The sequence below is a fragment of the Tepidibacter thalassicus DSM 15285 genome (assembly GCF_900129915.1).
In the GTDB taxonomy this organism is placed as follows: domain Bacteria; phylum Bacillota; class Clostridia; order Peptostreptococcales; family Peptostreptococcaceae; genus Tepidibacter; species Tepidibacter thalassicus.
On the sequence record NZ_FQXH01000016.1, the window covers coordinates 1 to 49,930 of the forward strand.

Annotated in this window: 51 protein-coding genes; 38 read left to right on the top strand and 13 right to left on the bottom strand. The window is 27.6% G+C overall.

The window, feature by feature from the left end; genetic code table 11:
* From BUA19_RS07640 to BUA19_RS07675, 9 genes are all read left to right on the top strand, one after another.
* Positions 1 to 459, top strand: a 459-nt coding sequence (locus tag BUA19_RS07640) for an RNA-guided endonuclease InsQ/TnpB family protein (protein WP_143145398.1), incomplete at its 5' end; no start/stop codon positions are given.
* Between the two features lie 221 nt (positions 460 to 680).
* Positions 681 to 1,190: a tetratricopeptide repeat protein gene (locus BUA19_RS07645; protein WP_242939264.1), complete on the top strand. Its 510-nt coding sequence runs from the start codon at positions 681 to 683 to the stop codon at positions 1,188 to 1,190.
* Positions 1,191 to 1,221: 31 nt separating this feature from the next.
* Complete coding sequence (rlmH, locus tag BUA19_RS07650) at positions 1,222 to 1,701, top strand: 23S rRNA (pseudouridine(1915)-N(3))-methyltransferase RlmH (protein ID WP_072725381.1); 480 nt, start codon at positions 1,222 to 1,224, stop codon at positions 1,699 to 1,701.
* Between the two features lie 194 nt (positions 1,702 to 1,895).
* A complete protein-coding gene (locus tag BUA19_RS07655; protein WP_207645980.1) occupies positions 1,896 to 2,426 on the top strand; it encodes a hypothetical protein in 531 nt (176 codons plus the stop codon).
* Between the two features lie 115 nt (positions 2,427 to 2,541).
* Complete coding sequence (locus BUA19_RS07660) at positions 2,542 to 3,291, top strand: DUF4184 family protein (protein WP_072725306.1); 750 nt, start codon at positions 2,542 to 2,544, stop codon at positions 3,289 to 3,291.
* Positions 3,292 to 3,340: 49 nt separating this feature from the next.
* Positions 3,341 to 3,682 carry a zinc ribbon domain-containing protein YjdM gene (locus BUA19_RS07665; protein ID WP_072725308.1) on the top strand — a complete coding sequence of 114 codons (342 nt, stop codon included), beginning with the start codon at positions 3,341 to 3,343 and terminating at the stop codon, positions 3,680 to 3,682.
* Between the two features lie 176 nt (positions 3,683 to 3,858).
* Positions 3,859 to 4,827, top strand: coding sequence for a hypothetical protein (locus tag BUA19_RS11865; RefSeq protein WP_207645981.1), 969 nt, complete (start codon positions 3,859 to 3,861; stop codon positions 4,825 to 4,827).
* Positions 4,820 to 6,070 (top strand): DUF1430 domain-containing protein, encoded by a 1,251-nt coding sequence (locus BUA19_RS11870; RefSeq protein WP_207645982.1) that lies wholly within the window; start codon positions 4,820 to 4,822, stop codon positions 6,068 to 6,070. Before BUA19_RS11865 ends, BUA19_RS11870 begins: the two co-directional genes overlap by 8 nt.
* Before the next feature lie 5 nt (positions 6,071 to 6,075).
* Positions 6,076 to 6,732: an ABC transporter ATP-binding protein gene (locus BUA19_RS07675; RefSeq protein WP_072725310.1), complete on the top strand. Its 657-nt coding sequence runs from the start codon at positions 6,076 to 6,078 to the stop codon at positions 6,730 to 6,732.
* Positions 6,733 to 6,819: 87 nt separating this feature from the next.
* Here BUA19_RS07675 and BUA19_RS07680 read toward each other — a convergent pair whose 3' ends face one another.
* From BUA19_RS07680 to BUA19_RS07690, 3 genes are all read right to left on the bottom strand, one after another.
* On the bottom strand, positions 6,820 to 7,239 hold the full coding sequence (locus BUA19_RS07680; protein ID WP_072725312.1) for a PPC domain-containing DNA-binding protein: 420 nt from the start codon (positions 7,237 to 7,239) through the stop codon (positions 6,820 to 6,822).
* Positions 7,240 to 7,306: 67 nt separating this feature from the next.
* Positions 7,307 to 8,704, bottom strand: a complete 1,398-nt coding sequence (locus BUA19_RS07685) for a sensor histidine kinase (RefSeq protein WP_072725313.1) — start codon at positions 8,702 to 8,704, stop codon at positions 7,307 to 7,309.
* The gene (locus BUA19_RS07690) at positions 8,697 to 9,392 is read right to left on the bottom strand and encodes a response regulator transcription factor (RefSeq protein ID WP_072725315.1); all 696 of its coding nucleotides are present in this window, start codon (positions 9,390 to 9,392) and stop codon (positions 8,697 to 8,699) included. The genes BUA19_RS07685 and BUA19_RS07690 overlap by 8 nt, the downstream gene beginning before the upstream one ends.
* Before the next feature lie 188 nt (positions 9,393 to 9,580).
* Here BUA19_RS07690 and BUA19_RS07695 point away from each other — a divergent pair, with 188 nt between their 5' ends.
* Complete coding sequence (locus BUA19_RS07695; protein ID WP_072725385.1) at positions 9,581 to 11,326, top strand: NADH-dependent [FeFe] hydrogenase, group A6; 1,746 nt, start codon at positions 9,581 to 9,583, stop codon at positions 11,324 to 11,326.
* A gap of 30 nt (positions 11,327 to 11,356) precedes the next feature.
* On the opposite strand, the gene BUA19_RS07700 is transcribed toward BUA19_RS07695, so the two are convergent.
* Positions 11,357 to 11,716, bottom strand: a complete 360-nt coding sequence (locus BUA19_RS07700) for a hypothetical protein (RefSeq protein ID WP_072725317.1) — start codon at positions 11,714 to 11,716, stop codon at positions 11,357 to 11,359.
* A gap of 213 nt (positions 11,717 to 11,929) precedes the next feature.
* Here BUA19_RS07700 and BUA19_RS07705 point away from each other — a divergent pair, with 213 nt between their 5' ends.
* Positions 11,930 to 13,507: an S-layer homology domain-containing protein gene (locus BUA19_RS07705; protein WP_143145399.1), complete on the top strand. Its 1,578-nt coding sequence runs from the start codon at positions 11,930 to 11,932 to the stop codon at positions 13,505 to 13,507.
* Between the two features lie 22 nt (positions 13,508 to 13,529).
* On the opposite strand, the gene BUA19_RS07710 is transcribed toward BUA19_RS07705, so the two are convergent.
* Genes BUA19_RS07710 through BUA19_RS07720 form a run of 3 tightly spaced genes read right to left on the bottom strand, consistent with a single transcriptional unit; the run spans position 13,530 to position 14,511 of the window.
* The gene (locus BUA19_RS07710; RefSeq protein WP_072725319.1) at positions 13,530 to 14,102 is read right to left on the bottom strand and encodes a manganese catalase family protein; all 573 of its coding nucleotides are present in this window, start codon (positions 14,100 to 14,102) and stop codon (positions 13,530 to 13,532) included.
* 17 nt (positions 14,103 to 14,119) lie between these two features.
* A complete protein-coding gene (locus BUA19_RS07715; RefSeq protein WP_072725320.1) occupies positions 14,120 to 14,368 on the bottom strand; it encodes a spore coat protein CotJB in 249 nt (82 codons plus the stop codon).
* 2 nt (positions 14,369 to 14,370) lie between these two features.
* Positions 14,371 to 14,511 (bottom strand): spore coat associated protein CotJA, encoded by a 141-nt coding sequence (locus tag BUA19_RS07720; RefSeq protein WP_084601991.1) that lies wholly within the window; start codon positions 14,509 to 14,511, stop codon positions 14,371 to 14,373.
* Positions 14,512 to 14,745: 234 nt separating this feature from the next.
* On the opposite strand from BUA19_RS07720, the gene BUA19_RS07725 reads away from it, so the two are divergent.
* From BUA19_RS07725 to BUA19_RS07745, 5 genes are all read left to right on the top strand, one after another.
* Positions 14,746 to 16,389: a YcdB/YcdC domain-containing protein gene (locus BUA19_RS07725; protein WP_072725322.1), complete on the top strand. Its 1,644-nt coding sequence runs from the start codon at positions 14,746 to 14,748 to the stop codon at positions 16,387 to 16,389.
* 86 nt (positions 16,390 to 16,475) lie between these two features.
* Positions 16,476 to 16,973 (top strand): hypothetical protein, encoded by a 498-nt coding sequence (locus BUA19_RS07730; RefSeq protein WP_143145400.1) that lies wholly within the window; start codon positions 16,476 to 16,478, stop codon positions 16,971 to 16,973.
* Entirely contained in the window at positions 16,970 to 18,589 is a 1,620-nt protein-coding gene (locus BUA19_RS07735; RefSeq protein WP_072725326.1) for a carbon starvation CstA family protein, read from the top strand. The genes BUA19_RS07730 and BUA19_RS07735 overlap by 4 nt, the downstream gene beginning before the upstream one ends.
* A gap of 86 nt (positions 18,590 to 18,675) precedes the next feature.
* Positions 18,676 to 19,551 carry a class I SAM-dependent methyltransferase gene (locus tag BUA19_RS07740; RefSeq protein WP_072725328.1) on the top strand — a complete coding sequence of 292 codons (876 nt, stop codon included), beginning with the start codon at positions 18,676 to 18,678 and terminating at the stop codon, positions 19,549 to 19,551.
* A complete protein-coding gene (locus BUA19_RS07745) occupies positions 19,551 to 20,222 on the top strand; it encodes an RluA family pseudouridine synthase (protein WP_143145401.1) in 672 nt (223 codons plus the stop codon). The genes BUA19_RS07740 and BUA19_RS07745 overlap by 1 nt, the downstream gene beginning before the upstream one ends.
* Before the next feature lie 59 nt (positions 20,223 to 20,281).
* Here the strand turns inward: BUA19_RS07745 and BUA19_RS07750 are convergent, their stop codons facing one another.
* Both BUA19_RS07750 and BUA19_RS07755 read right to left on the bottom strand, forming a co-directional pair.
* A complete protein-coding gene (locus BUA19_RS07750) occupies positions 20,282 to 21,520 on the bottom strand; it encodes a dicarboxylate/amino acid:cation symporter (protein WP_178137470.1) in 1,239 nt (412 codons plus the stop codon).
* 271 nt (positions 21,521 to 21,791) lie between these two features.
* Positions 21,792 to 22,694 (bottom strand): TMEM165/GDT1 family protein, encoded by a 903-nt coding sequence (locus tag BUA19_RS07755; RefSeq protein WP_072725332.1) that lies wholly within the window; start codon positions 22,692 to 22,694, stop codon positions 21,792 to 21,794.
* A 101-nt stretch (positions 22,695 to 22,795) separates the two neighbouring features.
* Here BUA19_RS07755 and BUA19_RS07760 point away from each other — a divergent pair, with 101 nt between their 5' ends.
* The 4 genes from BUA19_RS07760 (at position 22,796) to BUA19_RS07770 (ending at position 26,351) form a co-directional block, all read left to right on the top strand.
* Complete coding sequence (locus BUA19_RS07760; protein WP_072725334.1) at positions 22,796 to 23,494, top strand: peptide arginase family protein; 699 nt, start codon at positions 22,796 to 22,798, stop codon at positions 23,492 to 23,494.
* 51 nt (positions 23,495 to 23,545) lie between these two features.
* Positions 23,546 to 24,043: an SEC-C metal-binding domain-containing protein gene (locus tag BUA19_RS07765; RefSeq protein ID WP_072725336.1), complete on the top strand. Its 498-nt coding sequence runs from the start codon at positions 23,546 to 23,548 to the stop codon at positions 24,041 to 24,043.
* 106 nt (positions 24,044 to 24,149) lie between these two features.
* On the top strand, positions 24,150 to 24,311 hold the full coding sequence (locus tag BUA19_RS11750) for a hypothetical protein (RefSeq protein ID WP_178137471.1): 162 nt from the start codon (positions 24,150 to 24,152) through the stop codon (positions 24,309 to 24,311).
* Between the two features lie 27 nt (positions 24,312 to 24,338).
* The gene (locus tag BUA19_RS07770) at positions 24,339 to 26,351 is read left to right on the top strand and encodes a methyl-accepting chemotaxis protein (RefSeq protein ID WP_072725338.1); all 2,013 of its coding nucleotides are present in this window, start codon (positions 24,339 to 24,341) and stop codon (positions 26,349 to 26,351) included.
* A gap of 42 nt (positions 26,352 to 26,393) precedes the next feature.
* On the opposite strand, the gene BUA19_RS07775 is transcribed toward BUA19_RS07770, so the two are convergent.
* The 4 genes from BUA19_RS07775 to pepV all read right to left on the bottom strand — a co-directional run bounded on the left by BUA19_RS07775 (position 26,394) and on the right by pepV (position 31,371).
* Positions 26,394 to 27,320, bottom strand: coding sequence for a pseudouridine-5'-phosphate glycosidase (locus BUA19_RS07775; RefSeq protein ID WP_072725340.1), 927 nt, complete (start codon positions 27,318 to 27,320; stop codon positions 26,394 to 26,396).
* Positions 27,314 to 28,414, bottom strand: coding sequence for a PfkB family carbohydrate kinase (locus tag BUA19_RS07780; RefSeq protein ID WP_330389042.1), 1,101 nt, complete (start codon positions 28,412 to 28,414; stop codon positions 27,314 to 27,316). The genes BUA19_RS07775 and BUA19_RS07780 overlap by 7 nt, the downstream gene beginning before the upstream one ends.
* Positions 28,415 to 28,546: 132 nt before the next feature.
* Entirely contained in the window at positions 28,547 to 29,950 is a 1,404-nt protein-coding gene (locus tag BUA19_RS07785) for a YfcC family protein (protein WP_072725345.1), read from the bottom strand.
* Positions 29,951 to 30,036: 86 nt separating this feature from the next.
* Positions 30,037 to 31,371 carry a dipeptidase PepV gene (gene pepV, locus BUA19_RS07790; protein ID WP_072725347.1) on the bottom strand — a complete coding sequence of 445 codons (1,335 nt, stop codon included), beginning with the start codon at positions 31,369 to 31,371 and terminating at the stop codon, positions 30,037 to 30,039.
* Positions 31,372 to 31,627: 256 nt separating this feature from the next.
* Between pepV and arcA the strand changes: the two genes are divergently transcribed.
* The 18 genes from arcA to BUA19_RS07875 all read left to right on the top strand — a co-directional run bounded on the left by arcA (position 31,628) and on the right by BUA19_RS07875 (position 49,779).
* Positions 31,628 to 32,866 (top strand): arginine deiminase, encoded by a 1,239-nt coding sequence (arcA, locus tag BUA19_RS07795; protein WP_072725349.1) that lies wholly within the window; start codon positions 31,628 to 31,630, stop codon positions 32,864 to 32,866.
* 91 nt (positions 32,867 to 32,957) lie between these two features.
* Entirely contained in the window at positions 32,958 to 33,950 is a 993-nt protein-coding gene (argF, locus tag BUA19_RS07800; RefSeq protein ID WP_072725351.1) for an ornithine carbamoyltransferase, read from the top strand.
* A 58-nt stretch (positions 33,951 to 34,008) separates the two neighbouring features.
* Positions 34,009 to 34,944, top strand: coding sequence for a carbamate kinase (gene arcC / locus BUA19_RS07805; RefSeq protein ID WP_072725353.1), 936 nt, complete (start codon positions 34,009 to 34,011; stop codon positions 34,942 to 34,944).
* 85 nt (positions 34,945 to 35,029) lie between these two features.
* Entirely contained in the window at positions 35,030 to 35,830 is an 801-nt protein-coding gene (locus tag BUA19_RS07810) for a TrmB family transcriptional regulator (protein ID WP_072725391.1), read from the top strand.
* A gap of 80 nt (positions 35,831 to 35,910) precedes the next feature.
* Complete coding sequence (gene yabG / locus BUA19_RS07815; RefSeq protein ID WP_072725355.1) at positions 35,911 to 36,744, top strand: sporulation peptidase YabG; 834 nt, start codon at positions 35,911 to 35,913, stop codon at positions 36,742 to 36,744.
* Between the two features lie 10 nt (positions 36,745 to 36,754).
* Entirely contained in the window at positions 36,755 to 38,053 is a 1,299-nt protein-coding gene (locus BUA19_RS07820; RefSeq protein WP_072725357.1) for an N-acetylmuramoyl-L-alanine amidase, read from the top strand.
* Positions 38,054 to 38,147: 94 nt separating this feature from the next.
* Positions 38,148 to 38,399: a Veg family protein gene (locus tag BUA19_RS07825; RefSeq protein ID WP_072725359.1), complete on the top strand. Its 252-nt coding sequence runs from the start codon at positions 38,148 to 38,150 to the stop codon at positions 38,397 to 38,399.
* A gap of 95 nt (positions 38,400 to 38,494) precedes the next feature.
* Positions 38,495 to 40,045, top strand: coding sequence for a DUF3794 and LysM peptidoglycan-binding domain-containing protein (locus BUA19_RS07830; RefSeq protein WP_072725361.1), 1,551 nt, complete (start codon positions 38,495 to 38,497; stop codon positions 40,043 to 40,045).
* Between the two features lie 181 nt (positions 40,046 to 40,226).
* The gene (gene ispE, locus BUA19_RS07835) at positions 40,227 to 41,096 is read left to right on the top strand and encodes a 4-(cytidine 5'-diphospho)-2-C-methyl-D-erythritol kinase (protein ID WP_072725363.1); all 870 of its coding nucleotides are present in this window, start codon (positions 40,227 to 40,229) and stop codon (positions 41,094 to 41,096) included.
* A complete protein-coding gene (locus tag BUA19_RS07840; protein WP_072725365.1) occupies positions 41,089 to 41,775 on the top strand; it encodes a GntR family transcriptional regulator in 687 nt (228 codons plus the stop codon). Before ispE ends, BUA19_RS07840 begins: the two co-directional genes overlap by 8 nt.
* A 130-nt stretch (positions 41,776 to 41,905) precedes the next feature.
* Positions 41,906 to 42,076 (top strand): CLC_0170 family protein, encoded by a 171-nt coding sequence (locus BUA19_RS11755; RefSeq protein ID WP_178137472.1) that lies wholly within the window; start codon positions 41,906 to 41,908, stop codon positions 42,074 to 42,076.
* Positions 42,077 to 42,081: 5 nt separating this feature from the next.
* A complete protein-coding gene (locus BUA19_RS07845; protein WP_072725370.1) occupies positions 42,082 to 43,611 on the top strand; it encodes a spore germination protein in 1,530 nt (509 codons plus the stop codon).
* Positions 43,608 to 44,708 (top strand): GerAB/ArcD/ProY family transporter, encoded by a 1,101-nt coding sequence (locus BUA19_RS07850; protein WP_072725372.1) that lies wholly within the window; start codon positions 43,608 to 43,610, stop codon positions 44,706 to 44,708. The genes BUA19_RS07845 and BUA19_RS07850 overlap by 4 nt, the downstream gene beginning before the upstream one ends.
* Positions 44,705 to 45,856 (top strand): Ger(x)C family spore germination protein, encoded by a 1,152-nt coding sequence (locus BUA19_RS07855; protein WP_072725374.1) that lies wholly within the window; start codon positions 44,705 to 44,707, stop codon positions 45,854 to 45,856. The genes BUA19_RS07850 and BUA19_RS07855 overlap by 4 nt, the downstream gene beginning before the upstream one ends.
* A 45-nt stretch (positions 45,857 to 45,901) precedes the next feature.
* Entirely contained in the window at positions 45,902 to 46,549 is a 648-nt protein-coding gene (spoIIR, locus tag BUA19_RS07860; protein ID WP_072725376.1) for a stage II sporulation protein R, read from the top strand.
* A 13-nt stretch (positions 46,550 to 46,562) separates the two neighbouring features.
* On the top strand, positions 46,563 to 47,246 hold the full coding sequence (gene sleB / locus BUA19_RS07865) for a spore cortex-lytic enzyme (protein WP_330389044.1): 684 nt from the start codon (positions 46,563 to 46,565) through the stop codon (positions 47,244 to 47,246).
* 14 nt (positions 47,247 to 47,260) lie between these two features.
* A complete protein-coding gene (ypeB, locus tag BUA19_RS07870; RefSeq protein ID WP_072725377.1) occupies positions 47,261 to 48,586 on the top strand; it encodes a germination protein YpeB in 1,326 nt (441 codons plus the stop codon).
* A gap of 110 nt (positions 48,587 to 48,696) precedes the next feature.
* Entirely contained in the window at positions 48,697 to 49,779 is a 1,083-nt protein-coding gene (locus BUA19_RS07875) for a D-alanine--D-alanine ligase (protein ID WP_072725379.1), read from the top strand.
* The last annotated feature ends 151 nt before the right edge of the window (positions 49,780 to 49,930 follow it).

Consider the following 49,930-nt stretch of genomic DNA (forward strand, 5'->3'; position numbering starts at 1 on the left):
AAAACAGAAGGAGGTGAAATCCGTTACCAAAAAACTAAAAATATTATAAAACTTGAAAAGAAGATTAAAAAACTTCATAGTAAATTTAAAAATATTAGACTTAATCATATACATCAAGCTACTTCTAAAATGGTGAAAACCAAGCCAAAAAGAGTAGTTATGGAAACATTAAATGTTGAGGGTATGATGAAAAATAAACACTTATCAAAGGCTATACAAGAGCAAGGTTTTAATATATTTATAAATCAAATGAGATATAAATGTGAAAAGTATGGTATTGATTTTATTCAAGTACCTATATTTTATCCAAGTAGTAAAACTTGTAGTAACTGTGGCGAAATTAAGAAAGATTTAAAACTTTCGGATAGGCTTTATAAATGTAGCTGTGGATTTATTTGTGATAGAGATAAAAATAGTGCTTATAACCTTGCAAATTATGGTTTAGAAAAATCAATTTAAAAGATTTTCTAAATTGGGGATTCGTTACACCCTACTACATCGATAGATGTAGCAAAGTCTATGGAGTGTTATAAACACCAAAGTAGCTACGGCAAAATGGAACACTATGAAGTAGGAAAGAAACAAAAGCTATAGACTTTTGAAATCTTCTTATAAAGTTTTATAAGCTTTTGGTAACGGTTTATATGTTAAGGGTTGTTTTAAATAGGTTTATATATTTGATGCTAATATGTATTGGTATTTTTTTAGTTTTAAGTAAAAAATATTTTTTGTTATCTCTTCCTATAATATTATGGATAATAGTAGAAAGGGTATTTTGGAAAAATTTTTATTTAGGAAAAAGACTTTTGTATAAAAGAAGATATAAAAGCTCTGTTGAGCATTTTAATATGTTTTTAAATGATATTGAGGATAAGCCATGGCTGAGTTATCTTAGAATGTTTAATATAGGAGTATATACACATAATTTAAAAGCGAAAGTATATAACAATATAGGTATATGCTATTTAGAATCTAAAGCATTTAATAAAGCTGAAGAATACTTTAATAAAGCTATAGAAGAAGATAATAAATTTTGTTTACCATATTATAATTTAGCAATAATTTATCTTATAAAAGATGATGAATTAAAAGCGAGGGATTATTTAACAGATGCAATAAAAAAAGGGTACAATAGGGTAAAGCTTGCTCAGCTTAAAGGATATGTTATGTTGAAATATAAAAATAGATAATTTAGATATTATAAGAGGAGTTGTTTGGGTGTTGAATATAGATATTGTTTGTGTTGGTAAGATAAAAGAGAAGTACTTAAAATTGGGAATAGATGAGTTTAAGAAGAGACTTTCTAAGTATTGTAAACTTAATATTATAGAGCTTTCCGATGAAAAAGCACCTGAAAATATTTCGGATAAAGAAATTGCTATGATAAAGGATAAAGAAGGTAAAAGAATTCTTAATAGTATAAGGGATTCTTCTTTTGTAATAACTTTAGAGATTGAAGGAAAGCTTTTAAGTTCGAAGGAGCTTTCTAAAAAGATTAGTGACCTTGCTTTGAGAGGTAATAGTCATATAACTTTTGTTATTGGTGGGTCTTTAGGACTTGGAGATGAAGTTTTAAGAAGGAGTGATTTTGCTCTTTCTTTTTCTAAAATGACTTTTCCGCATCAGCTTATGAGATTAATACTTCTTGAACAGGTTTATAGAAGTTTTAGAATAATTAAAGGTGAACCGTATCATAAGTGATATGATACTTCCAAAGTGGACAATGTAATTAATTAAAATTATTAATCTACTTTGGAGGTATTTTTTATGGGGAGAAAACTCGAATTTAGCAAGGAAGTAAAAATAGAAGTATTTAAGATGTTTGATGTATATTGGAATTAGGAAGAATGATTGTTGTAGAAAAATAAAATGGAGAAGAAAGTGAGGAACAAGTTATGTTTATAATGAAAAATAACTGTCAGATAGAAAGAAAAGAAATTTATTTAGTTATCTCAAAGTTACTGATTGAAGTTATAGAAACTAACAAACCTTATATTTGGTATAAAACTGAAGAACCTTTTATAAACAAATATAATGGTAGAATTAGTTATGATTATTCGGGTGAAGTAAGAGAAATGACTTATACAGATATAATTAAAATGAAAAATGAGCTTGGTAAATCAGAAATAGCACAGATATTGTATTTTTCTAAGTTAGATGAATTATTATCTGAAATATATATCGATCAGTGGACACCTACTTTTCAATCGAATTACGGTAAAAGTTGGGTTAGTTATAAAGAATTGTTGGAAAGATCATTTAACGAATGGAAATATGAAAATTTTGAAATATACAATGAAGAAACAGAAGAAGAAGACGAAGATTTAGATATAGAACTGGATAATGTTTTATATGATTTTTTAGAGGATACATCTTATGAGATATACTACGCTAAAATTTTAAATAGCCTTAAGCAGTCTACTTAAGAGCACAAAGGGATGGTATATTTATTGAATAGATGGAATTTTTTAAAAAAGAAGATTTCTTGCAATTAGAAGAGATAATGTATTTATAGAAATAAATAAGGAGGGTTTGGGGAAAATGCCGTTTACGTTTGCACATCCATCTATTGTATTGCCTTTTTTAACTAAACGGACTAAATATTTAGATTTTACAGCATTAGTAATTGGCACCATGGCACCTGATTTTGAATATTTCATCTATTTTAGACCAAAACAAATAGTTGGACATACATTTTTAGGTCAATTATATTTTAACTTGCCGATTGTTTTTATTGTGGCTTGTATTTATCATTATATATTAAAAAAAGCTGTTATATTAAATTTACCAAAACCTTATTGTGATAAATATTATTATTTAACAAAAAAGAGTTGGAGAATAAATTCATTATTTAAATTTATTGTATTTTGTTATTCTGCTATTTTAGGGTCATTTACTCATTTGTTTTGGGATAGTTTTACACATAAGACGGGTTTTTTTGTTAAAAATATAGGGTTATTAACAAAATATATTGATATAGCAAACTTTAAAATTCCAATTTATAAAATACTACAACACGGTAGTACGGTTTTAGGTTTTGTAGTAATTATTATGTATTTAATTGCTATTCAAGATAAAGGCATATCTAAAAGCGATTACATTCAAATAAATAAATTTTATAAATTTAGATTTTGGAGTGGAGTAATTGTAATTAGTATGCTTATTATATTATTGGTAATTTTTAAGTCAAATAGTTTATTGTTAGGAAAAATTATCGTAACGTTGATTGATGGAATATTTATTGGGCTTATATTTATGTCGTTGTTGACTAGAGCATTAAATATCCTGTAATATTAATTGGAAGGCGTTAGAATTTAATAACAACGAATGGAGGAAAAATATGTTTAGTTTACCAAATTGTCCGAAATGTAATTCGGAATATACTTATCAAGATGGGAGCATCTTTGTTTGTCCAGAGTGTGCTCATGAGTGGACTTTAGAGTTGGAAGATGAAAATAATGAAGATAAAAGGGTTATTAAAGATGCAAATGGAAATATTTTAAATGATGGAGATTCTGTGATAGTAATAAAAGATTTAAAAGTAAAAGGAAGTTCGCTTGTTGTAAAAATGGGTACAAAAGTAAAAAATATACGTTTGATTGATGGAGATCATGATATTGAATGTAAAATAGATGGTTTAGGAGCTATGAAATTAAAATCTAAATTTGTTAAAAAGGTATAAAAAACCCTAGAAAAATTGATTTTCTAGGGTTTTTTATATCATATATATTTTATATGGCTAAAACTAAAGTATGAACATTTTCTGAAAAAAATTGTAAATTTAGGGAACATTTTTGTTATTAATCTATCTTTATTTATAGATTAACTTAATAAATTTATTTAAGGAGCTTGATAACTTTGAAAAAAATAATAGTAATTTTTCTTATTTTGGCATCTGTTTTTTCTTTTGTTATAGCTTATAATCAAACAGATAAAGAAGAACTTGAAAAAATATCAAGAGTAGAGACCTGCATAGCAAAACAGTTTGTAATTCCAAACAATCTTATGATTGCTAACGCGGATGAATTATATCCTCTATTGTATGAAGCTGCAAATGAATTTAAGGTCAATATTTTCAGAACAAATATCAATTATAATATAGATGATAAAGCAGAAATTGTAAAATATATCTTACTGATAGATGACACAGATTTTTTTAATTCATTTAGGCTTAAAAGCGGTAGATTTTTAAGCTCAAAAGACACGCAACAAAGTGAGTTATATATATCAACAAGAAATATTGGTGATAAAAATCAGATAGGCATCATCAGAGATTTTGGGAATAATGATTTAATCATGATAAAACCGCTTAAGACTTCTTATGAGCATCTGCCTGTTTATGGTCAATATTTTGTAGAGGTATATGATGACAAAATATTTAGTGCATTTATAGAAGGTTTTGTCCATAAGATCAATAAATATTACAAAACCTCGTTCAATTCTGAGGATTTTAAGCAAAATTTAAGTAATGTTGAATATTATTCAACTTCTTCGATAAGCATTTTAAAATATATCAATTACATGATTTTTGTCATTACTTTAATTTTGCTTAACTACTATATTTTCAATGAATCCAAAAGAATAGGTATAATAAAAATGCATGGTATATCTAACATACGCTTGTGGTTTATTATGGTTGGAAAATTAATAATAGTTGTTTCTTTTTTATCAACATTAGTCTTATTGTTTCTGGCTATATTGGTGAAAAATACAACATATTCATTTGTTTGTAGTACTATTTTGTATCAATTAAAAACTTGTATAATCATGATAGCTATTTCATTTATTCCATATATATATATATATATCGAAAATCAAGATGAGTAATATAATAAAAAATAGAAAGGATATAAATGGTATATTTATTTTAAATATTTTGCTTAAAGTGGTTTTTTCCATATTATTAACCTTTGTCTCCTTTTCAATTTATAGTAAATATATCGATATATGTAATACACAACAAAATCTAAAGAATTGGGAGCATAGTAAAGATTACGCTGTCTTTTATCCAGTAAAAATAGGGTATGATCAAAAAGATTTAGAAAATAATCTTCCTATATACACTTCAAGTGTAGATGGTGAACTTTATCCCATTCTTAATAAAATGGGATCAATATTAATCAATACTCGCAATTATGAAGAAACAGCTCTTCTTTTAAACAGGGATTATAAAGGAATCGAATCAATAACTGTAAACAATAATTATTTGAAAGAATTTCCTGTATATGATATACATAACAATCCTGTGCAAGTTTCAGAGGATACAAATAATTGGATTTTGCTGGTACCTGAAAAATATCGTGATAGAGAAAAGGATATATTGAGCTTTTTTGAAAAAGACAGAGCAAGTTCTATTGATTATGAAAAAGAATTTTTACATAAAGAAATTCCATATAATATTAAAAATCAGCATATTGAAATTGTTTGGTTGAAAAATGATCAAAAAATATTCAGTTTCAATCCAGAAGTATTTAAAGCTGAACATAATATCATAATGGACCCAATAATTCAGGTGGTTACAGAAAAAAATAGTCTTATCACAGACAGGTCTTCCATTTTAGGAGGCGGATGTACAGATCCATTAAAGATAAAACTGATTAACAGAGATACATCATTGACATACAAAATACTAGAACCTGAACTTAAGAGGCTGAAACTGGATGATAACCTAAAACATCTAATAACTGTTAATCAGTTTATTTTGCAGGAATTATATGATATACAAAAGCAGATAAACGAGTTTTTGCTCATAGGTTTAGGTCTGATATTAGGATTGTTAATACTTATCATACAAAATACGATTGTATTTTTTAACAAAAATCAACGTAAATTTATAGTACACAGACTATTTGGTATAGGCTTTTTCAGAACATATAAAGAATATAGTTTGTTATTCTTTATAACATGGATATTTCAGTTATTCATTTGTTGTATTGTAAACAGAGCTATAGATGTTAAGTTAATTTTATTTGGTGGAGTTATAATGTTGATTGAACTTGCGGTTTCAGTGATTTCACTTATAATAATAGAACAAAGAAATAAGGTAGAAATTTTAAAAGGAGGGATTTAAATAGTATGTCAAATATATGTGAACTTATTAATGTCAACAAAAGCTATGCAAAAAACGTGGTTTTAAACAATATAAACATGACAGTATCTAAGGGTGAAATGGTCGCCATTACAGGAAAAAGTGGTTCGGGTAAAACAACTATTCTGAATATAATAGGATTGCTTGAAAAGCCAGATAGCGGTATTGTCAAAATATTTGACGAGGAAATCCCACGTATAGGTTCAGTAAAAGCGAATAAACTTCTCAGAACAAGAATTTCTTATCTATTTCAAAATTATGCACTTATTGATAATTCGACTGTGAATTATAATCTTGAAATACCTCTGATATATTCAAATAAAACAAAGAAAGTAAAGCAGCAGATGAAAATAGTTGCACTAGAGAAGGTAGGGTTAAATATTTCTCTCAATCAAAAAATATATGAACTTTCAGGAGGGGAGCAACAAAAGATTGCTCTAGCAAGAATCCTTTTAAAGCCATGTGACTTAATACTTGCTGATGAGCCTACTGGTTCTCTAGACTCTCATAATAGAAATGAAATAATGAGAATTTTAAAAGAACTTAACAATACAGGTAAAACAATAATCATAGTCACTCATGACCCATATGTTGCAAGTATATGTGACAGAACTATAAATTTAGTGCACAAACAAATAGTATAGCTTCTTTAATACCTAAAATATAATTTGGAATATACATCAAAAAGATATAAAAAACCCTAGAAAATTTGATTTTCTAGGGTTTTTATATCACATTTTATATGTATTTATTCCTATATTTTCATTAAATTCTCTTTCTATATTTCCATCAATAACATCGATTATAATTTCACAAGTTGCACTTACAACAGCTTCTGTTAGATGACCTCCAAATGTTTTATAATTTTCATCAGATAAATTAATATGTAAGTGGAGATAAACTTCTCCATTTTTTGTTGAAATATTTCCTATAATACAGGTTATCTCGTAATCTCCTATAAGTTCAGTTGAATTATATTCTTTTGTATTTAGATTGAAAAACCCAATAGTGGCTTTATTAGTTGCTCCAATGCCATGGATTGTTCCGAGAGTTATTTTATTATCAATACAAAATTGTTTTAAAGTATCTACTATTTTTTCTCCTTTATCAATTCTTAAAACATACTTATTTCCAAATTTTTTTGATTTCATCATACCTTCCCCCTTTATATTAGATTATATGTGTCTTTTATTATATCACAATAATAAAATGTTAATTTCATTTTGCTAAAGGAATAGAAATTATAAATTTACAGCCTTTTTTGTGATACTTATCTAAATATATAGTTCCACCGTGTTTTTCTATTATTGCTTTGGTTATGGCAAGTCCAAGTCCTGTTCCTCCAGTTTTAGAGTTTCTGGAAATATCACCTCTAACAAATGGTTCAAATATATCATTTAAAGAATCGCTATTTATACCTATTCCGTCATCTTCTATTGTTATTACAGAAATATCAGATAATTTTTTTACTTTTAATTTTAGAGTAGTATTTTTTCCGCTGTATTTAATGCTATTTATTATAATATTGCTTAAAGCTCTTTCTAAATGTTTAGGACTTATTTTACATATTATTTCTTTTTCAGGAATATCAAACTCGTATGACATTCCATTTTCTTCAAGTTCGAAAATGTAATTTACAAGTATTCTTCTTATAAATTCACATATATCGTAATTTTTAAACTCTATTTTATTATTATCGCTTTCTATTTTAGATAATTCGAACAGATCTTGAATTAAATTATTTGCTCTTTTACTATTTGAAATGATTATATCTAAATATTTATTTTTTACATCATCTTCTAAGTTTTTATTTTGATAAAGAGTTTCGGAATATCCAATAATATTTGTAAGTGGTGTTTTTAAATCGTGGGATATATCTAAAATTAATCTTTTTCTGTTTTTTTCTGATTTTTCTCTGAGGTTTATTTCGTTTTGAATTTTTTGTGCCATTTGATTTATCGCATCTCTTAAAAGGCCAAGTTCATTTTTGGATTTAAAATTTATTTTTATATTGTAATTTCCATTGCTTATTTTGTTAACACCGTGTACTAGTTTTTTAATAGGACGTACTATACTGGTAGACGTTATTTTGGCATAAATTACTATTACGATAAAAAAACTAATTATAAAAAAGCTTAATATAAAAGCAAAGAAATTTTTAAGTGGGAAATTGTATTGATTTGGAAGTGCAATAAGCAAAATATTGTCTGTATTTTTTGAATAATAAAATTGAAAATCAGAATAATATTTTGTGTAATTGAGTTCTTTTGCATTGTAGCTGTTTATTAAAATTTTATTAAAAACTTTTTGAGGGTAAATATAACCTATTTTATGTTTGCTATTGTACTGAGAAATTACTTTTAAATTTTCATCTAATAATTCTACATATGAATTAGAAGAAATATTTTCTATTTCACATGCTTTTTTTATTCCGTATTTATTTATATTTTTATACAATTTGCTCATGTTTATATCGTCTTGAGGAAGTGGATAGTTTTTTTCTATATAAATAATGCTAGTGACAAAACTTAGAATAACAATAGCTATTAATAATATAAATAAAAATAAATAATTTATAAAAAATTGAGTAGATATGTTTAGTTTAAGTTTACTCATTGCATTTCTCCATTCTATATCCTATACCTCTAATTGTTTTTAAGTATTTTGGTTTTTTGGGGTTATCTTCAATTTTTTCTCTTAGGTGGCTTATATGAACCATTATAGTATTGTCATCTCCATAGTATATATTTTCCCATACGAGTTCATATAGTTGTTTTTTTGTATAGACTTTTCCTATGTTCTCCATAAAGACAGAAATGATTTTAAATTCTTTTGGGTTTAAATCTAAAATTTGATTGTTTTTTTTAAGAACATAGTTTTTTAAATCAAGGATTAAATCTCCATTAGTTATTATATATTTTGATTCTTTTTGAGAATAATTTATATATCGTCTAAGTTGAGCTTGAACTCTTGAAGTTATTTCGATAATACTAAAAGGTTTTACTACATAATCATCGGCACCAAGGCCAAGGCCTAATACTTTATCACATTCTTCAGATCTTGCAGTTAAAAATATTACTGGGATTTGGCTTGTCTCTCTAACTTTCGTTAAGACTTTAAATCCATCCATTTTAGGCATCATAACGTCAAGAAGAAGAAGGTCTATATCTTCTTTATAAAATATTTTTAAAGCCTCAATTCCATTAGAAGCTTCAAAGATGTTGTAGCCTTCTTTAGATAAATGAAGGACTAAAAGATTTCTTATATCTTCTTCGTCTTCTGCAATTAAAATATTTATATTCATAATATTTCCCCTTCCAAATAATTATTAATATATAATTATAATATATATTTAAGATAAATTTAAGAATAAGTTAAGAAAAGTTCAATAAAAAAATAAAGGACTTAATATATTGAAAGACGAATTATCTAAAATATGTATAGAAATTGAGAATTTTGAGAGGGATTTTGAGTAAGGGGGATGAATTTGTGATGGTTAATTTAACTATAGATGGAAAAAGTGTTTCTGTCGATGAAAAATCTACTATACTAGATGCTTGTAAAAAACTTGGGATAGATATTCCAACTCTTTGTTATCATCCAGAATTAAAAGTAGAGGGAAATTGCAATATATGTTGTGTAAAAATAGAAGGGAAAGATGATTTTGTTCCATCATGTTCTACTTTAGTTGAAGAAAATTTAATAGTATTTACTAATACCGATGAAGTAAAACAGAAAAGAAAATCTATACTCAAAGAACTACTATCTAAACATCCAAATGATTGTTTAACTTGTGAAAAAGCATCAGGGGATTGTGAACTTCAAAATTTATGTTATATTTTAGATGTAAATAGAGATGAAGTTCCTTTTAAGGGAGAAATAAGAATGGATTTGATAGATTGCTCTAGTGATTCAATTGTGAGAGATATGAATAAATGTATATTGTGTGGTAGGTGTATATCAGTATGCAGGGACATTCAAGGAATAGGAATATATGAATTTAATAGTGAAAAAAATTTAGTTAGGACTGTAGGTGATAAATCTTTAAAAGAAACTAATTGTATAAATTGTGGGCAATGTGTAAAAGTATGTCCTGTTGGAGCTTTATATGAAAAAACACAAATACATGAAGCTTTAAAAGCATTATTGGATAATAATAAGCATGTTGTTGTTCAAATAGCTCCTGCTGTTAAAAATACATTAGGAGAGGAGTTTGGATTAGCACCGGGAACTGATGTTACTGGCAAAGTGGTTGTATCTCTTAGGAAACTTGGAGCTGATAAGGTATTTAATACTGATTTTTCAGCAGATGTAACTATTATGGAAGAAGGAAATGAATTTATAAGTAGACTTAAAGAAGGAAAAAATTTGCCTTTACTTACTTCATGTTCACCGGGGTGGATAAAGTTTGTTGAACATAATTATCCAGAACTTTTAAAAAATGTATCTTCTTGCAAATCACCTCAACAGATGTTTGGAGCACTTTCTAAATCTTATTATGCTAAAAAATCAGGAATAGATCCTAAAAATATAGTAAGTATTTCTATAATGCCGTGTACTGCTAAAAAATTTGAAGCAAATAGACCTGAAATGGAAGTGAATGGAATAAGAGATGTAGATATAGTGCTTACGACAAGAGAACTTGCAAAAATGATTAAAATAAAAAATATTCCATTTTTGGATCTTGAAGATGAAGATTTTGATAAATTTTTAGGAAAAGGTACGGGTGCAGCTAGAATATTTGCGACATCTGGTGGTGTTATGGAGGCTGCACTTAGAACTGTTTCGTATGTATTAACTGATGGAGAAATGGATGATATAGATTATAAATCAGTTAGAGGATTAGATGGAATTAAAGAAGCTGAAATAAAAATAAATGGAACTGTTGTAAGAGTTGCTGTAGTAAATGGAGCTTTGAATACAAGGAAATTATTAGATAAGGTAGTAAATGGTGAAGTTGATTATCATTTTATAGAGGTGATGGGATGTCCAGGAGGATGTTTGGGTGGAGGAGGGGCTCCAATTCCAGATAATAAAGAAATTATGGAAATGAGAAAAGAAGGTCTGTATAATTCAGATAGAAATAATGAAATTAGAAGATCTTTTGAAAATCCAGAAGTTAAAGAGCTTTATGATGAGTATTTAAAAAACCCCGGAAGTCACTTGGCACATAAACTACTTCATACTAGTTATGTAGATAGAAGTGTAAAAAGTAATAATAAAGTTATGAACTGTTAGAATTAAAAAAGAAGGAGATTTCCTTCTTTTTTAATCTAAAAATTTCATTTGATCTTTACGATGGTTTTGTTTTTCAATTGCTTTTTCTAAGTCTTGTTTATTCATATGATTTTTGTTCTGATCTAAGTAATTTTGAGTGTAGTGATAATTTTTTTCTAAATTTTCGAGTTCATTGTCGTTGCTATGTTGTCCATAAGCTATTATATTTTTTAAATTTTCTATTCTATATTCTCTGTCTTTTTGTATTTCTTTAACATGTTCAATTTGTTCAGGAGAAGTTATATCAGAATGTTGTTCAAGATGGCGTTCTGTTCTAGTATGTTTTTCAACTATATCGATAAGTTCATCTATTCTACGAGCATTTTCTGCATTTAAATTTTCATTTTTCATTATAAAACCTCCTTTTATTGAATGTATTATTATTTTTTCATGTTTAGAAATTATAATACTTTATAAACTCTTCCAACTAGAAATTACATATTTAAATTTTGCAAAAAAAATTATGCTATTTGCGTTTTATAATTTACAGTATTTACTTCTTGAATATAGATAGTGTATGGGTATATTATTAACTTACGATAAAAATTTAAAGGGGGGAGACCTTTGAAATTGAAAAGTAAGATTTTGGATAAGATAACAAAAATTTGCACATGTTTAATTTTGATTTTAATATTATTATCTAATTACTCTGTGGTTCAAGCTCAAAAAATAAATACATCTTATATATACTTTAGTGATAAAAGTAGTTATGTGCAGATTGTAGATAATGCAAGTGGTTCTGTAGATATAGTTTATCCTAGCTATTTTGATTTGAATGAAGATGGAAGTTTAAAAATAACTCAAAAATTAGATATTGATTTTATAGAAGAGATGCATAGAAAGAATATAAAAGTAGTTCCTTTTTTGAGTAATCACTGGGATAGAAGTTTAGGGAGAGCAGCTCTTAGAAATAAAGAAGGTTTAGTAAGAGAAATTGTAAGAGCTGTTGAAAGATATAATTTAGATGGTGTTAATGTAGATATAGAAAATGTGACTGATAAAGATAGAGATGATTATACAGAACTTGTAAAACTTTTGAGGGATAACCTTTCTTCAGATAAAGAAGTTTCTGTAGCTGTAGCTGCTAATCCAAAAGGATGGACAAAAGGATGGCAGGCGTCTTATGATTACAGAAAATTAGGAAAATACAGTGATTATTTATTTATAATGGCTTATGATGAAAGTTATATGGGAGGGCCTTCTGGACCTGTTGCAAGTATTCAATTTGTAGAGAAGTCTATACAATATGCTTTGAAATATGTTGAACCAGAAAAAATTGTATTAGGAATTCCGTTTTATGGGCGTTACTGGAAAGAAGGAGAAGTAATAGGAGGATATGGAGCGAGTTTAAAAAAAATAGATAAAATTATTAAGAATTATCCTTCTAATGTAGTATTTGATAATGAAAGCAAATCCCCCATGGCTACTGTTTATGCTCCCGATGGAACGTATATATATTGGTATGAAAATGAAGAATCTATAAAAGAAAAGTTAAAATTAGTTAAGAAGTATAATTTAAAAGGTAGTGGAAGTTGGAGTTTGGGTCAAGAAAAAGAAAGTTTTTGGGATTTTTATGATTTATGGTTAAATGGTTATTACTTTTTAGATATAGATGGTCATTGGGCAGTAGATTCTATATTGTCAATGGTTGAAAAGGGTTGGATGAAAGGAACTTCTGATGAGTATTTTTCACCTAATGATAAGTTAACAAGAGCTCAGGCTGCTGTAATATTAGTTCGTATTTTAGGTCTTGATGGTGAAAAAGTAAATTCATATTCGTTTGAAGATGTTTCATATAGTTATTGGGCTAGCAAAGAAATTGAAATTGCTAAAAAGTATAATATAATACAAGGGAAAGGAAATAACATGTTTTATCCTGATGAAGTTATTACAAGAGAAGAAATGGCTGCTATGCTTTATAGAATACTAAAAGGTGAAGATATTAGTTACAATAAAGTAAGAGTATTTAAAGACGTTTCTTCTAACGATTGGTCGTATGGATATATAATGGCTATGAATGAGCAAGGTATTTTCAGAGGATATGACGATGGAAATTTTTATCCTAAAAGAGAATTAAATAGAGCAGAGATGGCTGTATTAATGGATAGAATTGCAAAATATAATTTAGATATAGAAAAATAGAGTTGTGTAATACAACTCTATTTTAGTAAAGTTTTTTAGAATCCTTGTATTCATATACATCCATTAAAGCTTCTCCGAATCTTTGATAATGAACAACTTCTCTTTCTCGTAAAAATCTAAGAGCATCTTTTATGTCTGGGTTATCTGTTAGATTAATAAGATGTTCATATGTTGTTCTAGCTTTTTGTTCAGCGGCTAAATCGTTATGAAGATCTGTAATAGGGTCTCCTATAATGCCTATATAAGATGCAGTCCATGGCACTCCGTTTGTATCTGCAGGAAATACAGAATTATCATGTTGTGTATATTGAGATCCAAGTCCTGCAGCTTTAAGTTCTTCAGGAGTTGCATCTTTTAATAATTGATATACCATTGCTGATATCATTTCTGCGTGAGCAAGTTCTTCTGTTCCTATATCTGTGAGAAGAGCTTTTGATTTGCCTGTTGGCATTGTATATCTTTGATTTAGATATGTTATAGCAGCACTTAATTCTCCATCTGGGCCACCTAGTTGAGTTATTATATATTTTGCCATTCTAATGTCTTTACATTTAATATTAACTGGATATTGTAATTTTTTTTCATAAATCCACATAACTTATCCTCCTTTTATTACTTGCCTTCCCATGGCCATGGCTCATTTATCCATGCAAATGGATATTGACTTAAAGAAGATCCAAAATTAGTTAATGGACCGAAATTCATTTCATAAATTTTTTTAAGTTTCATAGATTCGTTAGCAAGAGCATTGTAATCTTTTAGAGCATTTTGATTATTTGGATTGTTATCTAAGTATAAATTAAGTTCAAGACATGCAAAATCGACTTCTTGTATTTTTCTAAGTAATTCTTCTTGTTTCATAATTATTTCCCCCTATCTTTTTTACCTTTCTTTTTGTATGGTTTATAAAGTTCAGGAAATACAGTTCCTTTTTTAAATCCTTCATTTAAAGGAAATATACAAGTGTATCTTTGTTTTATTATATAAGGTCTTGCTAATTTCATATATTTTACCTCCTTAAAATTTCCTCAATATCATGTTATGAATATTAAAAAAATCTGTGATAAATAAAATATATTTTGAATATAAATAGTATTTAAGATTAATTTAAGAGTTTGTTAAGAGTTATTTAAGAATTAGTAATTATAATGATATTTGTAACTGTTTTGTAACCATTTATTTAATTTTAAAGAATATAATTAAATTGTAAATAAATTATGAGAAAGAAGGGTGTAAAAATGATAAAGAATAAATTTTTGGGAGCATTTATGGCAGCGGCTATTGTGTTTGGAAGTTTAAATCCTGCATTTGCAGATTTAAATAATAGTGTTGTAGCGATGCATGAACAACAAAAACAAGTTAAAATTTCAAAAGAAGAAGCTAGAAAAATAGGAATGAAAGAAATAAAAGTGTTATTTGGAATTGATGTTAGTGATTTTGATGAAAATATCAATTTTGATTCTTATATGGGAATTTGTAATTGGAATATATTTTGGAGTAAATACATAGATGAAGAAAGAATAGAATTTTTTGTATCTGTAGATTCAAATACCGGTAAAATCAGAATGTTAAGTAAGCATGAAAATGTAAATTTTGATAGAAATGAAAAAGAAAACGCAAAGATAGATTTAGAAAAAGCAAAAGAAATAGCACTAGATTATATAAAGCAAATAAGTCCAGAAAAAGTTAATCAAATTAAACTTTCTGATTATGATTGTTTTGGTAATGAATATGTTTTTACTTATGTGAGAGATATTGATGGAATAGAATATGATGAAGATTATATAACTGTTGATGTTGATGCTGTAAATGGAAAAATGATAGGGTATTATTATACTTGGTTAGATAATATTAATTTCCCAAAGGTAGATAATATTATAAGTAAAGAGGAAGCTGAAAAATTATTTGATGAAAACATAGAAGTATATCTAAATTATAAATCTAGTTTTGATTCTAAAACTAATAAAGAAAAAGCGATGCTAGTGTATAATTATAGATTTAAGAACAGCGATATGATAGATGCAAAAGAAGGAAAATTTATAAGTTGGGGTGGACAAAGTAAAGAAAAAGAAGAAACTAGAGATATAGATGAGTCTAAAAAAGAAGAAATATTTAAAAATGCTAAACACAGTTCTAAATTAGAAAAAAATTTAACTAGAGAAGAAGCTGTTGAATTAATCGACAAAATAATAAAAGAACTTTACAATGTAGATGTAGAGTTGAATAATGTTCAGTATTTAAGGGATAACTATATAAATTCAGATGGTATTTGGATGGCTGATTTTGTTGAAAAAGGTAATGATAAATATGTTGGGAATGTAATTATAAGTGCTTTGACAGGTAAATTGATGAATATATCTATGTGGGATAATGATGAAAAAGATGAAGCATTTACTCCTAAACTAACTTGGGATGAAGCTTATGAGAAGGCTATAGAAGCTATAAGTGAGTTTTTTCCTGAAAAGATAAAAGATATAAAAACTGAACAAATTAAATATCCTTTAACTTATAAATTTGAAGGAAAAGAGATACAAAAAAGAAATATCTATTTTAATTTTCCGAGAATTGTAAATGGAGTAGAATACTATGATAATAATATAGTTATTGTTGTAGATATGAAAACTGGACAAATAAGAGAATTGGATTGTTTTTGGAATGATAAAATTGAATTTGAAGATATAGATAATATTATAAGTAAAGAAGATGCTAAAAAAATATTTTTTAAAGAAAATAAGCCAAAACTTAAATATATAAATTTAAATACAGATAATGATAATCTTAAGTATGAAACAAAATTAATATATATGTTTACTCCAGTAGATTTATCTAAATCAGTATTTGATGAAATAAATGCTCATACTGGAAAAGCAACGAACTTTTAAGGCTTCCTATAGGAAGTCTTTTTTTTATGTAAAAATAACTATATATGTAAAATAATATACATATTATATAATATATAGTAAAGGGGGTGGATAATATAGTAATACAAAAGCTGAAAAAAGCCATGGCCTATAATTTTAACTTATATGAAAATTATAATCTAGATCAATTTCACTTTGAATTTATGGGAGAATTTATAATTAAAAATGAAAAATATTTTTTAAGTAAAAAAAATGTAGTTTGGGGGTATGAAAATAGAGAATACGTTTTTGTTAAGAAATTGGAAAATTTAACAGAAGAAGATATAAATTATTTTTTGATATTTTCAAAAATGGCCATGGAGAAATTGGTGAAAGTACATGAAAATCATATGTCAACACATATAACTTTATTTATAGAATGCAAACAAAAGGAATCTAATATAACCAAAAAAATAAAAAAAATAAAGATGAGAAAAAGTTATATGTGGGGATTGAGGGGGTGGTCCAATTTAAGAATAATAATATTTGATTCTTCTCAAAATGAATTCATATTTAATAAAGATTCTAAAGAAGTAATTAATTTTTATAAGGGGGTATTAAATTGAATTCAGTAACTCTTTTGATAATAGGAGCAATTATACTATTTATAGGGTATGTAACTTATGGAGCATACCTTGTAAAAAAATGGGGAATAGATGATAAAAATAAGACACCAGCTCATACTAAAAAAGATGGAGTAGATTATATGCCTGCTAAAACTCCTGTTCTTTTAGGTCATCATTTTGCGTCTATTGCAGGAGCAGGACCAATAGTTGGACCAATTCAAGCTGCTATATTTGGATGGATACCTGTAACTCTTTGGATTTTAATAGGTGGTATATTTTTTGGCGGAGTACAAGATTTTGGATCTTTGTTCGCATCAGTAAGACATGGGGGAAAATCTATAGGGGAAATAATAGAAGTTAATATAGGAAATAAAGGTAAAAAACTATTTGCTGTATTTGCATGGCTTACTCTTTTATTAGTTATTGCTGCATTTACTAATATAGTTGCGGGAACATTTGCATCAACACCAGAAGCTGCATCATCTTCTTTATTATTTATATTACTTGCAATAGTATTTGGATTTGCAGTATACAGACGAGGTGTTTCTTTGGGAATAGGGAGTGTTATAGGAGTTATTTTGCTATTTTTATGTATGTATTTAGGAATGTTGTTTCCTTTGAAATTGAGTAAAGAAGTATGGATAGTTATATTGTTGTTGTATATATTTATAGCATCTGTAACTCCGGTTTGGATACTACTTCAACCTAGAGATTATTTAAATTCATTTTTGTTATATGCGATGATTATAGGAGCAGTACTTGGAGTTATAATTACAAAACCATCAATAAAAATGGCTGGATATACAGGATTTAATATAGATGGCAATTATTTATTTCCAATATTGTTTGTAACAGTAGCATGTGGTGCTATATCAGGATTTCACTCTTTAGTAGGATCGGGAACATCATCAAAGCAATTAGATAAAGAATCAGATGCAAAGAAAATAGGATATGGTGGAATGCTTATAGAGTCCCTTCTTGCTATAATAGCTATAATCACTGCAACTTATTTAGGAGCAGATAAATTAAAAGAACTTTTAGCACAAGGCGGTCCTATAAATGTGTTTGCAGATGGAATAGCTAATTTTATGGCTTCATTTGGAGTGCCTTTTACAGCAGGAAAATCATTTACAGCTCTTTCTATATCAGCTTTTGCATTAACTAGTCTTGATACATCAACAAGATTGGCTAGATTTATATTCCAAGAATATTTTGAAAGTAAAAGTGGAGAAAAAACTATACTTACAAATAGATATATATCAACAGGAATAACTGTTATACTTGGAGGAATATTAGCATTTATGGGATATAAAACAGTGTGGCCGATATTCGGATCTGCAAATCAACTTCTTGCAGCATTAGCTCTTTTAGCAATAGCGGCATGGCTTTCAAATACAGGTAAAAATAATAAAATGTTGTTGTTTCCTATGGTATTTATGTTTGCAGTAACTTTAACAGCGTTAGTATTATTGATAAAATCTAATATAGCAAATCACAATTATATACTAGTGATGTTTGCTGTATTTTTATTTATACTTGCAGTAGTTTTACTTGCTCAATCTTATAATGTGTTATTTGGAAAAAAGGTCAATAAAGCTAATGGTCCCAATTCATAATATTGGGACTTTTTTTGTATCTTGAAAGTAGATGATAAATAATATATAATAATTTGACTAAATAAAATTTTAGGAGTGATAATATTATGCTTTTACTTGCAGATAAATGGAAAGATTATGAACTTATAGATACAGGAGATGGAGAAAAATTAGAAAGATGGGGAAAATATATATTGAGAAGACCAGACCCACAAATAATATGGCCTTTACACAAAGAATGGTCTTTATGGAAAAATCCACATGGCCATTATCATAGAAGTTCGAAAGGTGGAGGCCAGTGGGAATATAAAAAAGATATGCCTGAAAAATGGACTATAAAATATAAAGATTTATCTTTTTATATAAAACCTACAGGATTTAAACATACGGGATTGTTTCCAGAACAGGCTGCAAATTGGGATTGGATAATAGAAAAAATAAAAAAGGCAAATAGACCTATAAAGGTACTCAATCTTTTTGCTTATACAGGAGGAGCAACTGTTGCAGCAGCTTATGGAGGAGCCGAAGAAGTTTGTCATGTAGATGCAGCAAAAGGTATGGTAACTTGGGCAAAAGAAAATTTAGAATTGTCAGGGCTTAAGCATAAAAGGGTTAGATTTATAGTAGATGATGTATTTAAATTTGTTCAAAGAGAAATAAGAAGAGGGAGAAAGTACGATGCTATAATAATGGATCCACCATCTTACGGTAGAGGACCAGGAGGAGAGGTTTGGAAAATAGAAGATAAGCTATATGATTTTATAGAGCTATGTATGAATGTTTTATCTGATGAACCTCTATTTTTCCTTATAAATTCATATACATCTGGTTTTTCTCCAATTGTTTTAGAAAATATATTAAATTCATCTATTGGGAAAAAATATAAAGGTAAAATATATTCTGGAGAAATTGGAATACCTATAACTAAAACTGGATTAGTACTTCCTTGTGGAATTCTTGGAAGATGGGAGTCGTTAAAATAATGGTAGATGTGATATACGAAGATAATCATTTATTGGTTGTAAAAAAACCTGTAAATATATTGACACAGGGAGATAGTACAAAAGATAAAGATATGATTACAATATTAAAATCGTATATAAAAGAAAAGTACAATAAACCGGGCAATGTTTTTTTGGGACTTGTTCATAGACTTGATAGACCAGTTGGAGGTTGTATGATATTTGCAAAAACTTCAAAAGCAGCATCACGTCTTTCAGAGCAAGTGAGAAATAGGAGTTTTGAAAAAGTATATTTAGCTATACTTAGAGGAAAACCTAAAAAAAATAAAGGAATATTGAAAGATTTTTTATATAAAAATAAAAAAACTAACATAGTAAGAGTTGTAAATAAAGATTTTAGTGAAGCCAAAGAAGCAATACTTGAATATAAGGTATTACAAAGTAAAAATAATTTAACATTAGTGAAAATAAAATTGAAAACTGGAAGACCTCATCAAATAAGAGTACAGTTTTCTAGTAGGGGCAATCCTCTGTATGGAGATCAAAAATATGGAAGAAATTTAAATAAGAGAGGAGAACAGATTGCTCTTTGGTCTTATAGAATAGGAGTAGTTCATCCAACTTTAAAAGAAAAAATGAATTTTACTTGTTTACCACCTGATGAATATCCTTGGAATATATTTAGAATTTAATAAATAAAACCTTCTAAAGTAGATGTTATGAAATCTAACTTTAGAAGGTCTTATTTTGATTATCCTTTTTGTTTTAAATTTTCTATAATTACTGCACAAGAAGCATCTCCAGTTACATTTACAGCAGTTCTCAACATATCAAATATTCTATCCATACCAAATAGTATAGGAAGACCTACTATAGGTATATTAGCAGACATTAGTACTGCAACGACTAGTAATGAAGGCCCAGGAACTCCTGCTTGACCAATAGAGCCTATAGTTGCTGTAAGTATTATAGCTAAATATGATGCCATTGTAAGTTCAATTCCAAAATATTGAGCGAAAAATACTGCAACTAGTCCGTAATATATAGAGTTACCGTCCATATTTATAGTAGCTCCAAGTGGAAGTACAAATGATGTTATTTCTTTAGATACTCCTAGTTCTTTTTCACAAACTTCTGTTGTAACAGGAAGTGTTCCCATAGAAGAAGCAGATGAAAAAGCAACAGAAAAAGGCTTCATTACTTTTTTTATGAATTTAATTGGAGATACTTTAGAAAGTAGTTTTACCATTAAAGGATAAAATCCAAAAGTATGAATACCTAAAGTGAATATATATACAATAAATAATTTAAATACAGGTGTTAATGAATTAAATCCAAAAGATTTAATTGAATATACCATAAGAGCAAATACTCCTATAGGTGCAAATAACATTATTTTATTAATAACCCATATAAGTGCTTCTGTTATATAATCGAAAACTTTTAATATAAATTCTTTTTTATCTTTTTCAATAGATGATATTCCAAATCCTAAAAATAAACTGAAAAATAGTATTTGAAGCATATTTCCATCTACTAAAGATTTAATAGGATTTGTTGGAATTATACCTTTAATAGTTTCCCAAAAACCAGGTATAGTTCCTTTATCAGCGTATTCGTTGGAAAACATAGCAGATATAGAGCTATCAACTCCAATACCTGGTTGTGTTAAATTTCCCATTATTAAAGCAAGTATAACAGCGAAACACGTTGTAAACATATAATAAGCAAATGTTGATATGCCTATTTTACCAGCAGATTTGGTATTACCTATAGATGCAGCACCGGATATTATAGATGTTGTAACTAAAGGAATAACTACCATTTTAAGTAGTTGCATGAATATATCCCCTAGATTAGAGCATATAGTTGTAGCGAAATATTCTCCTGTATTTGAAACATATAAAGCTGTACCTACAGCTATACCTAAAAGCATAGAAATTATTATTATAATTCCTAGGTTAGAAAAAATACTTTTCTCTTTACTCATAATAAACCTCCTTAGTTATATAAAACAATACTAGACTTCATTTTATATAAATTTCCTTGTAATTTCAATGAAATAGTATTAGTTTTACATAAAAAATAAATTATATGGATTAATAAAATTAAATTAAAACATATTTTATATTAATTTTATTAACAAAAATAAAATAAAACTTAATTTTATTCGGCGAAAAATGTGTTTAAGTAAAAAAACAAAGAAATTTCCAAGTTACAACAAAATGTGGGAAATTTCTTTGTTTTTTATTATTTAACATTTATTTAGAATTTGTTTTTTTATTATGCTTGTATTTGTATATATTGTGAACTTTTTCGTAAAGGTTTATATCGAACTCTTTTAAACTTTCTAAATACTTAATGACACTTCCTAGATAGGGTATATTTTCTCCTATATATTTTTTTTCTAATTTAAGTCTTTGTCTGTTTAAAGAACAGTATTCTTTGTGTTCTTGTCCACAATTTTTGCATTGAGATAATATTTTTGCTATTTTTTTTTCATAATACTCATCTTTTTGAATAGCATTGTGTCGTAATACGAGAATTATTGACAATAAAAGTATTCCAAAATAACAAAAACTATTTAATGGATTTATGTATATACTTGGAAGATATTTGTATAATCCTATGGTTCCAAAGAATATAAACACAAAAGATGCTATTATTTTCATTGTTACTTCAGGTATTTTTTTGCCGAGGAGTTTGCCAACTATTATTCCAAGTCCTCCTGTGATTATCATTCCAGAAACTGTTCCAAATAGAATAAATATAGGATATTTAGAATTTGCACCAAGTGTCATAGCTGTAAGTTGTGTTTTATCTCCTAGTTCACCTATAAAAAATGCAAGAGCTACTGTTATGATAGGACCGTAGTTTGATTTTAAATTTTCTTCATTGTCTTTTTTATCAATTTTAAGAGACCAAATACCAAATAATATAAATAATATAGAAGCTAGTATTTGAATTTTTTCTATGGGAAAAAATTTGCTTATATAATTACCTATTGCAATAGCAATTCCATGATTTAAAAAAGAACCTATAAAAATACCAATTAAAACACTAATAGGTTTAAATTTTGAAGCAAATGCCATGGCGAGAAGTTGGGTTTTATCACCCATTTCAGCTAGAGTTATTAATACAAAAGCTGTAATAAATTCTTTCAAAAAAATTCCTCCTTAGTATAAATACTGTTGTATTATAATATTATTATATTCTATATAGATTATATACAACCTTTTTATAAAATTAAAGTGGAGGTAGTAAAATGGATTATTATAAAGGATTTTTTATAGATAAACCTGTTGGAAATAATGTATTTTCATACGATAAGAGAAAACAAAAAAATATATATGTACCACCTTTAAAAGAAGGAAATATTGAAGATGTCAAAGTGGGAAAGAATATAGTATTTTCTGAAGTTGAAGATGGAATTGAAATAAATGCTTTGGGTCTTGAGTATTTTATAAAATATTCTTTTGGTGAAAAAGATATTTATATATTTGACAATCATAATCATGCTTTTTATTTTTGGATAAAATCTTTAAAAAGAGGTAAATTTAAAAGAGGAATAAAACTAGTTCATATAGATCAACATAAAGACATGAGAGAACCTGATGATTATATTAAAGATATAGATGATTTAGAAAATGTATTTAAATATACTAATTTTAATTTAAATGTTGGAAATTTTATAAGGCCTGCACTTGAATTAGGTGTATTTTCAGATGTTATAATACTTGATAATTTGAGTAGTTTTAGTTTGGATATAGATGAGGAATTTGTTTTAGATATAGATTTAGATATATTCTCAGAAGATATGAATTATATAGATTATGATTTGAAAATTGATAAAATTAAAGAACTTATTGATAAATCAAATGTAGTGACAATAGCTACTAGTCCGTTTTTTATAGAACAAAATTATGCAATAAATGTTTTAAATGAAATATTTAAAAAAATATAGATATTTGATATAATTAATGCTTAAGTGAGTTATAATGAAGGAGGAAAAAATATGAGTTTATTTGAGAAATGGCAACAATTAGCTGATAATTGCAATAGTGAGCAGGAAGAATTAGAATTTTGGAAAGATTATTTAAAAAAAGAAGCTAGTATATACGAAGAAATATTAGATAAAAAAATAGAAGTAATAGAAGGAAAAATATCTGATTTAGCAGCTAGCCATGGGGTAAGCGAAGAATATTTCATGGGATTTTTAGATGGAATAAGTGAAAGTTTAAAAAATGAAATAAAATTAGAAGATTTAGAAGCTGATAGTGAGATAAAAATAGAAATAGATTTTGAAAAATTATACTATAACATGGTGGCGGTAGAAGCTCATTGGCTTTATAATTTAGATGGTTGGAATAATATATTAAGTGAAGAGAGAAGAAAAGAAATACAAAGAGAATATAAGTCTTCAAAAACTATAGTAAAAGAAAATAAAATAGGGAGAAATGAACCTTGTCCTTGTGGAAGTGGGAAGAAATACAAAAAATGTTGCGGAAAATAAACCCTGATTAAGGGTTTATTTTTTTGTATAAAATTTTTTTTATATTGGTTATAAAAGTAAAAATGGTATAATAGGAGTTAGAAAATTATTGAAAGGGGTGAAAAATATGTATATACTTAAATTTGTAGATTTTGAAGATGAATTGACAGTAAGAGAATTTGACAGCAAACAGGAGTTAAAAGAATATATAGTAAAGAATAATATAGATAAGCGTTGGCACCAAATAGAAGAAATAAAAAAAGTTATTCCAAATTTAAAAGAAGATTAAAATATGAATAAGGAGGTATTCTTTTTTATGTTTAACAAAAACTCTATAAAATTTAAAATATTGACTGTTCCGTTGATGATTATGTTTTTAGTTGTTACACTAATATCTGTTAGTACTATTAACATATCGAGGTCAAGGTTAATAAATCAAATGAAAATAGACGGAATAAATTTAGCTCATCAAATAGCAAAACAAATACAAAAAAGTGATGATACTATGGATATTATAGATAATTCTATAGAAGATAAAATTAGAACTTTAGGTAAATTTTTATCTAAAAAGTATGATGTTATAGATAATAATTATTTAATTGAAGTAGCTGAAGATTTCAATGTTGATGAAATAAATGTTGCAGATTCAAATGGAAAAATAGTATTTTCTAATTTAAAAAGTAGTTTAGGTTCTATATTTGGACAAGACCATATATCTTATCCTGTTTTATCAGGACAAAGAACTGAATTGATGGAAAATATAAGAAAATCAAGAGAAACAGGCGATTATTATAAATATGGCTATGTAAAAATGGAAAATGGAGGAATGGTTCAGATAGGAATACTTGCAAATAGAATACATGAATTAAGAGCAAGTTTAGAAAGTCAGTCTTTAATAGACGATTTAGCAAAAGATAAAAGTATAGAGTATGCTTTTTTAGTAGATAAAAATTCAAAGATATTAGCTTCTAATGATAGAGAAAGAATAGGACAAACATTAATAGGTGAAGATATAAAAGCTGCAATTAAAAAAGGAGAAGAGTGTAATCATATATTCTTTTATGATAAAAAGAATGTAGAAGTTTGTGATTCTATAGTTCCTCTTTATAATGATGGAGTGCATGTTGGTGCTGTGGTTGTAGGGTTGTCTATGGATAATTTAAAGAAAGCTATTTTTAATACTATTATTACAATAGTTATAATAGCATTGATTTCATTTGTATTGTCAGCGATTATACTATACTCTATTTCGAGCAATATTTTAAAAGTAATCAATAAACTTGTTGATATATCTAAAAAAGTATCAAATGGAGAACTTAACAATGAAATAGATATAAAAGCTAAAGATGAAATCGGCATTTTAGCTAGAAATTTTGAAAACATGATAAATAATTTAAAAGAGACAATACATAATATGAAGGAACAAGCATCTAAAACAGAAGATATGTCCAATCATTTAACAGCTATTTCGCAAAATATGACGGAGTCTGCTGAAAAAATAGCAACTTCAATACAGGATGTTGCACAAGGAACTAGTTTTCAAGCAGAGGATTTAGCTAATATTAATGGGATATTAACTAATTTTACAGAAAAATTAGGAAATATTGTTAAGTCTATAGAAAATGTTGATTTTAGATCTAAAGAAATTAATTTGATGGCTAATGAGAGTAGAGTTAATGTGGAAAATGTTATAAAATCTGTGGATAAAGTAACTCATACTTTTAATGATTTAATTTCTAAAATTTCAACTGTTGGTGATAATGTAAATCAGATAAATGAAATAACAGCTCTTATAAATAGTATAGCTGATCAAACTAATTTATTAGCTCTTAATGCCTCTATTGAAGCGGCGAGAGCAGGAGAAGCAGGAAAGGGGTTTGCAGTTGTTGCTGATGAAATTAGAAAACTTGCAGAGCAGACAAAGATGTCTTCTGAAAATATAAATTCTTTAATTACTACTATATCAAGCGATACTGATATGGTTGTAAAAACAAGTGATACTATGAATGATGAATTGAATAATCAAAGAAAAGATATAAATGTTGCCATGGATTCATTTAAAAAAATAATTGAAGGAATAAATGAAATAATTCCTAAAATTGACAATATAAATAATTCTGCTATTAGTATAGATAATGAAAAAAATTTAATTTTAGACAAAATAGAAGAAGCATCGGCTGTTGCAGAAGAGGTTTCGGCATCATCTGAAGAAATAGCTAGTTCTTCTCAGCAGGTTAGTTCTGCTACTCAGCAAGTTTCATCTACTGCAAATGTCTTAAATGAGATGACTAAAGATATAAGAGAAACTGTAAATAAATTTAAGTTATAAAACAAAAAATCCGTTGATAATTTTATCAACGGATTTTTGTTTTTAAGAGTTTTTATATAGTTTAGAAAGTTCAACTGAAAGATCTGCTGCGACTTTTGCATTGTTATAAACTAGTTGTATATTAGATTTAAGACTTTTTCCTGAAGTTATAGATTTAATTTTGTCTAATAAAAATGGAGTTGTTTCTTTGCCTTTAATTCCTTTTTCATCAGCTTCTTTTAGTGCATCTTCTATAGCTTTGTTTATTGCATTATAGTCCATTTCAAATTCTTTAGGGATTGGATTTCCTATAACAATTCCTCCATTTAAATTCAAATCCCATTTTGATTTAATAGCAAGGGCAAGTTCTTTTGCTGATTCTACTTTATAGTCTACTTTAAATCCACTTTTTCTGGTGTAAAAAGCAGGGAATTCTTCAGTTTTAAATCCCACAACTGGAACTCCATGAGTTTCTAGATATTCTAGTGTAAGACCTATGTCTAGTATTGATTTTGCACCAGCGCATACTACAGCTACATTTGTTTTGGATAGTTCTGTTAAATCGGCAGAAATATCAAATGTTTCTTGAGCTCCTCTGTGAACTCCACCTATTCCACCAGTTGCAAATACTTTAATTCCTGCAAGGTTTGCTATTATCATAGTAGAAGCTACTGTTGTTGCACCATCTAATTTTTTAGATATTATAAAAGGTAAATCTCTTCTGCTTGTTTTTAATATACAATCGCTTTTACCTAAATATTCAAGTTCATCTTCATTAAGTCCTACTTTTAATTTCCCATTAAGTATAGCGATTGTAGCAGGAATAGCTCCATTTTCCCTTATTATATTTTCAACTGTTTTAGCCATTTTTATATTTTCTGGATAAGGCATACCATGAGATATTATAGTGGATTCAAGAGCTACTACGGGAACGTTTTCTTCTAGAGCTTTTTTAACCTCTGGATTTATTTCTAAGTAGTTTTCTAACATAAGTTCATCTCCTTTAAAATTTTTTGTATATTATCTATAGACATATTAGGATTAATTGTATTTTTATGAGATAATGCTAATATTGAAGCGCTTATTGCGATTTTAGTACTGTATTCTAAATTGTAATTATTTATGTGGCTATAAATTAATCCTGATATAAATGCATCACCAGCACCGGTTGTATTTACAACATTGACTTTGGGATTGGGTATAAATTTAGAATCTTTTTCATCGGCGCAAAATACACCTTTTTTTCCAAGAGTTATAAATACTTTTTTTACTCCTTTATTTAAAAAGTAATATGAACATTTTTTTAAATCTTCCATAGAATTAATTTTTATACCTGAAAGAGATTCAGCTTCATATTTATTTGGTTTAATAGTATTAAAAAGTCCTATAAAATCTTTAACTTTTATACTTTTTTTAGTAGATACTGTATCTAGAAAAAAATCTATACCTTTGAAGTTAAATAAAATGTACTCTATTACTTCCTTTGGTAAATTAGTATCTAATACTATGATTTTGGAATTTTTTAGTATATGAGATTTTTGTTTTATGAAATCTACAGTTATTTTTTCAAAAATATCCATATCAGATATAGCGACTTTCATATCTCCGTTTTCATCTAAAATAGATAAATATGTTGAAGTTGGATAATCTTTTAAAATCAAACAATTTTCCATATCTATTCCAGATAATTTGCTTTCTTCTAATATTTTTTTTCCGTATATGTCTTCTCCGATGGCAGAAATTAATTTTGTTTCAATTCCCAGTTTTACAAGATTTTCCGCTATATTTCTTCCAACTCCTCCGAGAGATACTTTAATTTTTCCTGGATTTGAGTCATTTAGAATTAAATTTTCTTTTGGAAATCCTTGAAGGTCTATGTTAGTTCCTCCGATTACAGTCACATAGTCTTCCTCTTTTAATATGTAACCTTTTCCCTTAATATAACCTTTTTTACTTAAATTTGTTATATGAACAGCAACAGATGATCTAGCAATTCCAAGAAAGTCAGCAAGTTCTTGTTGTGATATTAAGGGGTTTTTTCTTATTATTTCTAAAACTTCTTTTTCTCTATTAGTCAAATTCATCACCAAACTTTTGCTTATATTATAAACAATTACTTATATTAAGTTTATCGTATTATACATATTTTTTCAATAATAAGTTTATGTATAATATAAAAAAAGAGGACTTTATATAAAGTCCTCTTAAAGTATACATTAAATCATAGCTCCAATTCCTAGAGCGATCATAATTACTATCATTAATACAGCTATTAATTTCCAAGTGAATTTTAACCATTTATCATAAGAAACTCTAGCTATAGCAAGTCCTCCCATAACAACTGCACTTGTTGGAGTAATTAAGTTTACTATACCAGATGCTGACTGATAAGCAGTAATTATTATATCTCTTGAAACTCCAGTAAAATCTCCAAGTGGAGCCATTATTGGCATTGAAAGTGTTGCAAGTCCAGATGTTGAAGGAATTAAGAAAGACATTGGTATATAGAATAAATATGTAAGTATTGCAAAACCTACAGAACCAAGTCCAGAAAGAGTTTTTTCTCCAAGGTTTAAAACAGTGTCTGTCATATTACCAGCATTCATTACAACAGTTATACCACGAGATAAACCTATAATTAATGCAACGCCTAGTAAGTCACGTGCTCCATCAACAAATGATCCAACTAATTCTTCTTCTTTCATACCTGATACTAATCCTATTAAAATAGCTGAAACCATAAATAATGCAGAAAGTTCTCCAAACCACCAACCTAAAGTTGGAAGAGGAATGCCTATATCGCTAAATGGAATAACACTATAAACCATGAAAATAAAAGTTGCTGAGAATAATATTAGTATAAATTTTCTTTTTGCTGTTAATTCAGGGAATTCATTTCCATCTTTTTTAGTTAAGAAATGTTTTTTATTATCTTCATACATATCATATACAAGAGATTTTGAAGGATCTTTTTTTACTTTTTCAGCATATTTCATAACGTATATAATAGTTACTAATTCGCATGCTATTAATATTAATACTCTAAGTCCTATACCTTCACCTAAAGATATACCAGCAAAACCTGATGCTATACCAGTAGCGAAAGGATTAACAGTAGATCCTAAAACTCCAGCACCAGCTCCTAACATTATAACTGCTGCTGCTGTTATTGTATCATAGCCTGCTGCAATAAATACAGGAATTATCAAAGGATAAAATGCTATTGTTTCTTCAGCCATACCATAGCTAGTTCCACCTAATCCAAATAAAATCATTAAAATTGGAATCATCCATTTTTCTCTACCTTTTAAATTTTCTACAACTCTAGCTATTCCAGCGTCAATAGCTCCAGTTTTCATAACTACACCCAAGAATCCACCTATTATAATGACGAATAACGCAACGTCTATAGCCTCGTTAAATCCTTTTATCGGAGACATTATAACTTCTTTAATTCCTTGAGGTGTTGGGTCTACTGTGTGATATGTTCCTGGAATTGGAGTTTTTTCAGGAGTATAATCATAATTACCTGCAGGAACAATCCATGTTAGTGCTGCTACTACTATTATGATTGCGAATAAGATAGTGAATGCACTAGGCATTTTAAATTTTTTTTTCATTTAGTTTGACCTCCTTATATATTTTTTATTTAATTTTTCTAGAATTATATTTTCCATAATTCTAGAAAAATTATAATTAATAGAAATTATTTTGTTAATTCATATACAGTTTTTGCGTATATTTTAGTGCATTTTATTAAATCTTCTATTTCGATATATTCATTAGCTTGATGTTCAACTTTTGGTTTTCCTGGAAATACTGCACCAAAAGCTACACAGTTATCCATGGCTCTAGCGTAAGTAGCTCCACCTGATGAAAGAGGAGTAGAGTCAAGTCCAGTTTCTTCTTCGTATACTTTTTTTAGAGTTTTTATTAAGAAGTGATCTTCTGGAACATATATAGCTTTTAGATAATCGTATTCATTGTACTTAAGATTGTATTCTAAAGCTTTTTCTTTTAATTTTTCAACAACTTTATCTTTATCGACTGTTACAGGAATTCTTATATCAAGTCCTATCTCTTCAGTTTCGTTATTTATATTTATTTTTCCTACATTTATAGTTAATTTTCCTGAAACTTTATCTTCGCAATTTGGTATTATATTTTCACCATTGTAAGTTTCTTTTATAACTTCAGCTATAAATTTAATTGCATTAGATTTAATTCCTAAATTATTTAAAGCAATACACAATCTTGAGATAGAGTTAATTCCATATTGAGGATTTGCAGCATGAGCACCTTTTCCGAATACAGTAATATTGTTATTTTCTAACTTATATTCAAAACCTAATTTATCAAGCTCTGAAGCTAGTTCATTTATTTTTATATCACTATATACAATTTTATCAGGAACTGCATTAAAAGCATTTCCGCCATTTAGAGTAATTTCTGATGAATTTTTAGATTTTAAGGTAGCTTGAAGAAGTCCTTTTTCGGCATTTATCATAGGAAAAACAGAATCTGGAGTAAATCCATAAGAAGGAATTTCTTCATTTTCAAGGTATTTATTAATTCCTCTCCAAAGATTTTCTTCATCTGTTCCAAATATAAATCTAATTCTTTTATTGAACTTAACACCTAGGTCCATAAGAGCTTTAACTCCGTAAATTGCCGCTATAGTAGGGCCTTTGTCGTCTTGAGTACCTCTTCCGTATATTTTTCCATCTTTAATTACAGCATCATATGGAGGAAAACTCCAATTATCGATTTCTCCTTCAGGAACTACATCTATATGACCTAATATTCCTATTAATTCTTTTCCTTCGCCGATTTCGGCATACCCATAATATCCATCTTTATAATATGTTTTAAAACCTAGAGATTCACATAATGATAATGTTTTCCTTAAGGCTTTATCGATATTTTCTCCAAAAGGACAATTATCTTTAGGGTCTGAAATTACGCTAGGAATTTTAACTAATTCTTGTACAGATTTAACAATTTCATCTTTTAATTCTTCGATTTTATTATTAATATCCATAAAAAACACCCCTTTTAAACAAAATATTGTTATTAATTTATCGATTTTAAATTTTGTAAAATATAAAATAAAATGATTAAGACTTTGATTTAAGCTAAATTATAATTGATAATAAGTAATTTGTCTATACGCAAAAAATTTTTTTAAAAAAATCGGAAAACGTTTGACAAAGAAGAATCAAAGAGTTATACTAAAGGTGTAGTTAGTAACTACTGGAGTAGTTAGAGATTTTTAACAATTAATAGGGGTGAGATAAATGAGTAATAAAAAAGTTTTACAAGTATATTCAGAAATTGGAAAACTTAAAAAAGTTCTTTTACACAGACCGGGAAAAGAAATAGAAAATTTAACACCTGATTTGATGGACAGGTTATTATTTGATGACATACCTTATTTAGAAGTAGCTCGTCAAGAGCATGATGCTTTTGCAGATATACTTAGAAATAATGGAGTTGAAGTAGTTTATTTAGAAGATTTAGCTGCTGAAGCTATTGCAGATAATGATATAAAAGAGCAATTTGTAAATGAGTTTGTAAAAGAAGCATCTATACAAAGTCAAAAGAAAAGAGAACTTGTAAAAGAATATCTTTTGAGCTTTTCTACTAATAGAGAAATGATAGATAAGATGATGGAAGGTATTAGAAAAGAAGAAATAAAAGATTATAGAAGAACTTCACTTGCAGATATGATTGAATCTGATTATCCATTTATAGTAGATCCAATGCCAAATCTTTATTTTACAAGAGATCCATTTGCGACAATAGGTGCTGGAGTATCTTTAAATCACATGAGAACAGTAACTAGAAATAGAGAAACATTATTTGCTAAATACATATTTAATTATCATCCAGAGTATAAGGAAGCAAATGTACCTTTATGGTATGACAGAACAGAAGATACTTCAATAGAAGGTGGAGATGAATTAATACTTAGTGAAAAGGTAATAGCAATTGGGGTATCAGAGAGAACAGATGCAGCTTCTGTTGAAAAATTAGCTAAGAGAATATTTGAAAATAATGAAAAATTTGAAGTTGTTTTAGCATTTGACATACCAAAGAAAAGAGCATTTATGCACCTTGATACAGTATTTACAATGGTTGATTATGATAAGTTCACTATTCATCCAGAAATAGAAGGACCTCTTACTGTGTATTCTATAAGAAAAGGTGAAAATCCAAAGGATATAGTAATAGAAAAAGAAACTATGGAGCTTAGTGATATACTTAAGAAATATTTAGAACTTGACAATGTTACTTTAATCAGATGTGGTGGAGGAAATTTAATAGATGCAGGAAGAGAACAGTGGAATGATGGTTCAAATACTCTTGCTATTGCTCCAGGAGAAGTTGTAGTTTATTCTAGAAATCATGTTACAAACAAATTACTTGAAGAACATGGAATAAAACTACATATTATGCCATCGTCAGAATTATCTCGTGGTCGTGGAGGTCCAAGATGTATGTCAATGCCACTTGTTAGAGAAAATTTAAAATAAATGATGATTGTTTGAAAATAAATTAATTATTTAGGGAAAACTTATAAATAAGAAAATAAATTTTATAAATATGAAAAGGGAGGATTTTAAAATGGCAGTAAACTTAAGAGGAAGACATTTTTTAACATTAAAGGATTTTACACCAGAAGAAATAAAGTATCTTTTAGATTTATCTAGAGATTTAAAAAATAAAAAAAGAGCAGGAATAAGAGGTAATTTATTAGAAGGAAAAAATATAGTACTTTTATTTGAAAAAACATCAACAAGAACGAGATGTGCATTTGAAGTTGCTGGATTTGATGAAGGTGCTTGTGTAACTTTCCTTACAAATTCACAAATGGGTAAAAAGGAATCAATAGAAGATACTGCTAAAGTTCTTGGAAGATTTTATGATGGTATAGAATTTAGAGGATTTAAGCAAGAAACTGTTGAACAATTAGCTAAACATGCTGGAGTTCCTGTTTGGAATGGACTTACAGATTTATATCATCCAACTCAAATACTTGCAGATTTCTTAACTGTTATGGAGCATGTGAATAAACCTCTTAATAAAGTTAAGTTCGTTTATGTTGGAGATGCTAGAAATAATATGGGTAATTCTTTAATGATAGGTGCTGCTAAAATGGGAATGGATTTTGTTGCTCTTGCTCCTAAATCATTATGGCCATCAGAAGAACTAGTATCTGAGATGCAAGAAGTTGCTAAAGAAACTGGAGGTACAATTACTTTAACTGAGGATATTGATGCTGTTAAAGGTGCAGATGTAATATATACAGATGTTTGGGTATCAATGGGAGAAGAAGATCAATTTGAAGAAAGAATAAAATTATTAACTCCATATCAAGTTAATATGGATATGATTAAGAAAACTGAAAATGATGATGTAATATTCTTACATTGTCTACCTTCATTCCATGATACAAACACAGTTATAGGAAAAGAAATATATGAAAAATTTGGATTAAAAGAAATGGAAGTTACTGATGAGGTGTTTAGATCTAAGCATTCAAAAGTATTTGATGAAGCTGAAAATAGAATGCATACAATAAAAGCGGTAATGGTTGCAACTATCGGAAATTTATAAAATAACAGGGGACATCCCCTGTTATTAATATAATCAGGCTTGATGAGGGAGGATTATTATGAAAAATAAAATAGTAGTAGCGTTAGGTGGTAATGCACTTGGAAAAAATCCTAAAGAACAATTGGAGTTAGTTAAAAATACAGCAAAACCAATAGTAGATTTAATAGAAGATGGCAATGAAGTAATTATAGCTCATGGAAATGGACCACAAGTTGGAATGATAAATTTAGCTATGGAAACTGCTTCTAAATCAGAAGCAAATACTCCTGAGATGCCATTTCCTGAATGTGGAGCGATGAGCCAAGGGTATATAGGATATCACCTTCAAAATGCTATAAGAGAAGAACTTTTAAATAGAGGTATGAATATCCCTGTAGCTACTGTTGTAACTCAAGTTGTAGTTGATAAAGATGATCCTGCTTTTGAAAATCCGACAAAACCAATAGGATCTTTTTATACAGAAGAAGAAGCTAAAAAGCTTGAAGAAGAAAAAGGATATAAGATGAAAGAAGATGCAGGTAGAGGATATAGAAGAGTTGTACCATCTCCGATGCCAATAGATGTTGCAGAAAAAGAAACTGTTAAAACTTTAGTTGAAAATGGACATGTTGTAATAACTGTTGGTGGAGGAGGAATACCTGTTGTTAAAGAAGGAAATAGTTTAATTGGAGTACCAGCAGTTATAGATAAAGACTTTGCGAGTGAAAAGATAGCTGAAATATTAGATGCAGATTATTTGATAATACTTACAGCAGTAGAAAAAGTTGCTATAAATTTTGGAAAAGAAAATGAAAAGTGGCTTGAAAAGTTAACTGTAGAAGAAGCTCAAAAATATATTGAAGAAGGACATTTTGCTCCAGGATCTATGCTTCCAAAAGTTCAAGCTGCTATGAAATTTGCAAGTTCCAAAGAAGGAAGAAAAGCTTTAATTACTTCTCTTGAAAAAGCAGCAGAAGGAATACAAGGTAAAACTGGAACATTAATAGTTAAATAATATATATAAGAAGAAAGAGAAATAGCTAGGCTATTTCTCTTTCTTCTTATATAGTATATTCAAATGAAAGGTGAGGTTATTGAATATGGATGAAGAAAAGATAATAGAACATATGATGCAAATAGGAATAAATAAGTATGAATCAAAAGCGTATATATCTTTATTGAAAAGACCTGGAATAACTGCTTATGAATTGAGTAAATTATCTGGAGTTCCGCAAGCAAAAATATATGAAACTATGAATAAACTTTTAGATAAAAAATTGGTTAATATAATAGGAGATAGTCCAACTAAATATATAGCTGTAGATTTTGAAGATTATTTGGATAATTATAAAAAGAGTGTAAGTAAAACGATTAAATTTTTAAAAGAAAATGTCAAAGAAGTAAATGCTAATGATCAGATTTCTTATATGTGGTATTTTCAAGGAAGGGAAAATATAGTAAATAAGATACATAGAGTATTTTCTAATTCTAAAAAGTTTATATACTTAGAATGTTGGAAAGAAGAATATGAATTTTTTAAAGATGAATTAAAAAAACTTGAAGAAAAAGGAATAGAAATAGTTACTGTTTTATACGGTGAAGTTGATGAAAAAATAGGAGAAGTTTATTTTCATGAGATGGAAGATATGGAAAAGGATGCAATTGAGTTTGGTAGATGGTTTACTTTAGTTTCAGATGGAGATGAATCTTTATTTGCAGTTTTTAAAGGTAGTAAATCTCAAGGAATATGGACAGAAAATGAAGCGTTTATGCTTATGGCAGAGTGTTTTATAGTTCATGATATATTTTTAGCTGAGATATATAAGAAGTACAGAAAAGAACTTGATAGAGAGTTTGGACCAAATTTAAAGAAAATAAGAGAAAAGATTCATATTGGATAAAGATAATGTTCTCTATATAGGGAACATTATTTTTTTGTCCACATAAAATATATTAACCCCACTAGGTTAGGAGGAATGTGATGAGAATAGGAGATTTAGTTGTTAGAAAATCCCATGGGAAAGATGTTTTATTTAGAATTATAGATATAGTTGAAAATAAAAATAAAAAAAAACAAGTGATTTTAAAGGGAATAGATTTTAGACTTATAGCAGATTCTTCAGTAGATGACTTGGAGGTTGTTAGACAGGATAATGTTAGAAATTATATATTTAGTAGACAAATAGAAAGTTTATTAAATAAAGCAATAAAAAACAGGTTAGATAGGAATAGGAAGTACTATAGAAATGGATTTGGAAGGCCAGGGAAAGTACTTCATTTGGATGGAGATAGTGAATATTTAAAAATATGTCTAGAAGCGTATAAAAAATTACAAATACAAGCTGTGGGAAAAGTGGTTACAGAAGGAGATCAGTATAAAGTAATTGGTTCACTTCTTGGTGAATATTCACCAGATATACTGGTGATTACAGGGCATGATTCTATATTAAATCCAAATGGAGATATGAAAAATATAAATAATTATAGAAATTCTAAAAATTTTATAAAGGCTGTTCAAGAAGCTAGAAAATATGAAAGTAGCATGGATGAACTTGTCATATTTGCAGGTGCTTGTCAATCTTATTATGAAGCTATTTTAAATGCAGGAGCTAATTTTGCTAGTTCACCGCATAGAATATTAATTCATTGTTTAGATCCTGTTTTGATAGTAGAAAAAATAGCTTATTCGAGAATAGATAAAGTTTTGCCACTTGAGGAGGTTTTTCAAAACACAATAACAGGAATAAAAGGGATAGGAGGGTTAGAAACTAGAGGCAAGTACAGATCAGGACTTCCTAAGTCTTTATACGAATAGAGGTGAGATTGTGGATAAAAAATATAGAGATTTAATTGCATATAGAGTTTGCAAAAATATGCCTAAAGATTTTCATATAGAAGCTTTGAAATGTCAAGCTATTATAGAAAGGACTATTATTTTTAGAAGTATAAAAGATGAAAGCTTAAAAATAGAAAGTATAGATAATAATTATATAGATAATAGAATATATCAAGCTGTAGATGATACAAAAAATTTAGTTATAATGTTCAATAATAGTCCTATTTTAGCTTTTTATCATGTATCTTGTGGTGGCAGTACAGAAAACAGTGAAAATATATTAAATAGAAAAATTGATTATTTAAGAGGAGTAACTTGTGATGAATGTAAAAAAAATAAAAATGTAGATAATATTATTGATGTAGATTTAGAAGAACTTTCATCGTTATTTAATTGTAAAGTACCTTCTGGTTTTCTCGATGCTTTTTCGATAGAAGATATATTAAAAGTTATAAAAAAAACGGAAAGTAAAAGAATAGAGAGTATATTGGTTTTTAATAAAGAAATTAAAGGTATAGAGTTTAGCAAAAATTTAAATTTAGATTCTTTGAGATTTGGTTTTAGACCGATAAGAATTAGGTTTTATACAAAAGGAATAGGTCATGGGCTTGGACTTTGTCAATATGGAGCAAATGAAAAAGCTAAAAATAATTGGAAATTTAGTGATATTTTAAATTATTATTATACCAATATAAATATATGTAAGGTTGAAGAATTTAATTCTAATTTTCCGTTGAAAAATATAAAAATTTTTATTGATCCAGGCCATGGCGGAGAAGATTTAGGATATTCAAGTGAAAATGGACTAATTGAAAAAGAAATTACATTGAAAATTTCTTTAATTTTAAAAGAGAAATTAGAAGAATATGGTGCTGATGTAGCTATTTCTAGGGATAAAGATGAGTATGTATCTTTAGATAAAAGGGTAAGTATGATAAAAGAATATAATCCTGATTTTTTAATTAGTATTCATTTGAATAAATCAAAATTTGAAAGTGTATGTGGAATAGAGGGATTTTATTATTGGGGAGATGTTGAAGGCAAAAATTTGGGAGAAAATATAATGAATATTTTAAGTGAAAGGTTAAATATAAAAAATAGAGGAATAAGGGAGGGAAAAGTATATATATTAAGAGAAATTGGTTGTAGTGGAGTATATTTTGAGTTAGGCTATTTGTCTAATCATGAAGAAGCAAAAAATTTTAGAGATAAAGAGTTTATTAATAATGTAGTTATGTATATGATTGAGGGATTATTAAAATATTATCAAAATAAAATGTTGACATAATGATTAAAAATAGATAAAATATAAATTTATATATTTGACAAAAAACTTGATTTGTGATATTATGTTAACATACAATGGAGAAGAAGGTGATTTTTTGGCTACTAAACACACTTTGGATCAGATAAGAAGAAATATTGAGAAACATATAGGAAAAAGAGTTGTATTGAGAGCAAATAAAGGAAGAAAAAAAATGATAGTAAAACAAGGTATATTGGAAAACACTTATCCTAGTATATTCGTAGTAAAAATAGATGACAGTAATTCCACTAGAGTTTCGTATAGTTATTCAGATGTATTGACTTGTACAGTTAAACTTCAAATATGTGCAAATGAAAATGTATCTTAAATTCCACCTATTAAATTTGGTGGAATTTTTTTTTATTAAAATAAATATAATATAATGTGATTTGATATTTACATGTGCACATGGGGGGGAAAAAAATGGATTTAATAAAAGATGTTATAAAATTAGACAGTAGGAATGATTTTTCAAAATTTCAGACATTTTTAGAATCGGAAATTTTGGTACCTGATATAAAAGAAGATGTGTTTGAAATAATAAAAACAGAAGGGTACATATCTTTAAAGAAAGAAGATGTAATGGAAGGAAAAGTTATACTAAGAGGAGATTTGAATTACAATGTAATTTATTTAACTCAAGATAAGAAAGTATCAAATTTAAATGGAAAATTAGAATTCAATGAAGTAATGGAGAAAGATGATATAAGCTTAGATATGAAAATTATATTAATAGGAGATATAGAACATATAGATGCAAATATAATTAATGAAAGAAAAATAAAATTAGGATGTTTAATAAATATAAGAGGAAGTTTATTTGGAAGAAATAAAGTAGATATAATAAGAGATATTACAGGACTTGATGATGTACAAACTCGCAGAAAAGATATATATTATGAAGATATAGTGGGTATAGAAAGAGGAGAAAGTGTTGTTAAAGAAATTATAAATTTAGGAGAAAATGAAGATATAGAAGATGTTATATCTTTAAATCCAAAGGTAAAAATTAAAGAAACAAGATTATCTGATAATAAAGTTATTTTAGGAGGAGTATTGGTATTAAATCCTATAGTTTTATCTAAAGAAGGAAGTTTGATTAAATTAAATGATGTCGATATAGAATTTACACAGTTTATAGAAGTTCCCGGAGCTTGTGAGGGAATGAGAGAATATGCATATGTAGATTTGTTAGATTTTAAATTTAATTTAATAGATGACGAAGGGGGAAAATGTAATTCATTAGAAATTGATGCAACTATAAAATCAAAAGTTAAAGTTTCAGAGAGCATTTCAAGAGAAGTACTTCAAGATGCATATTGTCCGTATAGAGGTTTAAAACTTGATGAGAAGTATTTGACTTTGAATAAATTAATGGATTTTGGTGTGGAAGATTTTATTATAAATGAGAATGTTCAAAATGATAGAGAAGATATAGAAATTAAAGAAATATTAAATGTTGATGCTAAAGTATTTATAACAGATAATTTTATTATGGAGAATAAAAATACATTAGAAGGAATTGTTCATGTAGATATAATATATATTCCTGTAGAGGGATTAAGACCTGTTTATATGATAACAGAAGAAATTCCTTTTAAACATTCAGTGAATTTAATTAATATTGATGAAAATATGAAGCCTTATACTACTGTTCAGTTGGAAAATATAGATTATAGTTTGAAAAAAAATGAAATAGAAGTTAAATTTAAGTGTAAATTGAGTTATGAAATAATACAAAATATACAAAGTAAATTTATAGTAAATGGAGAATTGCAAGGTGATATAGATTTAAGTTCAAAGCCTAGTATAACTATATATATAGCAAAAGAAGGAGAAACTCTTTGGGATGTTGCAAAAAGATATAATACATCATTAGAAGAGTTAGCTCAAACTAATGAAATTGATAAAGAAGAAATATTAAAAGAAGGTCAGTATTTAATTATAGAGAAAAAAGTAGTTACAGAAATATAATATAAAAAAAGTCCCGTATTATTTGTAATATTGGGACTTTTTATTTTTTGTAATAACATAAGTATAGTATAATATATTTATAAGAATTTAGGTAATTGCAAAACTCATAAAATTAAAAAATCTTTAAAAATAAATTTAGGGTCTTGTAATTGACTATTAAGAACTAAAAGGGGAGGCTGTAATGGTTTTAAAATTAAAGTGTAGAGCTAAAATAAATTTAGCTATAGATGTACTAGGAAAGAGAGAAGATAATTATCATTTAGTTGAAATGATTATGCAAACTATAGATTTATATGATTGTGTAAGCATAGAAGAAATAAATAGTGGAATAGTAATAGAAAGTGAAAATCCTGATGTGCCTTTAGATTCTAAAAATATAGCATATAAAGCAGCAAAGCTTATTAAAGATAAGTTTAATATAGATAAAGGAATTAAAATAAAAATAGAAAAAAATATTCCTGTAGCAGCAGGGCTTGCTGGAGGGAGTGCTAATGCAGGTGCAGTTCTTGTTGGACTTAATGAGCTTTGGGATTTAAAACTCGGTAAATATGAAATAATGGATATGGGACTTAATTTAGGTGCAGATGTACCATTTTGTATAATGGGAGGAGCTGCTTTAGCTTGTGGTATAGGAGAAAAACTAACTCGTATAAACGGGCTTGATAATGTATATATACTTATATGTAAACCAGATATATTTGTATCAACTGCTTGGGTTTATAATAATCTTGATATATCAAAACTTAATAAAAGACCGAATATAAAGTTTTTACTTAATTGTTTAGATAAAAAAGATATATATAATTTAAGTAATAATATGGTAAATGTACTTGAGAGTGTAACAGAGTCAAATTATCCGCAAATAAAAGATATAAAGAAAAAAATGATAGAATACAAAGCGTTAGGTTCTATGATGAGTGGAAGTGGTCCTACTGTTTTTGGAATATTTGATGATTTTGATTGTGCTAAACATGCAAAAGAAAATTTAGAAAAGTTATATAAGCAAACATATTTGGTAAAAACTTATAAAGGAGGAATAGAAGTTGAATGATAAGAAAATAGAAAAATTAAAGTTAGAAAATTATAAGCCTTTAAGAGAAATAGTATTTGAATATTTAAGAGAAGCTATTTTAAAGGGGAAGTTAGAGCCAGGACAAAGGCTTATGGAAGTTCAACTTGCTGAGCAATTAGGTGTAAGTAGAACTCCTGTAAGAGAAGCTATAAGGAAATTAGAACTTGAAGGATTGGTAGTTATGCTTCCGAGGAAAGGGGCATATGTGGCAGATGTGTCTTTGAAGGATATAATAGAGGTTTTAGAAATTAGAGGAGCTTTAGAAGGGCTTGCTGCATCTGTAGCGGCAGAGAGAATGACTGAAGAAGATTTAGAGAAGTTGGAGCTTATATCTTATGAGTTTAAAAAAAGTCTAGAAAATAAAGATATTGAAATGATGGTTCAAAAAGATATTGAACTCCATGATATTATATTTAATTCTACAAACAATCAAAAGCTTATTCAAATAAATAATTCGTTAAGAGAACAAGTATATAGATTTAGAGTTACTTATATATCTGATTACGATACATCTAAAAATTTAGTCAAGGAGCATGAAGATATAATAGAAGCTATATATAATAGAGATTCAAAGCTTGCCATGGAACGTGCAATGGCTCATATAGAAAATGCAGAGAATTTTATAATTGAAAAATCTAGAAGAAAAAAAGAAATTTAGTAAGTTCTAAAAAGTCTGTTGTTATTTTTATTATGAAAGTAACAATAGACTTTTATTTTTTTTATGTATTGTAAAAATATTTTTGGGGAAATTATATATAAGGTGATTAATTTCATTAGGAGCTGATAAAGTGTACAAGTTTTTTTTGTTTTTAGGAGTAGGTTTGTATTTGTTATTTTGGGATGTTTATACTTTAAAGAAGAAAAATTTAAGTAAAGATTATAAAATAGCTAGATTTTTAGGTGGAGCATATATTACAGTTTCTTTTGTTTATTTGATATACAACTCTTTTATGAGGTGATCTAAATGACTGTGATTAAGCATGATGAAGAATTGAATAAAAAACTGGATATAATTAAAAAAGAATTTAAGGACTGTGATGATTTAATTATAAGAGAATTTGAAGTTGGAATTGATAAAGGGCATAAAATGGCTTTAGTTTATATAGATGGACTTATAGATAAAGTTCTTATAAGTGATTTTGCGCTTGAAAACTTAATTATTGACTCTAGACTGGCACAACCTAATGAAATAAAGAGTAATATAAAAGAATTGATAAAAAATAAAACTTTGGCAATAACTGAAATTAAGGAAATAGAAGATATAAATGAAGCTATTAAAAATATACTTGTTGGAGAAACCATTCTTTTTATAGATGGAGTAAAGGAATGTTTAATGCTTTCTTCGAGAGGTTGGCCTACTAGATCAGTTGCAGAACCTCAAACTGAAGTGGTGATAAGAGGACCTAGGGACGGATTTACAGAGACTTTAAAGATGAATACATCTTTAGTTAGAAGACGTATAAGAGATACTAATTTTAAAATAAAAAATTTATCGCTTGGAAAAAGATCTAAAACAGATGTTGCTCTTTTATACATAGAAAACATAGTAAATCAGGAGGTTTTAGAAGAAGTCAAAAAGAGAATTGACACTATAGATATAGACTCAATTCTTGAAACAGGAAATATAGAGCAACTAATAGAGGATAATAGTTTTTCGCTATTTCCGCAAATGCAATATACAGAAAGACCAGATGTTGTAGCGGCATCATTGTATGAAGGAAGAGTTGCAATATTAGTAGATAACACTCCTTTAGCACTTGTAATTCCAGTTACTTTAAATACTTTTTTACAATCTCCTGAAGATTATTATGAAAGATGGATTATAACTAGTCTTATTAGATTATTGAGATTAGTTGCCACTGTTTTTTCTTTGTTTTTGCCGTCTTTGTATATAGCAATAACGTCTTTTCATCCTGATATGCTTCCCACTGATTTAGCACTGTATCTTGCAGCTACCAGACAGGGAGTTCCTTTTCCCGCTTTTACAGAAGCTTTCATAATGGAGGGAACATTGGAGTTTTTAAGAGAAGCTGGAGTTAGACTTCCAAGACCTATAGGAGCAACTATCGGTATTGTAGGGGGGTTAGTAATAGGTCAAGCAGCAGTTCAAGCAGGTATTGTAAGTCCTCTTATGGTTATTATAGTTGCTATAACTGCTATATCTTCTTTTGCAACACCTAGTTACAATATGGCGATAGGATTTAGAATGCTTAGATTTGTTTTTATGTTTTCAGCATCAATATTTGGACTGTATGGAATAATATTAGCGTTTTTAGTTGTTTTAATCAATTTAGCTAATTTAAGAAGTTTTGGAGTTCCGTATCTATCTCCTTTATCTTCAATAGGAGAAAATTACAGAGATTTAAAAGATACATTGATTAAATTGCCTATTTTTTCTATGAAGTTTAGACCTAAAGTTTATACAAATAAGGATTCAGTTAGATTAAATTATAAAAGAAAAAAAGTATTTGGGGAGGATGATATTAAAAAATGATTTCTAGTAAAGAAAAGATATCAACATCTCAAGCTGTGACATTGTTGATTTGCAGTACATTAGGAGTTGGAATTTTATCTCTTCCGAGAAATTTAGTAGAAAAAGTAAGTGGAGCTGGTTTTATTGTTTTGATAATATCGACTTTGATTTGTGTGTTACTAGGGTATTTTATTTATAAAATAATATATCATTTTCCAAATAAAACGTTTATGGAAATAGGTGAAACTTTACTGACAAAACCTGTAGCTTATTTAGCTTGTTTGATATTTTTAATATATTACTTATGTAGTATGGGTATAGTTGTTAGAATATTTGCTGAAGTTGTAAAAATGTATATGCTTAAAAAAACTCCTACTGAAGTAATTATTATATCTATGTTGTTTGTATGTGGTTACGGTGCAAAAAGGGGAATAGAAGGAATAGCGAGGATGTCGCAAGTTCTTCTTTTTCTCATAGTAATTCCAATAATGTTTATTTTTCTTTTTTCATTTGAAACCGCAGATTTTACTAATTTGATGCCTATTTTTAATACTGATTTTTCAAAAATAATAATTTCTGTAGGTTCGACTATATTTTCGTTTTCGGGATTTGAATTAATGTTGATTTTGGGATTTTTTTTGAGAAATCCGAGCAAAGGGTTTAAGATACAATATACTACATTGATTTTCATAGGGGTATTGTATATTTTTTTTTCAGTAATAAGTGTTGCAGTATTTGGACAAGTTGAAACAACTCATTTAATGTGGCCTACTTTAACTATTGTCAAGGTAATTGATATTCCAGGAGCTTTTTTGGAAAATTTAGATGCTTTAGTTATGGGAGCTTGGACTTTAAATATATTTATTACTATATGTATGTTTTTGTATATATCGGCTTTAATAACAGGAGATATTTTGAGTTGTAAAGAGACTAATTATTTTAATTATTTTTTTATACCTGTTGTGTATTTAATTTCATTATGTCCACAAAATTTAGCTCATGTTTACGATATATTAAATTCTAAGTTTATGGTTTCTATTCAAATTATGGCCATGGTAGTAATTCCTACAATAATGTTTGTAATTCTTATACTGAAAAAGAAGGTGAGTAAAATATGAAGAGAAAAATTACAGCGTTAATTTTTGTTTTTTTGAGTATAACTTTACTATCTGGCTGTTGGGATAAGGTAGAAATAAATACAAGGGGATTTGTAATAGGGTTAGGTATAGATAAAGTATCTGAAAAGGAAAAAAAGAAAGATTCAGATGTTGTAAAAGTAGCATTTAAAATACCTAATGTGGCGATGCTTGGAATTAAGCAAACACTTACGAAAGATGCTTCTTTTTATTGGGAAGCACAAGGAGAAGCTATAGATACAGCTATGAATGAAATACAATCAAAGTCTCCTTTTGATTTGGATTTTTCTCATAATAAAGTGATAATTTTGGGGCAGGATTTATTGAGTGATTCAGATTTATTTAGACAGGCTTTAGATGGGATTGATAGAAATAGATTTTTTTCTAGAAAACTTTTTTTACTAGGTTCAAAAGAAAAAGCAGTAGATATAATAAGGGTAAAACCGACAGAACAGCCGATAATTGGAGCTTACTATACAAATATATTAAGATCAGCAGTGAGAAATGGAACTGTTGTAGATGGAACATTAAATAAAATAATTAAAGATATAAATGAGAACAAAGCTGTTGTTTTTCCTTTGACAAGTGTAACAAAAGACAAAAAGAGAACAGATATAAATGGAGCTTTTGTAATAAAAGATTATAAATTAGTAGGAGAATTGACCGCTGAAGAATCTAGATTTTTAAATATGGTAATAAAGGAAAATTACAATATTATGAATATGCATGTTAACTATAAAAATGTACCAGTAGTATATAACATTACTAGTACAAAGAGGAGATTAAAAGTTAGAGAAAAAGACAATAATTTAGTTTTAGATTTATTTATAGATACTGAAGGTGATATAATTCAGCATAAATTAGGTGTAAAAGGTATGGTAGCAAATGATAAGGGTATTAGAGAAGTTGAATGTTTATGTGAAAACAAATTAAAAAATGATATAAAAATGTTAATAACTAAACTTCAAAAAAATTATAATGCAGATGTAATAGGGGTAAGAAGTTATTTGTATAAATTTAATCCTAGTTTATATAAAAAAGTAGCTGATGATTGGGATCATTACTTTGCTGATATGGAATTGAATATAAAAGTAAATAGTAAAATTAGAAGAATAGGTATAGTTAGGTAAAACTTGGGCATAATACAGATATAAAATTATAAGGGGGAAATTAAAATGAAAAAGTTTACACTAATACTAACTATATCTATTTTATTTATATTATCTAGTGTATTTTATTTACAAGATATATACAAAAATAGAGAAGCTTACAAAGAAAAATTAATTAGATTTCATGTTATTGCAAATAGTGATTCAAGAGAAGACCAAGCTTTAAAGCTCAAAGTAAGAGATAAGATAATAGCTTATTTATCTCCAAAACTTGAAAAATCACAAAATATAGAGGAAACAAAAAAGATAATTAAGGAAAATTTAAAAAATATAGAAAATATAGCTTCGCAGGAAATTAAAAACAATGAAAAGGATTATACAGTAAGTGCTAATCTTGGATACAGTAGTTTTCCAACTAAAAAATATTCAAATATAGTCCTTCCAGCGGGAAAATACAAGGCATTAAAAGTTGTAATAGGAGAAGGTAAAGGAAAAAATTGGTGGTGTGTGATGTTTCCTCCTCTTTGTTTTATAGATATAAACCATGGCATAACAGATAAAAAAACAGAAAAAAATTTAATGAAAGTACTCACAAAAGAAGAATATAAAATGATATTAGTAGATAATAATGAAGTTAAACTTAAATTTAAATTGTTAGAGATTATAGAAAAAATAAAAAATAAGCACAATCACTATTTAGCAAAAAAGAAATAAGGAGTGATAAAAGGTGAAAAAGGCATTGTTATTTATGTCTGTATTCTTTATAATTTCACTTTTAGCAATAACCTTTTATGTGGATGATTACATAGCGTATGGACAGGCAAATATATTTTGGGGATCAAGAGGAACACAAGTTAAAACTGTACAGTCAAAGCTAAAAAGATGGGGTTATTACGATGGTGCAGTAGATGGAATTTATGGTTATAGAACTTATTTGGCAATAAGAAAATTTCAAAAAAAGCACAATTTGAAGGTCGATGGAATAGTAGGAAACGCAACTAAAAAGGCTTTAGGTATTCCGGTTAAGTCAAATAAAACACCGGTTTCGAGAAATGACGATGTATATCTTCTTTCAAAAGCAATAACCGGAGAAGCTAGAGGAGAACCTTATGTTGGACAAGTAGCTGTAGGAGCTGTTATTTTAAATAGAACTAAAGATCCTAGATTTCCTCATTCAATTGCTGGGGTTATATATCAACCGGGAGCTTTTACAGCAGTTGATGATGGTCAAATAAATTTAAATCCAACAGAGTCTGCTATAAGAGCAGCTAGAGATGCAATTAATGGATGGGATCCTACAGGAGGAGCTATATATTATTGGAATCCAGCAACTGCAACTAGTAAATGGATTTGGAGATTAAAACCAACTTTAAAAATAGGAAAACATTGGTTTGCAAAAGGGCCTTATTAGAAAGAAGGGATATTTTGAGTACAAAGCGAAAAATAAATATTCTAGTAGGATTATTTGTTCTATCTGCAATTTGGGGAGCAACTCAGTATTCTCAAAAAATAGGATATAAAAGGTATTTAGATGCACAATATCAAAGGATGTTTTATGAATTGATAGGAAATGTAGAAACTATACAATCGGATTTATCCAAAGTAAATGTAAGTACCTCAACAAAACAGAATGTAATAATTCTTAATGATATAATGAATCAGTCGTATTCAGCACAAGAAAAAATGTCTCAACTTCCATTGAATCATGTAGCTTTAGGAAAAACAGAAAAATTTTTAACTCAAGTAGGGGATTATACTGTAACACTTGCTAAGGAAGCAATAGATGATAAAAAACTAGATGAAAAGGAAAGAAAAAAGCTTTATGAGCTTCAAAAAAATGCTCAATATTTATCTGAAGAGCTTGGTGAGCTTCAAAGAAATATAGCAAAAGGTGAAGTTGAGTTTTTTGATGTAGTTGCAAAATCTAATAAAAAACTTCAAAAAAGCAATAAGAACATTATGGCAACAAGCATGATAAGAATAGAAGAAAGAATGAATGAAACGCCTGAACTTATATATGATGGACCGTTTTCAGAACATATAGGAAATATAAAACCTAGACTTAAAGGACAAAAAATAGATAAAAATAAGGCAAAAGAAATAGCTTTAAAGTTTTTAAAAGAGAAAAATGTAAAAGATTTAACTTACGATGGAAGATTAAAAAATGCACATATTCCAGGTTATGTTTTTAAAAATGATGAAATAACATTAGTAGTAAGTGAGACTGCTGGTAAAATTGTGTGGATGATAGATACTAGAAACATTACAGAGCCTACAATAAAAAAAGAAGAAGCTTTAAATATAGCAAAGACATTTTTGGATAAAAAAGGATATAAAAATATGGTACCAACGTATTCTTTAAGGTATGATGGAACTACGACTTTTAACTTTTCATATAAACAAGAAGGTGTAGTTGTTTATCCTGACCTTATTAAAGTTAAAGTAGCACTTGATAAAGGGGATATAGTAGGTTTTGAATCTCAAGGTTATTTAGTAAGTCATTATGATAGAAAAATGGGAACACCTAAAGTAAGCGTTGATCAAGCCAGTAAAAGTATAATAAAAGGTGCAAAAATTTTTAAAAGTAGATTAGCTATAATACCAACAGAAGGAAAAAAAGAAAAACTTTGCTATGAATTTAAGGTGAAATATGAGAATAGAAATTTTTTAATTTACGTAGATGCTATAACAGGGAAACAACAGAAAATATTTGAGCTTATAAAAAATGAAAATGGAACATTAACTATGTAAAAGAAGCTAAATGCTTCTTTATTTTTTTTGAAAAATAAAATATAATCAATAAAGTGATTGAGTACATATAATTATAAATAAATATATATATTTTGAGAGAAGGTGTTATTGTGAAAAAAATTAATGTGGCTTTGATATTTGGAGGGAAATCAGGAGAACATGAAGTTTCTTTGGCTTCTGCTTCTTCTATATACCAATTTATAGATAAACAAAAATATAATGTTTTTACAATTGGAATAACAAAGGAAGGTAATTGGCTTTATTATGAAGGAGATGTAGAAAATATAAAAAACGGTGATTGGGAAAAATTATCAAATAGAAATGTAAATATAAATTTAATACCTACAGCAAATAAAAATATAGGAATAGAGTTTGAAGATAATAGATTTGAAAAAATAGATGTATTATTTCCTGTGCTTCATGGACCATTTGGTGAAGATGGATCTATACAAGGGTTATTTGAAATAAGTAATATTCCATATGTAGGATGTGGTGTTTTATCATCAAGTGTTGGAATGGATAAGTTGATTTGTAAAAAAGTATTTGAACAAGAGGGTTTACCTCAGGTTAAATATACTTATACAACAAAATGGGATTTTAATAAAAATAAAGATAAAGTGTTAGATGAAATTGAACAAAAAATTTCTTATCCTATATTTATAAAACCTGCAAATTTAGGTTCAAGCGTTGGAATATCTAAGGCTAAAAATAGAGAAGAACTTGAGAATGGAATAAATGAGGCTTTAAAATATGATAAAAGAGTAATTTTAGAAGAAGGAATAAATGCTAGAGAAGTAGAAGTATCTGTTTTGGGAAATGAAGAGGTATGTGCATCTGTTGCGGGAGAAATTATTCCATCAAAAGAATTTTATGATTATGAGGCAAAATATTTAAATGAATCATCTAAGCTTATAATACCTGCAAAAATAGATGATGAGATGATGAATAAAATTAAAAATATGGCCATAAAGGCATTTAAGTCGATAGATGCTTCTGGTCTTTCACGAGTAGATTTTTTTATTGAAAAAGATACAAATAAAATATATGTAAATGAAATAAATACAATGCCGGGATTTACTAATATAAGTATGTATCCTAAACTTTGGGAAGCTACAGGAATTTCTTATACTCATCTTATAGATAAACTTATAAATTTAGCTATAAAAAGGCATAACGATAAATGTAGTAAATAGATTTTTTAAAATAAAGTTGAACGAGGTGACTATAACAGTTGATTAAAATATATAAAAATCTATAAAAATCTATCGAACAATTTACACATTTCTGATATTATAATATCAGAGGTGATATTAATGTATTCAATAGGAAAATTTTCAGAAAAAT

Coding starts and splice junctions, on each gene's coding strand:
- BUA19_RS07675 (WP_072725310.1), top strand. CDS start 6,076: ATGTCAAATATATGTGAACTTATTAATGTCAACAAAAGCTATGCAAAA.
- BUA19_RS07660 (WP_072725306.1), top strand. CDS start 2,542: ATGCCGTTTACGTTTGCACATCCATCTATTGTATTGCCTTTTTTAACT.
- arcC (WP_072725353.1), top strand. CDS start 34,009: ATGAAAAATAAAATAGTAGTAGCGTTAGGTGGTAATGCACTTGGAAAA.
- BUA19_RS07745 (WP_143145401.1), top strand. CDS start 19,551: ATGGTAGATGTGATATACGAAGATAATCATTTATTGGTTGTAAAAAAA.
- BUA19_RS07740 (WP_072725328.1), top strand. CDS start 18,676: ATGCTTTTACTTGCAGATAAATGGAAAGATTATGAACTTATAGATACA.
- BUA19_RS07760 (WP_072725334.1), top strand. CDS start 22,796: ATGGATTATTATAAAGGATTTTTTATAGATAAACCTGTTGGAAATAAT.
- BUA19_RS07830 (WP_072725361.1), top strand. CDS start 38,495: ATGGATTTAATAAAAGATGTTATAAAATTAGACAGTAGGAATGATTTT.
- spoIIR (WP_072725376.1), top strand. CDS start 45,902: ATGAAAAAGTTTACACTAATACTAACTATATCTATTTTATTTATATTA.
- yabG (WP_072725355.1), top strand. CDS start 35,911: ATGAGAATAGGAGATTTAGTTGTTAGAAAATCCCATGGGAAAGATGTT.
- BUA19_RS07850 (WP_072725372.1), top strand. CDS start 43,608: ATGATTTCTAGTAAAGAAAAGATATCAACATCTCAAGCTGTGACATTG.
- BUA19_RS07775 (WP_072725340.1), bottom strand. CDS start 27,320: ATGTTAGAAAACTACTTAGAAATAAATCCAGAGGTTAAAAAAGCTCTA.
- arcA (WP_072725349.1), top strand. CDS start 31,628: ATGAGTAATAAAAAAGTTTTACAAGTATATTCAGAAATTGGAAAACTT.
- BUA19_RS07690 (WP_072725315.1), bottom strand. CDS start 9,392: ATGAATATAAATATTTTAATTGCAGAAGACGAAGAAGATATAAGAAAT.
- BUA19_RS11750 (WP_178137471.1), top strand. CDS start 24,150: ATGTATATACTTAAATTTGTAGATTTTGAAGATGAATTGACAGTAAGA.
- BUA19_RS07765 (WP_072725336.1), top strand. CDS start 23,546: ATGAGTTTATTTGAGAAATGGCAACAATTAGCTGATAATTGCAATAGT.
- BUA19_RS07810 (WP_072725391.1), top strand. CDS start 35,030: ATGGATGAAGAAAAGATAATAGAACATATGATGCAAATAGGAATAAAT.
- BUA19_RS07680 (WP_072725312.1), bottom strand. CDS start 7,239: ATGAAATCAAAAAAATTTGGAAATAAGTATGTTTTAAGAATTGATAAA.
- BUA19_RS07750 (WP_178137470.1), bottom strand. CDS start 21,520: ATGAGTAAAGAGAAAAGTATTTTTTCTAACCTAGGAATTATAATAATA.
- BUA19_RS07715 (WP_072725320.1), bottom strand. CDS start 14,368: ATGAAACAAGAAGAATTACTTAGAAAAATACAAGAAGTCGATTTTGCA.
- BUA19_RS07845 (WP_072725370.1), top strand. CDS start 42,082: ATGACTGTGATTAAGCATGATGAAGAATTGAATAAAAAACTGGATATA.
- BUA19_RS07720 (WP_084601991.1), bottom strand. CDS start 14,511: ATGAAATTAGCAAGACCTTATATAATAAAACAAAGATACACTTGTATA.
- BUA19_RS11870 (WP_207645982.1), top strand. CDS start 4,820: ATGAGTAATATAATAAAAAATAGAAAGGATATAAATGGTATATTTATT.
- BUA19_RS07695 (WP_072725385.1), top strand. CDS start 9,581: ATGGTTAATTTAACTATAGATGGAAAAAGTGTTTCTGTCGATGAAAAA.
- BUA19_RS07685 (WP_072725313.1), bottom strand. CDS start 8,704: ATGAGTAAACTTAAACTAAACATATCTACTCAATTTTTTATAAATTAT.
- BUA19_RS07700 (WP_072725317.1), bottom strand. CDS start 11,716: ATGAAAAATGAAAATTTAAATGCAGAAAATGCTCGTAGAATAGATGAA.
- BUA19_RS07645 (WP_242939264.1), top strand. CDS start 681: ATGCTAATATGTATTGGTATTTTTTTAGTTTTAAGTAAAAAATATTTT.
- pepV (WP_072725347.1), bottom strand. CDS start 31,371: ATGGATATTAATAATAAAATCGAAGAATTAAAAGATGAAATTGTTAAA.
- BUA19_RS07725 (WP_072725322.1), top strand. CDS start 14,746: ATGATAAAGAATAAATTTTTGGGAGCATTTATGGCAGCGGCTATTGTG.
- BUA19_RS07665 (WP_072725308.1), top strand. CDS start 3,341: ATGTTTAGTTTACCAAATTGTCCGAAATGTAATTCGGAATATACTTAT.
- BUA19_RS07780 (WP_330389042.1), bottom strand. CDS start 28,414: ATGAATTTGACTAATAGAGAAAAAGAAGTTTTAGAAATAATAAGAAAA.
- argF (WP_072725351.1), top strand. CDS start 32,958: ATGGCAGTAAACTTAAGAGGAAGACATTTTTTAACATTAAAGGATTTT.
- BUA19_RS07770 (WP_072725338.1), top strand. CDS start 24,339: ATGTTTAACAAAAACTCTATAAAATTTAAAATATTGACTGTTCCGTTG.
- BUA19_RS07785 (WP_072725345.1), bottom strand. CDS start 29,950: ATGAAAAAAAAATTTAAAATGCCTAGTGCATTCACTATCTTATTCGCA.
- BUA19_RS07855 (WP_072725374.1), top strand. CDS start 44,705: ATGAAGAGAAAAATTACAGCGTTAATTTTTGTTTTTTTGAGTATAACT.
- ispE (WP_072725363.1), top strand. CDS start 40,227: ATGGTTTTAAAATTAAAGTGTAGAGCTAAAATAAATTTAGCTATAGAT.
- BUA19_RS07710 (WP_072725319.1), bottom strand. CDS start 14,102: ATGTGGATTTATGAAAAAAAATTACAATATCCAGTTAATATTAAATGT.
- BUA19_RS07655 (WP_207645980.1), top strand. CDS start 1,896: ATGTTTATAATGAAAAATAACTGTCAGATAGAAAGAAAAGAAATTTAT.